This window comes from Mycobacterium sp. 1245111.1 (assembly GCF_001673405.1).
GTDB lineage: Bacteria > Actinomycetota > Actinomycetes > Mycobacteriales > Mycobacteriaceae > Mycobacterium.
Map to the genome: position 1 here is coordinate 56,869 of NZ_LZLV01000146.1, position 56,831 is coordinate 113,699.

General features: G+C 66.5%; 55 protein-coding genes (2 of these 55 only partly in view). 24 read left to right on the forward strand and 31 right to left on the reverse strand.

What is annotated here, in order from left to right:
• Positions 1-257, forward strand: partial view of an amino acid-binding protein gene (locus A5658_RS24000; RefSeq protein WP_067341177.1) — the 3' end only. It extends 403 nt beyond the left edge of the window; the window shows 257 of its 660 coding nt (coding positions 404-660); the start codon falls outside the window, past its left edge; it ends in the stop codon at positions 255-257.
• Positions 258-260: 3 nt separating this feature from the next.
• Here A5658_RS24000 and ligA read toward each other — a convergent pair whose 3' ends face one another.
• From ligA to A5658_RS24030, 6 genes are all read right to left on the reverse strand, one after another.
• On the reverse strand, positions 261-2,336 hold the full coding sequence (gene ligA / locus A5658_RS24005; RefSeq protein WP_067341180.1) for an NAD-dependent DNA ligase LigA: 2,076 nt from the start codon (positions 2,334-2,336) through the stop codon (positions 261-263).
• Between the two features lie 39 nt (positions 2,337-2,375).
• Complete coding sequence (gene msrA, locus A5658_RS24010) at positions 2,376-3,089, reverse strand: peptide-methionine (S)-S-oxide reductase MsrA (protein ID WP_067341182.1); 714 nt, start codon at positions 3,087-3,089, stop codon at positions 2,376-2,378.
• A gap of 76 nt (positions 3,090-3,165) precedes the next feature.
• Entirely contained in the window at positions 3,166-3,486 is a 321-nt protein-coding gene (locus A5658_RS24015) for a helix-turn-helix transcriptional regulator (protein ID WP_067341186.1), read from the reverse strand.
• On the reverse strand, positions 3,483-3,977 hold the full coding sequence (locus tag A5658_RS24020; protein ID WP_067341189.1) for an SRPBCC family protein: 495 nt from the start codon (positions 3,975-3,977) through the stop codon (positions 3,483-3,485). The genes A5658_RS24015 and A5658_RS24020 overlap by 4 nt, the downstream gene beginning before the upstream one ends.
• 66 nt (positions 3,978-4,043) lie before the next feature.
• Complete coding sequence (locus A5658_RS24025) at positions 4,044-4,568, reverse strand: nuclear transport factor 2 family protein (RefSeq protein ID WP_067341192.1); 525 nt, start codon at positions 4,566-4,568, stop codon at positions 4,044-4,046.
• Positions 4,569-4,581: 13 nt separating this feature from the next.
• Positions 4,582-5,595 carry a methionine synthase gene (locus A5658_RS24030; RefSeq protein ID WP_067341194.1) on the reverse strand — a complete coding sequence of 338 codons (1,014 nt, stop codon included), beginning with the start codon at positions 5,593-5,595 and terminating at the stop codon, positions 4,582-4,584.
• A gap of 42 nt (positions 5,596-5,637) precedes the next feature.
• Between A5658_RS24030 and A5658_RS24035 the strand changes: the two genes are divergently transcribed.
• Positions 5,638-6,258: a sensor domain-containing protein gene (locus A5658_RS24035; RefSeq protein WP_067341197.1), complete on the forward strand. Its 621-nt coding sequence runs from the start codon at positions 5,638-5,640 to the stop codon at positions 6,256-6,258.
• Between the two features lie 2 nt (positions 6,259-6,260).
• Here A5658_RS24035 and mnmA read toward each other — a convergent pair whose 3' ends face one another.
• The 4 genes from mnmA to A5658_RS24055 are packed head-to-tail and all read right to left on the reverse strand — an operon-like array spanning position 6,261 to position 10,338.
• A complete protein-coding gene (gene mnmA, locus A5658_RS24040; protein WP_067341199.1) occupies positions 6,261-7,334 on the reverse strand; it encodes a tRNA 2-thiouridine(34) synthase MnmA in 1,074 nt (357 codons plus the stop codon).
• Positions 7,331-8,512 carry a cysteine desulfurase family protein gene (locus tag A5658_RS24045; RefSeq protein WP_067341202.1) on the reverse strand — a complete coding sequence of 394 codons (1,182 nt, stop codon included), beginning with the start codon at positions 8,510-8,512 and terminating at the stop codon, positions 7,331-7,333. Before A5658_RS24045 ends, mnmA begins: the two co-directional genes overlap by 4 nt.
• A 33-nt stretch (positions 8,513-8,545) precedes the next feature.
• Positions 8,546-9,499, reverse strand: coding sequence for a lysophospholipid acyltransferase family protein (locus A5658_RS24050; RefSeq protein WP_067341205.1), 954 nt, complete (start codon positions 9,497-9,499; stop codon positions 8,546-8,548).
• The gene (locus A5658_RS24055; RefSeq protein ID WP_067341208.1) at positions 9,499-10,338 is read right to left on the reverse strand and encodes a GNAT family N-acetyltransferase; all 840 of its coding nucleotides are present in this window, start codon (positions 10,336-10,338) and stop codon (positions 9,499-9,501) included. The genes A5658_RS24050 and A5658_RS24055 overlap by 1 nt, the downstream gene beginning before the upstream one ends.
• 129 nt (positions 10,339-10,467) lie before the next feature.
• Between A5658_RS24055 and A5658_RS24060 the strand changes: the two genes are divergently transcribed.
• From A5658_RS24060 to A5658_RS24070, 3 genes are read left to right on the forward strand one after another with little or no spacing between them, the layout of a single operon-like run.
• The gene (locus A5658_RS24060) at positions 10,468-12,240 is read left to right on the forward strand and encodes an NAD(P)/FAD-dependent oxidoreductase (protein ID WP_067341211.1); all 1,773 of its coding nucleotides are present in this window, start codon (positions 10,468-10,470) and stop codon (positions 12,238-12,240) included.
• Positions 12,241-12,284: 44 nt separating this feature from the next.
• Positions 12,285-13,763 carry a cryptochrome/photolyase family protein gene (locus tag A5658_RS24065; protein ID WP_067341214.1) on the forward strand — a complete coding sequence of 493 codons (1,479 nt, stop codon included), beginning with the start codon at positions 12,285-12,287 and terminating at the stop codon, positions 13,761-13,763.
• A complete protein-coding gene (locus tag A5658_RS24070) occupies positions 13,763-14,143 on the forward strand; it encodes an SRPBCC family protein (RefSeq protein WP_067341216.1) in 381 nt (126 codons plus the stop codon). Before A5658_RS24065 ends, A5658_RS24070 begins: the two co-directional genes overlap by 1 nt.
• A gap of 3 nt (positions 14,144-14,146) precedes the next feature.
• Here the strand turns inward: A5658_RS24070 and A5658_RS24075 are convergent, their stop codons facing one another.
• Entirely contained in the window at positions 14,147-14,647 is a 501-nt protein-coding gene (locus A5658_RS24075; RefSeq protein ID WP_067341451.1) for a DUF427 domain-containing protein, read from the reverse strand.
• A 104-nt stretch (positions 14,648-14,751) separates the two neighbouring features.
• Between A5658_RS24075 and glgX the strand changes: the two genes are divergently transcribed.
• The gene (glgX, locus tag A5658_RS24080; protein ID WP_067341219.1) at positions 14,752-16,899 is read left to right on the forward strand and encodes a glycogen debranching protein GlgX; all 2,148 of its coding nucleotides are present in this window, start codon (positions 14,752-14,754) and stop codon (positions 16,897-16,899) included.
• A 24-nt stretch (positions 16,900-16,923) separates the two neighbouring features.
• Here glgX and A5658_RS24085 read toward each other — a convergent pair whose 3' ends face one another.
• From A5658_RS24085 to A5658_RS24100, 4 genes are all read right to left on the reverse strand, one after another.
• Positions 16,924-17,205, reverse strand: a complete 282-nt coding sequence (locus tag A5658_RS24085) for a hypothetical protein (RefSeq protein ID WP_067341222.1) — start codon at positions 17,203-17,205, stop codon at positions 16,924-16,926.
• A gap of 75 nt (positions 17,206-17,280) precedes the next feature.
• Positions 17,281-17,622, reverse strand: coding sequence for a DUF3253 domain-containing protein (locus A5658_RS24090; protein WP_082993400.1), 342 nt, complete (start codon positions 17,620-17,622; stop codon positions 17,281-17,283).
• A 78-nt stretch (positions 17,623-17,700) separates the two neighbouring features.
• Positions 17,701-18,657 (reverse strand): electron transfer flavoprotein subunit alpha/FixB family protein, encoded by a 957-nt coding sequence (locus tag A5658_RS24095; RefSeq protein ID WP_067341225.1) that lies wholly within the window; start codon positions 18,655-18,657, stop codon positions 17,701-17,703.
• Positions 18,658-18,692: 35 nt separating this feature from the next.
• Complete coding sequence (locus A5658_RS24100; RefSeq protein ID WP_067341228.1) at positions 18,693-19,493, reverse strand: electron transfer flavoprotein subunit beta/FixA family protein; 801 nt, start codon at positions 19,491-19,493, stop codon at positions 18,693-18,695.
• Positions 19,494-19,753: 260 nt separating this feature from the next.
• Between A5658_RS24100 and A5658_RS24105 the strand changes: the two genes are divergently transcribed.
• The 4 genes from A5658_RS24105 to A5658_RS24120 are packed head-to-tail and all read left to right on the forward strand — an operon-like array spanning position 19,754 to position 24,750.
• Entirely contained in the window at positions 19,754-20,551 is a 798-nt protein-coding gene (locus A5658_RS24105; RefSeq protein ID WP_067341232.1) for a bifunctional 2-polyprenyl-6-hydroxyphenol methylase/3-demethylubiquinol 3-O-methyltransferase UbiG, read from the forward strand.
• Positions 20,548-22,125 carry a glycoside hydrolase family 57 protein gene (locus A5658_RS24110; RefSeq protein WP_067341234.1) on the forward strand — a complete coding sequence of 526 codons (1,578 nt, stop codon included), beginning with the start codon at positions 20,548-20,550 and terminating at the stop codon, positions 22,123-22,125. The genes A5658_RS24105 and A5658_RS24110 overlap by 4 nt, the downstream gene beginning before the upstream one ends.
• Positions 22,122-23,366 (forward strand): glycosyltransferase family 4 protein, encoded by a 1,245-nt coding sequence (locus A5658_RS24115; RefSeq protein WP_067341237.1) that lies wholly within the window; start codon positions 22,122-22,124, stop codon positions 23,364-23,366. Before A5658_RS24110 ends, A5658_RS24115 begins: the two co-directional genes overlap by 4 nt.
• 31 nt (positions 23,367-23,397) lie before the next feature.
• Positions 23,398-24,750, forward strand: coding sequence for a TIGR01777 family oxidoreductase (locus A5658_RS24120; protein ID WP_067341240.1), 1,353 nt, complete (start codon positions 23,398-23,400; stop codon positions 24,748-24,750).
• On the opposite strand, the gene A5658_RS24125 is transcribed toward A5658_RS24120, so the two are convergent.
• Positions 24,747-25,370, reverse strand: a complete 624-nt coding sequence (locus tag A5658_RS24125) for a TIGR03085 family metal-binding protein (RefSeq protein WP_067341243.1) — start codon at positions 25,368-25,370, stop codon at positions 24,747-24,749. The two genes, A5658_RS24120 and A5658_RS24125, sit on opposite strands and share 4 nt — an antisense overlap.
• A gap of 180 nt (positions 25,371-25,550) precedes the next feature.
• Between A5658_RS24125 and A5658_RS24130 the strand changes: the two genes are divergently transcribed.
• Genes A5658_RS24130 through A5658_RS24165 form a run of 8 tightly spaced genes read left to right on the forward strand, consistent with a single transcriptional unit; the run spans position 25,551 to position 33,027 of the window.
• On the forward strand, positions 25,551-26,687 hold the full coding sequence (locus tag A5658_RS24130) for a polyprenyl synthetase family protein (protein ID WP_369830562.1): 1,137 nt from the start codon (positions 25,551-25,553) through the stop codon (positions 26,685-26,687).
• On the forward strand, positions 26,687-28,216 hold the full coding sequence (crtI, locus tag A5658_RS24135; RefSeq protein ID WP_067341246.1) for a phytoene desaturase family protein: 1,530 nt from the start codon (positions 26,687-26,689) through the stop codon (positions 28,214-28,216). Before A5658_RS24130 ends, crtI begins: the two co-directional genes overlap by 1 nt.
• On the forward strand, positions 28,213-29,175 hold the full coding sequence (locus tag A5658_RS24140; protein WP_067341254.1) for a phytoene/squalene synthase family protein: 963 nt from the start codon (positions 28,213-28,215) through the stop codon (positions 29,173-29,175). The genes crtI and A5658_RS24140 overlap by 4 nt, the downstream gene beginning before the upstream one ends.
• On the forward strand, positions 29,175-29,495 hold the full coding sequence (locus tag A5658_RS24145) for a lycopene cyclase domain-containing protein (protein WP_067341256.1): 321 nt from the start codon (positions 29,175-29,177) through the stop codon (positions 29,493-29,495). The genes A5658_RS24140 and A5658_RS24145 overlap by 1 nt, the downstream gene beginning before the upstream one ends.
• Positions 29,492-29,803: a lycopene cyclase domain-containing protein gene (locus tag A5658_RS24150; RefSeq protein WP_067341258.1), complete on the forward strand. Its 312-nt coding sequence runs from the start codon at positions 29,492-29,494 to the stop codon at positions 29,801-29,803. The genes A5658_RS24145 and A5658_RS24150 overlap by 4 nt, the downstream gene beginning before the upstream one ends.
• The gene (locus A5658_RS24155) at positions 29,790-30,515 is read left to right on the forward strand and encodes a trans-aconitate 2-methyltransferase (protein ID WP_067341260.1); all 726 of its coding nucleotides are present in this window, start codon (positions 29,790-29,792) and stop codon (positions 30,513-30,515) included. Before A5658_RS24150 ends, A5658_RS24155 begins: the two co-directional genes overlap by 14 nt.
• Positions 30,512-32,032, forward strand: a complete 1,521-nt coding sequence (locus A5658_RS24160; RefSeq protein WP_067341264.1) for an FAD-dependent oxidoreductase — start codon at positions 30,512-30,514, stop codon at positions 32,030-32,032. Before A5658_RS24155 ends, A5658_RS24160 begins: the two co-directional genes overlap by 4 nt.
• Positions 32,029-33,027, forward strand: a complete 999-nt coding sequence (locus A5658_RS24165; RefSeq protein ID WP_067341267.1) for a DUF5914 domain-containing protein — start codon at positions 32,029-32,031, stop codon at positions 33,025-33,027. Before A5658_RS24160 ends, A5658_RS24165 begins: the two co-directional genes overlap by 4 nt.
• Here A5658_RS24165 and A5658_RS24170 read toward each other — a convergent pair.
• A complete protein-coding gene (locus A5658_RS24170; protein ID WP_067341270.1) occupies positions 33,003-33,701 on the reverse strand; it encodes a phosphodiesterase in 699 nt (232 codons plus the stop codon). The two genes, A5658_RS24165 and A5658_RS24170, sit on opposite strands and share 25 nt — an antisense overlap.
• Positions 33,702-33,724: 23 nt before the next feature.
• Positions 33,725-35,080, reverse strand: coding sequence for a DUF2867 domain-containing protein (locus A5658_RS24175; RefSeq protein ID WP_067341273.1), 1,356 nt, complete (start codon positions 35,078-35,080; stop codon positions 33,725-33,727).
• Positions 35,081-35,539: 459 nt separating this feature from the next.
• On the opposite strand from A5658_RS24175, the gene A5658_RS24180 reads away from it, so the two are divergent.
• Positions 35,540-36,025 (forward strand): MarR family winged helix-turn-helix transcriptional regulator, encoded by a 486-nt coding sequence (locus tag A5658_RS24180; protein ID WP_067341276.1) that lies wholly within the window; start codon positions 35,540-35,542, stop codon positions 36,023-36,025.
• Here A5658_RS24180 and fni read toward each other — a convergent pair.
• Positions 36,012-37,034, reverse strand: coding sequence for a type 2 isopentenyl-diphosphate Delta-isomerase (gene fni, locus A5658_RS24185; protein ID WP_156751632.1), 1,023 nt, complete (start codon positions 37,032-37,034; stop codon positions 36,012-36,014). The two genes, A5658_RS24180 and fni, sit on opposite strands and share 14 nt — an antisense overlap.
• A gap of 108 nt (positions 37,035-37,142) precedes the next feature.
• Between fni and A5658_RS24190 the strand changes: the two genes are divergently transcribed.
• Together A5658_RS24190 and A5658_RS24195 are read left to right on the forward strand one after the other, a co-directional pair.
• Positions 37,143-37,622: a TspO/MBR family protein gene (locus A5658_RS24190; RefSeq protein WP_067341283.1), complete on the forward strand. Its 480-nt coding sequence runs from the start codon at positions 37,143-37,145 to the stop codon at positions 37,620-37,622.
• The gene (locus tag A5658_RS24195; RefSeq protein ID WP_067341286.1) at positions 37,622-38,962 is read left to right on the forward strand and encodes a deoxyribodipyrimidine photo-lyase; all 1,341 of its coding nucleotides are present in this window, start codon (positions 37,622-37,624) and stop codon (positions 38,960-38,962) included. The genes A5658_RS24190 and A5658_RS24195 overlap by 1 nt, the downstream gene beginning before the upstream one ends.
• Here the strand turns inward: A5658_RS24195 and A5658_RS24200 are convergent.
• Positions 38,959-39,696 carry an acyltransferase gene (locus A5658_RS24200; protein WP_067341290.1) on the reverse strand — a complete coding sequence of 246 codons (738 nt, stop codon included), beginning with the start codon at positions 39,694-39,696 and terminating at the stop codon, positions 38,959-38,961. The genes A5658_RS24195 and A5658_RS24200 overlap by 4 nt on opposite strands.
• A gap of 187 nt (positions 39,697-39,883) precedes the next feature.
• Between A5658_RS24200 and A5658_RS24205 the strand changes: the two genes are divergently transcribed.
• Positions 39,884-41,161: a PQQ-binding-like beta-propeller repeat protein gene (locus A5658_RS24205; protein ID WP_067341293.1), complete on the forward strand. Its 1,278-nt coding sequence runs from the start codon at positions 39,884-39,886 to the stop codon at positions 41,159-41,161.
• On the opposite strand, the gene A5658_RS24210 is transcribed toward A5658_RS24205, so the two are convergent.
• From A5658_RS24210 to ctaD, 11 genes are all read right to left on the reverse strand, one after another.
• Positions 41,158-41,865 carry an esterase gene (locus A5658_RS24210; RefSeq protein ID WP_067341296.1) on the reverse strand — a complete coding sequence of 236 codons (708 nt, stop codon included), beginning with the start codon at positions 41,863-41,865 and terminating at the stop codon, positions 41,158-41,160. The two genes, A5658_RS24205 and A5658_RS24210, sit on opposite strands and share 4 nt — an antisense overlap.
• 163 nt (positions 41,866-42,028) lie before the next feature.
• The gene (locus A5658_RS24215) at positions 42,029-42,949 is read right to left on the reverse strand and encodes a hypothetical protein (protein WP_156751627.1); all 921 of its coding nucleotides are present in this window, start codon (positions 42,947-42,949) and stop codon (positions 42,029-42,031) included.
• A gap of 1,129 nt (positions 42,950-44,078) precedes the next feature.
• On the reverse strand, positions 44,079-44,876 hold the full coding sequence (locus tag A5658_RS24220; RefSeq protein ID WP_156751628.1) for a hypothetical protein: 798 nt from the start codon (positions 44,874-44,876) through the stop codon (positions 44,079-44,081).
• A 192-nt stretch (positions 44,877-45,068) separates the two neighbouring features.
• Positions 45,069-46,268 (reverse strand): class I SAM-dependent methyltransferase, encoded by a 1,200-nt coding sequence (locus A5658_RS24225; RefSeq protein WP_231997433.1) that lies wholly within the window; start codon positions 46,266-46,268, stop codon positions 45,069-45,071.
• Positions 46,226-47,194: a class I SAM-dependent methyltransferase gene (locus tag A5658_RS24230; protein ID WP_067341309.1), complete on the reverse strand. Its 969-nt coding sequence runs from the start codon at positions 47,192-47,194 to the stop codon at positions 46,226-46,228. The genes A5658_RS24225 and A5658_RS24230 overlap by 43 nt, the downstream gene beginning before the upstream one ends.
• Before the next feature lie 43 nt (positions 47,195-47,237).
• The gene (locus A5658_RS24235) at positions 47,238-49,301 is read right to left on the reverse strand and encodes a cellulase family glycosylhydrolase (protein ID WP_067341313.1); all 2,064 of its coding nucleotides are present in this window, start codon (positions 49,299-49,301) and stop codon (positions 47,238-47,240) included.
• A 41-nt stretch (positions 49,302-49,342) separates the two neighbouring features.
• Positions 49,343-50,101, reverse strand: a complete 759-nt coding sequence (locus A5658_RS24240; protein WP_067341316.1) for an enoyl-CoA hydratase — start codon at positions 50,099-50,101, stop codon at positions 49,343-49,345.
• The gene (locus tag A5658_RS24245) at positions 50,089-50,916 is read right to left on the reverse strand and encodes an NUDIX hydrolase (RefSeq protein ID WP_067341319.1); all 828 of its coding nucleotides are present in this window, start codon (positions 50,914-50,916) and stop codon (positions 50,089-50,091) included. The genes A5658_RS24240 and A5658_RS24245 overlap by 13 nt, the downstream gene beginning before the upstream one ends.
• On the reverse strand, positions 50,913-51,779 hold the full coding sequence (locus tag A5658_RS24250) for an ABC transporter ATP-binding protein (protein ID WP_156751634.1): 867 nt from the start codon (positions 51,777-51,779) through the stop codon (positions 50,913-50,915). Before A5658_RS24250 ends, A5658_RS24245 begins: the two co-directional genes overlap by 4 nt.
• A 59-nt stretch (positions 51,780-51,838) precedes the next feature.
• Entirely contained in the window at positions 51,839-53,074 is a 1,236-nt protein-coding gene (gene serB / locus A5658_RS24255; RefSeq protein ID WP_067341325.1) for a phosphoserine phosphatase SerB, read from the reverse strand.
• A 25-nt stretch (positions 53,075-53,099) separates the two neighbouring features.
• Complete coding sequence (gene ctaD, locus A5658_RS24260; protein ID WP_067341461.1) at positions 53,100-54,845, reverse strand: cytochrome c oxidase subunit I; 1,746 nt, start codon at positions 54,843-54,845, stop codon at positions 53,100-53,102.
• A gap of 182 nt (positions 54,846-55,027) precedes the next feature.
• Between ctaD and A5658_RS24265 the strand changes: the two genes are divergently transcribed.
• A complete protein-coding gene (locus tag A5658_RS24265) occupies positions 55,028-56,128 on the forward strand; it encodes an iron-siderophore ABC transporter substrate-binding protein (protein WP_197503207.1) in 1,101 nt (366 codons plus the stop codon).
• 112 nt (positions 56,129-56,240) lie between these two features.
• A protein-coding gene (locus A5658_RS24270; protein WP_067341328.1) for an NAD(P)-dependent alcohol dehydrogenase crosses the window boundary here: on the forward strand, positions 56,241-56,831 show its 5' portion. It continues 450 nt past the right edge of the window; 591 of the gene's 1,041 nt are visible here — the first part of the coding sequence; its start codon is at positions 56,241-56,243; the stop codon falls past the right edge of the window.

Consider the following 56,831-nt stretch of genomic DNA (forward strand, 5'->3'; position numbering starts at 1 on the left):
CCGGCAGTCCCGGGGCGCCTGAAACGATTCTGGCCGACGTGCCGTGGATGCCGATCGAACACGCGACGGCGTTGGACGCGACCGAGGACTGGGTGCCGCAGGTCTGGCGTGATCTGGACACCACGCTGATCGCGGCTCCGCTGGGCTCCAGCGACACCGCCGTGATGCTCGGCAGACCGGGCGGGCCGGCGTTTCGCCCGTCGGAGGTGGCCCGTCTGGGATATCTGGCCGGCATCGTCGGAACCCTGCTGCACTGAAAACTAACCAGCTTCAGAAGGCCCGTCCGCCAACAGCTTTCGAAAGCCGTCTTCATCGAGGATAGGCACACCGAGTTCGACGGCCTTGTCGTACTTCGAGCCGGGCGAATCCCCGGCGACCACGTAGTCGGTCTTCTTCGACACCGAGCCGGCGGCTTTGCCGCCGCGCGTCAGGATCGCCTCCTTGGCGTCGTCGCGGGAGAAGTTCGGCAGCGAGCCGGTGACCACAACCGTGAGGCCCTCCAGCGTCCGCGGCACGCTGGCGTCACGTTCGTCGGCCATCCGCACCCCGGCCGCCCGCCACTTGTCGACGATCCGGCAATGCCAGTCGACGGTGAACCACTCCGTGACCGCGTCAGCGATGGTCGGGCCCACGCCTTCGACCGCGGCCAGTTGCTCCGTCGACGCCGAGGTGATCGCGTCGAGGCTGCCGAATTCGGTGGCCAGCGCCCGCGCCGCCGTCGGACCGACATGCCGGATCGACAGCGCCACCAACACCCGCCACAGCGGTTGCTTCTTGGCCTTGTCCAGGTTGGCCAGCAGCCGCTTGCCGTTGGCCGACAAGGTGCCGGCCTTGGTGGTGAACAAGTCGGTGCGCAGCAGCTCGTCTTCGGTGAGACCGAACAAGTCCCCCTCGTCCTCGATCACCTCCGCTTTCAGCAGCGCGATCGCGGCCTCGTAGCCCAGACCCTCGATGTCGAATGCGCCGCGGCCGGCCACGTGGAACACCCGCTCCCGCAACTGCGCCGGGCAGGACCGCGAATTGGGACAGCGGATGTCAGCGTCGCCCTCCTTCGCCGGGGCCAACGTGGTGCCGCACTCGGGACACGTTGTGGGCATGACGAATTCGTGCTCGGAGCCGTCGCGCAGGTCGACGACCGGGCCCAGCACTTCGGGGATCACGTCGCCGGCCTTGCGCAGCACCACCGTGTCGCCGATCAGCACGCCCTTGCGCTTGACCTCCGCGGCGTTGTGCAGGGTGGCCAGTCCGACGGTCGACCCGGACACGGTGACCGGCGTCATGAACGCAAACGGCGTCACCCGCCCGGTCCGGCCGACGTTGACGCGGATGTCGAGCAATTTGGTCTGCACTTCCTGCGGCGGGTACTTGTAGGCGATCGCCCAGCGCGGAGCGCGCGACGTCGATCCGAGCCGGCGCTGCAGTGCCACGTCGTCGACTTTGACTACCACGCCGTCGATTTCGTGGTCGACGTCGTGGCGGTGCTCTCCCCAGTAGGCGACGCGCTCCAGCGCGCCGGCCGCGTTCTCCACCCGGGTGGTGTGATCGGACACCGGCAGGCCCCAGGCCGCCAAGGCCAGATAGGCGTCGTGCAGGGAGTCCGGTCGATAGCCCTCGACGTGCCCCAATCCGTGGCAGATCATCCGGAGTTTGCGACGGGCGGTGACGGACGGATCCTTTTGCCGCAGCGACCCGGCCGCGCTGTTGCGCGGGTTGGCGAACGGCGCTTTGCCGTCCTCGACCAGAGCGGCGTTGAGCGCCTCGAAATCGTCGAGCCGGAAGAACACCTCGCCGCGCACCTCGAGGACGTCGGGCACCGGATGGTCGTCGCTGGGTGTCAGCCGTTCGGGCACATCGTCGATCGTGCGTGCGTTGAGCGTGACGTCCTCACCCGTGCGCCCGTCGCCGCGGGTCGCGGCCCGAACCAGTCGTCCGTTGCGGTAGACCAATGCCAACGCGACGCCGTCGATCTTGAGCTCACAGAGGAACGGAACGTCGGCGCCTACCTCACCGCGCACGCGGCCGGCCCACAGCTCGAATTCCTCGGCGCTGAACACATTGTCCAGCGACAGCATTCGCTCCAGATGATCGGCGGAGGTGAAATCCGTGGCGAAGCCGGCGCCACCGACGAGTTGCGTCGGCGAGTCGGGCGTGCGTAGTTCGGGGTGCTCGTCTTCGAGTGCCGACAGCCGGCGGAGCATGATGTCGAATTCGGCGTCGGAGACGATCGGTGCATCGCGCACGTAGTAGCGGAACTGGTGTTCACGCACCTCGTCGGCCAACTCGCGCCACGCACGACGCACCTCGGAGGGAACCGGATCGGCCTCGGGTGAGCTCACCTTCGCAGGCTATCGGAGGCCCCGGACAACCTCGTGCGGCTAGTCGCGGTACAGGTCGGGGAAGTCCGACTTCAGCGCGCCGAGCTTGGGCAGGTCGTTGGCGACGATGTACGGGTTGTTCGGGTGCAGGTCGAAAAAGTTCTGGTGGTACGCCTCGGCGGGAAAGAACTGCGCGCCCGGAGTCACGGTGGTGACGATCGGCGCGGGGAAGGCGCCCGCCGCGTTCAGCTGGGCGATGTAGGCGTTCGCGATCTTCTGCTGGTTGTCGTTCTGGGTGAAGACCACCGAGCGGTACTGCGGGCCGACGTCGGGCCCCTGGTAGTTGAGTTCGGTCGGATCCTGCACGACGTCGAAGAAGACCCGCAGCAGCTGGCCGTAGGTGATCTGGCTCGGGTCGTAGGTGATCTGGACCGACTCGGCGTGCTTGGTGGTCCCGCTGCTGACCGTGTCGTAGTCGGCGGTCGCCTTGTCGCCGCCGGCGTATCCCGACGTGGCCGCGGACACGCCTTTGACGTGCTGGAAGACGCCTTGCACGCCCCAGAAGCAGCCGCCGGCCAGCACCGCGGTCTCGGTCTTGGACTGCCCAGTCGTGGGCTCGTCGACGGTGGGCGCCGGAAGTGCGGCCGCGGGCATACCGCTCGCGGCCGGCATCGCGGGGCTTCGGACCAGAAACGCCGCGGCGGCCAGCCCGATCACGGCGAGCCAGCTCGCCAGGATTACCCGCTGACCCCGCGTCCCGGTTTTGCCAGTCATATACGTATTGCCCTCTCGCCAGAAACCCGCCCGACTTTCGGCCGCATGGGAAACACGTTGCCAGACAATCAGGAGTTCAGTCTTCGACGTAGGCCCGCAGCCGGTCGATCGCGGCGTCCCAACGGCGGGACAGTTGGGTGAGGTAGTCGCCCGCATCGATGAGCGGGCGCGTCTGCAGCGTCCAGATGCGTTCGCGCCCACGCCGGCTGCTGGCCACCAAGCCGGCCGACTGTAACAACTCGAGATGTTTGGTGGCCGCCTGGCGGGTGACCGAAACCGACTCGGTGACTTGAGAAGTCGAGCTCGGTCCGCTCTCACACAGGCGGACCACGATGCGCAATCGGTTCGGGTCTCCGAGCGCATCGAACAGCGGCGCCGCGGCCAGTGTCGCGGTCACACCCGCTGCTCCAACGACAGGTACGTGCGCACGAGTTCGGTCTGCTTGGCCCATCCCCCGCTGTTGGCCTCGAAGGCATCCGTCCGCCGCGCCTCGGGAATGGCGTCGAATCCGGACTCGACGATCCGGAGCTGCACACCGTCGGGTGTTTCCGACAGCGTGAATTCGACGAGAGTGGTGGGTTCGCTGTCGTAATCGACGTCGGGTTCGACCGCGAACGGATGCCAGCGGTAGGCGAATCGCCGTGGCGGTTCCACCGCGACGACCTGCCAGGTCGCCTTCGCTCCGACGTGTGGTCGCTGCATCTCGGCGACCTCGTCGTCGACGGTGGTCCCGGTGATCGTCGCGGTCACCGACGTCCCGGCGACGAACGGTCCGTCGACGCGGACGCCGAACCAACGGCCAAACTCCTGCGAGTCGCTGATCGCCCGCCACACCCGGTCGAGGGGCGCGCGGAGCAGCACTTGCTTCTCGATGCGATCGGTGTTCATATGCAACCTCCTGGTTGCCTATCAGCACATCACGGTCGGCAGCAATACGCAACCCTATGGTTGCCTTTATTTCAGCAGGGAAAGGAATTCATGGGACGGATCGTCGGGCCCGGGGCGGCCCTGCGGCGTGTCCCGCGTGATCGGATGGCTGACGTCGACAACGGACGGATCGTTGACATGCGCCCAGTCAGTGACGATGCAACGGGTGATGAATTTCCATGTGCCGTCGCGCTTTTCGTATTTGTCGAGATAGCGCCCGCCCACGATGACCTCTGTTTCGCCGTACTTTGCGGCGAACGAATGCGTCGCGATGCTGTAGATCTCCCCTTCGGCGACATCGCCGCTGATGGCGAAGTTCGTGGTGGTGATGTGGTGTTGCATCGATCGGATGAAGGGCCGCGTTTCGGCGAGCATCCGCAGAAACGTGTCGACCGAGCCTTCTGACAACGATCCGTGGCGATCGTCGGCGTCAGCGTGATAGAGGCTGCGCAGCGCGTCGAAGTCGCCGCGATCTACCGCGCGGCAATACCTGTGGACGAGCTTTCGCAGCGCGTATTCGTCGAGCAGCTCTTGAACGTCGGGCGAGGACATCGTGTAACGCTACTCAGATGGCGTGCGGGTCGTCGGCGAATCCCTCGGCGACCCGGCGCGCCAGGCCGATGGCGCTGCGGGCCCACTCGGGGGTCGCACCGGCCAGCCCACAACCGGGCACGATGCCGATGCGATCGCGCAGCACCGACCGGTTGAACCCGACGCGGTCGGTGATGGACGCCACGCTGGTCGCGATCTCTTCCACCGCGGGGCGACGAGCCGGTGCGCTCGACGGCACCGCGCCCAACATGACGACCCGTCCGGACTCGACGAATTCCCCGATCGCGTCCAGATCGACCGCCTGCAAGATGCCGACGTCAACCGATATCGCGTCAATGCTGCTGCGCTGCAATACTTTCCAGGGGATCGACGAGGAGCAGCTGTGCACCGCGACCTCCGCTCCGGCGGCGCTCGCGCAGACGTCGAGGACCGTGACGGCCGCCGACTCCTCGATGGCCGCCACCGGGCTGAGCGTCGTCACCCCGCTCAGGTGACCGGCGGTTGCCGCGGGAAGCGACGGCTCGTCGAATTGCACGACCACCGGAGTATCGAGTCGGCGAGACACCGACGCCCGGTGCGCGGCGACCCCCTCGGCCAGCGAGGCAGCGATGTCGTGGAACGCGCCAGGATCGGTGATCGCGCGGTGCCCGTTGGACAGCTCCAGCTCCGCGGCCAGCGTGATCGGCCCCACCGCCTGCACCTTGACCGGTCGCCCGCTGCCGCGCAGGCCGGCGACCTCCCAGGCCTCTTCCAGCGCGTCGATGTCTTCGCCGAGAAGGCTGACCGCCCGTCGCGTCACCGCGCCCGGGCGCGCTGTCAGCCGGTAGCCGCGCGGGACGGTGTCGATGGCGATGTCGACGAGCAGGGCCCCGGCGCGCCCGATGACGTCGGCGCCCACTCCCCTGGCCGGCAGTTCGACCAGGTGGGCCAGTGCGGCGCCCAACTCGCCGACGACGACCTCGGCCGCCGGTCGCGCGGCCACTCCGGGCCACGATCCAATGCCGCTGGCGGTTGCGAAAACACTCACCGGACAACCGTATTCGATCGGTGCGACTAGGCTCAGGTCAGGATGGCGATGCGACGACTACTACTGTGCGCGGTGGTTCTACTGGCCACGGCGTGCAGCCGTGTGGTGAGTGGCATCGCAACGTCGGAATCGGGTATCGCGCCCAACGGATTTGACGTCGGGCGGGTGCTGCTCGATCAGTCCCGGATGCAGGCGATCACCGGCGGCGGCGAGCATCTGACGATCATCCCGTCGATGGATGCCACGTCCCCGGTCGACATCGACACGCTGGCCCAAACCGCGCCGCCGGCATGCCGTTTCGTCTACGCCGAGACCGTGACGTTCGGGCCTGACGTCGAGACGTTCCACAAAACCACCTTTCAGGACCCGCCGCACGGCGGCATCATCTCCGAAGGGGCCGCCGCGTATCACGACGGCGAGACCGCGCGGCGCGCGTTCGGGGATTTGGTCAGCACCGTGCGAAATTGCGCGGGCAGTTCAGCCGGCTACGGCCTCGTCGGCGAATGGAACGCCGACGACCGGTCGCTGGAGACGCGGCCCGGTGACTGCGGGCGCGATTACCGGCTCAAGTCCGTGGTGCTGATGGAAGTCACCTATTGCGGGTTTCCGGACTCGGTGTCGACGATCGTGATGTCGAACCTGGCGGCGAACGTCCCAGGCTAGCGCTAAGCCGCGGTGGCGATCGTGGCGCTGGCGAGCACCTCGTCGCCGTCCGGGTCGCGGCGGTACAACACCAGTGTTTGGCCCGGCGCCACGCCGCGCAACGGAGTCCGCAGCCGCACCTCCAGCTCCTCGCCGGCCAATTGCGCTTCGGCGTCGACGGTTTCACCGTGGGCGCGCACCTGCACCGCGCAGTCGACGGGCCCCTCGGGCGCAGTGCCCGAAGTGAACACCGGCCGGTGCCCCGTCAGCCGCCAGACCTCGAGGTCAGCCGCCGAGCCGACCTGAACGGTGCCGCTGTCGGCGTCGATCGCGGTGACATAGCGCGGCTGGCCATCCGGCCCGGGGCCCGCGATGCCGAGCCCCTTGCGCTGGCCGATCGTGAAGCCGTGCACACCGTCGTGGGTGGCCAACACGGCACCACCTTGATCGACCACCGAACCGCGGCGCACACCGATGCGCTCGCCGAGGAACGCGCGGGTGTCGCCGGACGGGATGAAGCAGATGTCGTGGCTGTCCGGCTTGTCGGCGACCGACAGGCCGCGACGGGCCGCCTCGGCGCGGATCTGCGACTTGGGGGTGTCACCGATCGGGAACGCCGCGTGCCGCAGCTGCTGAGCGGTCAACACCGCGAGCACGTAGGACTGGTCCTTGTCGGCGTCGACGGCCCGGCGCAGCCGCCCGTCGGAGAGACGGGCATAATGGCCGGTGGCCACCGCGTCGAATCCGAGCGCCAGCGCGCGAGCGGCCAAGGCGGAGAACTTGATTCGCTCGTTGCACCGCACGCACGGGTTCGGGGTTTCGCCGCGGGCATACGACGACACGAAGTCGTCGATCACGTCTTCTTTGAACTTGTCCGCGAAATCCCAGACATAGAACGGGATTCCGAGGACGTCAGCGACTCGTCGGGCATCGCCGGCGTCCTCCTTGGAGCAGCAGCCGCGCGAGCCGGTGCGCAGGGTGCCCGGGGCGTGCGACAGGGCCAGGTGCACACCGACCACATCGTGACCCGCGTCGACCATGCGCGCGGCGGCCACCGACGAGTCGACACCGCCACTCATCGCGGCGAGTACCCTCATCGCGCCACCGCCGCCGTGGCAAGGGCCGCCTGCCGCGCTCGCTCAACGGCCGCGGGCAACACCTGTAACGCCGCGTCGACGTCGGACTCGACGCTGGTGTGCCCCAACGACAGTCGCAGCGATCCACGCGCGCTGACCGGGTCCGCACCCATCGCGATCAACACATGCGACGGCTGCGTCACCCCTGCGGTGCAGGCCGAGCCGGTGGAGCACTCGATTCCGTTGGCGTCCAACAACATCAGCAACGCATCGCCTTCGCATCCCTCGAAGGTGAAGTGCGCGTTTCCGGGCAGCCGACGGGGACCCGTGGCGCCGTTGAGCCGGGTGTCCTCGACCGTGGCCAGCACCCCGTCGATCAGCCGGTCCCGCAGCAGCCGAAGGCGCGCGCTGTTGGCCTCCAGTTCGTCGACGGCGAGACGTATCGCGGTGGCCATGCCGACGGCCGCGGCGACATCGGGTGTGCCGGAACGGATGTCACGCTCCTGACCACCACCGTGGGCCAACGGCACACACGGGACGTCGCGGCGCAGCAGCAGCGCGCCCGCACCGACCGGGCCGCCGAACTTGTGCGCGGCCACGCTCATCGCGGACAGCTGGCTGGCGCCGAAGTCGACCGGCAGCTGTCCCACCGCCTGAACCGCGTCGCTGTGCATCGGAACGTCGAATTCGGCTGCGATGGCGGCGAGTTCGTCGATCGGCATAATCGTGCCGACCTCGTTGTTCGCCCACATCACCGTAATCACTGCGACGTCGTCGTGGCGTTCCAGCGCGTCGCGCAGGGCCGCACCGGATACCGACCCGTCGGCGTTAGTCGGAAGCCAGGTGATCTCGGCGCCTTCGTGCTCGGCGAGCCAGTTCACCGCATCGAGAACGGCGTGGTGTTCGACCTCGGTGGTGATGATGCGGCGGTGGCGCGGCTCGGCATCGCGGCGCGCCCAGTAGATGCCCTTGACGGCGAGGTTGTCGCTCTCGGTGCCGCCGGCGGTGAAGATCACCTCGGACGGGCGGGCACCGAGCTTGGCCGCGACCAGTTCGCGGGCTTCCTCCATGCGCCGGCGCGCCAGACGACCGGTGGCGTGCAGCGACGAGGCATTGCCCACGGTGCTCAGGGCGGCCGTCATCGCCTCGACAGCAGCGGGGTGCATCGGGGAGGTGGCGGCGTGATCCAGGTAGACCATGACCTGCCCAGGATAGCGGCGACCGCCCGGCGGCTAGGACGCGAGCACAGACGGCCGCTGCCCATGGTCCGGGCGCGCCGCCGAGGTGACGCGGATCGCCGCCTGGCAGCGACGGGCCAGCTCGCGGCGGTCGTTACCCGGAAGCTGCAGCGATTCGACGTAGATCTTGGCCACCGTGCGGCGGGCGACCATCAACCGGCCGATCGACGCCAGCAGGGTGTCGTCGCCGATGTAGGCCGGCACGGTCGAGACGCTGCCGTCCCGGTGCTGGTAGCGCAGCCGCAGCGGCTGGACCGGCCGGCCGGTGTCGACGGCGGCCTGGAACATGGCCGGGTAGAACGGTCCGGACCCCTGGTGGGAACGCCCCGCCGGGCCCGATGGTCCAGCTCCTCCTCGGGCCGCCGAGCGGCCTGCATCGTCGCCCGACAGCCCGCACCAGGTGGTGCCCTCCGGGAACGCCACCACCGTGTGACCGGCGTACAGCCGGGCGGCGACGGTGGCCACCACCTCGGGCAGCTGACGCAGCTTGGCGCGCTCGATCGGGATGACCTTGACGATGCGGGCCATCATCTTCACCGCGCCGCTGGCGGCGACGTCAGCGCGGGCCACGAACGACAGTGGCGAGGCCCGCCACCGGGTGGACGGCAGCGTCGCGCCGATGGTCAGGATGTCCAGCCAGGACATGTGGTCGCTGACCACCAGCACGCCCGGCAGGTTGCGGATCGGGCCGCCGGAGACGTCGATCTTGACGCCGAGGCACCACAGCAGCAGCCGACAGTACATCTGGCGCGATTTCGACCAGCCTGGGATCACCCCGGCGAGCAGCGGCAGCGCGGGAGCCAACAGCACCAGCAGCGTGACCCGTCGGGCGACGCGCAGCGCGACGATCAGCCGCCGAGTTGCCTCGTAACCGCCAGCGCGTATGCAGTCCGTGTCGCAGGTCGCCCGTGGGAGCCAGGCGTGGTCGCGCGGCGCTGGGGTGCTCATCAGGCCACCTGGCTCGCTGCCTCGGTTGCCGCCGAGATCGACCGGAGTCTTCGCAGGTAGCGGGTGTCGGCTTGACGTTTGTCCAGCAGCGCCGGGAAATCTCCGACCCCGAAGTCGGGGTCGTGGGCCGGCTCACCGCAGATCTGCGCGCCCAAACGCAGGTAGCCCCGCATCAGCGGCGGTATGACCGGTCGAGCGGGCGGCGCAATCTCATCGAGCGGACGTCCGTCGATGACGACCGGCCGGTAAGGGCGGACCCGGAATTCGGCCGGGGCGGCGTGGCGTTTCGTGACGAAGTCGCGCACGCCGCGGATCTGGGTTCCCGGCGGCTCACCGTCGACGACGACCGGTACCGACACGCAGCCGGTGACGTAGTCGTAGTCGCAGTGGTCGAGGTACGCCAGGATGCCGGCCCACATCAAGAGGACGACGGCGCCGTTGCGGTGGTCGTTGTGCACCACCGCGCGGCCCATCTCGACCAGCGACGGCCGTAGCGAATCGAGCGCCTCGATGTCGAATTCCGTTGCGGTGTATAGGCCGCCGGCCGCGACGGCACCCGTCGGCGTCAGCATGCGGTAGCAGCCGACCAGTTCGCCGGAGTTTTCTTCGCGTACCAGTAGGTGGTCGCAATGCTCGTCAAAGCGGTCGGCGTCGAGGCCGTCGCCGTGGCTGGTCAGCGCGAAACCCGGTTCGCTGCTGAACACGTCGTAGCGCAGCCGTTGTGCCGCTTCGATCTGGGCCGGATCATCGGAAAGCAGAAGCGAATACCGAGGTTCTGCCGTTGGACGCGTTCCCGAGGCCGGTTTGTCCGCGGCGATGAGGACCGATTCAGTGCTCATGTGCGCCACTGTTGCGTCATTGATCAGCTAAATGGCATCGCAGCCGTAACGTGTTCGTGCACGGTAGATGACGAAGATCCGCATTTCGACGTTGCCTGCGTCACAAAATTGGTCCAGTATTCAGCCGTGATGTCTGGCATTGGCGGGGAATCGTTCGATCCGGAAGCACTGCGGGCCAAGTACGCCGAAGAGCGCCGACGGCGCCTGCGCTCCGACGGTATCTCCCAATACGTCGAGATAACCGGTGCATTCAGCAAGTTCGGTGACGATCCATGGGCCGATCCGGACTTCAATCGCGATCCGATCCATGACGCCGTCGCCGTCGCCGTCGTCGGTGCGGGCTTCGGCGGATTGCTGATCGGGGCACGGTGCAAGCAGCTCGGGGTCGACAACGTGCGGCTGATCGACAAGGCCGCCGACGTCGGTGGGACCTGGTACTGGAACCGCTATCCCGGCATCGCCTGCGACGTCGAATCCTACGTCTACATGCCGCTTCTCGAAGAACTCGGTTACATCCCGACCGAGAAGTACGCCAAGGGCGCCGAGATCTGGGAGCACTGTCGCCGTATTGCCGAACACTACGACCTATACCGTGACGCCTGCCTTCAGACCGAAGTTCAGGAAATCCGTTGGGAACCAACTAGTTCCCGGTGGGTGATCTCCACTGATCGCGGCGACGAGATTCGCGCCCGGTTTGTGGCGATGGCCAACGGATACCTGCAAAAGCCGAAACTGCCTGGAATTGATGGCATTACCGATTTCCGCGGTCACACCTTCCACACCAGCCGTTGGGATTACGGCTACACCGGCGACGACCTCAGCGGCCTATCGGACAAGCGAGTCGGCATCGTCGGCACCGGCGCGACGGCCATCCAGTGCGTGCCGAGGCTCGCCGAGGCTTCCGGGGACCTGTTCGTGTTTCAGCGCACTCCGTCGACGGTCGACGTGCGGGCCAACCGGCCGACCGAACCGGAGTGGGCCGCGTCGTTGGAGCCCGGCTGGCAGCAGCGGCGGATGGAGAACTTTCAAATCCTCACTGCCGGAGGCACTTCCGACGAGGACCTGGTCGACGACGCGTGGACCAGCCTCACCAAGAAGATGCCGATCGTCAACGAGGGCGGCCCGAACGCCGCCGAGATGGCCGACTTCGCCAAGATGGAAGAGATCCGTGCACGGGTCGAGTCGATCGTCACCGATGCCGCGACCGCCGAGGCACTCAAACCGTGGTATGGCTACTACTGCAAGCGGCCGTGCTTCCACGACGAATACCTGCAGGCTTTCAACCGCGACAATGTCACGCTCGTCGACACCCGCGGCCTCGGCGTCGAAAGGATCACCGCACGCGGCGTGGTCGTGGCTGGCGTCGAATACCCATTGGACTGTTTGATTTTCGCCACCGGCTTCGAGGTCGGCACCAGCTACTCACAGCGCACCGGCTTCGAGATCATCGGCCGCGACGGCCTGACCCTCACCGAGAAGTGGGCCGACGGCGTCCGCACCATGCACGGCCTACACGTCAACGGTTTTCCGAACTGCTTCGTCGAAAGCATTGCCCAGTCCGGGTTCACGGTGAACTTCCCCTACCTGATCGACACCCAATCACGTCACATCGCCTGGGTGATCGCGTGGGCCCTGCAGCACGACGTCATCGAACTCGAGGCCACCGCGGATGCCGAAGCGGCCTGGGTGGACACCGTCGTCGAGCGTTCCAGCGTCATCGCCGGCCGGCGGGAATCCTGCACTCCCGGCTACTACAACCGCGAGGGCCAGGCGAGCGCTCGGCTGAACCGGGACAGTTTCTTCTTCGGCAGCCCAACCGAATACGCCGACATCCTGAATGCATGGCGGGCGGCGGGCACGCTCGACGGGTTCGACGTTCGAGAATCGACGTCGGCCCGGTAGACCGACCGTGATTCGGATTCGACAGGCGAGGGTATGGCACCCAGATGAGCTCTGGGACCCGACGCTGGTGTTTCGCCGACCAGCTCGGGCCGCATTTCCTGGACAGACCCGACCAGCCGGTGCTGCTGATCGAGTCCCAGGCCGCATTCGCTCGTCGCCGCTTTCATCGCCGCAAGGCGCATCTCGTGATGTCGGCGCTGCGCCACCGAGCGGCCGAACTCGGTGACCAGGCCACGTTCCTGCAGACCCGCACCTACCGGGGTGCGCTCGAGCAGCTCGACGAACCGATCAGCGTCTGCCAACCAACCTCGTGGGCGGCCGACCGGTTCGTCCGCTCGGTGCCGGATGTCGAGGTGCTGCCGGCACGCGGATTCTGCACCGACCGCGACGCGTTCGCCGCATGGGCCGAAGGCCACCGCACGCTGAAGCTGGAGAACTTCTACCGCGACGCGCGGCGGCGGTTCGACCTCCTGATGGACGGGAACAACCCCGCCGAAGGCCGGTGGAACTTCGACGCCGACAACCGCGAGCCTCCTCCCAGCAGCGACCATCTGGGCATCAAAGCGCCCTGGCGACCCGAGGAAGACGAGATCGACGAACAGGTCCGCGGGGATCTGGACCGCTGGGAGCGCGATGGTGAAGTGTCATTCGTCGGTCGCGACGGCCCCCGCGAATTCGCCGTCACCGCAGCCGAAGCGCAGCAAGCCCTGAAAGTCTTCATCCGAGATCGCCTGCCGCACTTCGGCCCTCATGAAGACGCCATGCTCAGCGGCGACCGCTTCATGGCCCACAGTCTGCTGTCGGCCCCGATGAATCTGGGTCTGCTGGACCCGCTCGACTGTGCGTACGCGGCCGAAGATGCCTACGGTCGGGGCAGCGCCCCACTGGCCAGCGTGGAGGGCTACATCCGGCAGTTGATCGGGTGGCGCGACTACATCTGGCATGTCTATTGGCATTTCGGCAAGGGCTACCGCCGGCGTAATGCGCTCGACGCGCACGCCCGGGTGCCGAAGTGGTTCGCGGAGCTGGACGCCGACGCCGTCGACGCACACTGTCTCAAAGACGTGCTGGCCCAGGTCCGTGATCACGGATGGGTGCATCACATTCCGCGGCTGATGGTGTTGTCCAACTACGCATTACAACGCGGCTGGAACCCCGCCGCGATGGCCGACTGGTTTCACCGCTGCTTCGTCGACGGTTACGAGTGGGTGATGGTCGCCAATGTGGTCGGCATGTCGCAGCATGCCGACGGCGGGCTGATGGCCACCAAGCCGTACACCTCCGGCGGTGCCTACATCAACCGGATGAGCAACTACTGCGGCGATTGTCGCTACCGGCCTTCCGAGCGGGTCGGCGACCGGGCCTGCCCCTTCACCGGCGGGTACTGGTCGTTTTTGGAGCGCAACGCGAAACGCCTGGAAAACAACCAGCGGATGACTCAGCCGCTGGCAGGCATGCGACGACTCAAGGATCTAGACGCAGTGGTCGAACAACAACGAAGCCTCGGTGGACGGGCGCCCTGATGCTGTCCGTCGACTGGGTCATCGCTGCGCCACCGTCGGTGGTGTGGAGCGTTCTGGTCGACGTCGACGCGTGGCCCAAGTGGGGCCCGACGGTCAGCGGCGCGCGCCTCGACCCGCCCCACACCCGGCTGGAGTTGGGTGTAACAGGCTCTGTCCAAACGGCTTTGGGCATCAGCGCCCCGTTCGTCATCACCGAGTTCGAGCCCGGTCGGCATTGGGCATGGAAGGTGGCCGGCATCCCGGCAACGCATCACCGGGTCGAGCCGACCGGCAATTACTCGCGAGCGAGTATGGCCGTTCCATGGTGGGCGACGGCGTATCTACCGGTATGCGCGATCGCTCTGCGCCGGATCGACCTCATCGCGACGACCGGACCGTGACCGTCACCAGCCGATCGAATCTGGAATTCCCTTGAAGGGACCGACAATCCAGCTGGTGATCCAGCCGCCGTAGAAGCCACCGGGTTGCGGGACGACGGTCTCACCGTTCACGGTGCACCGGTCCACCGCCGCGGCCATCACGGCGACCGCGCCGGTGAGCGGCGCGAAACCCGGCGTGGGCGCAAGGTAGGTCCAGCCCGCCCGCGACGCTACCGCGGCGTCGGTCACCAGGTCGAAATACGTTGCCTGCCCCTTCCATTCACACCACGACGCGCCGCCCGCGCGGCGCAGCACCCCGTCGGCGAAGGCGGCCGCCGGAAGGTAGTAGGTCGGCGGGTGGCTGGTCTCTAGCACCCGCCAGGCGCGCGTGGTCGAGGCGATGACGCGGCTGCCCAGCTCCACAGTGATCGATCCGCTGAACTCCTCGAGCCGCGGCGGGCGCGGATAATCCCACACCGACTCCTGTCCGGGTCCCGGCTTGTCGGGCGTTGGCCACGGTGTCACCACGCCATTGTGCCTCGGCACACACGACGTGTGACTTCGCGCAAGGCGGGTAACCTCCACCGTCGGGTCGCACCCATGCGGCGCTGGAGACGAAAGAGGGTCTTGTGCCGGAAGCTGTGGACACGAGTCGGCCGCGCATCGAGCAGTGGCCCGGCAAGGCCTACCCGCTGGGGGCCACATATGACGGTTCAGGCACCAACTTCGCGGTGTTCAGCGAGGTCGCCGAGAAGGTGGAGCTGTGCCTATTCGACGCCGACGGCAACGAATCGCGGGTAACGCTCAACGACGTGGACGGCTTCGTCTGGCACGGCTTCCTGCCTGCGGTCGAACCGGGTCAACGCTACGGCTACCGGATTCACGGCCCGTACGACCCGTCGGCCGGTCAGCGGTGCAACGCGAACAAGTTGCTGCTGGATCCCTACGCCAAGGCGATCGACGGCAACTTCGAATGGCACCAGTCGCTGTTCAGCTACAACTTCGGTGAGCCGGACAGCCGCAACGACGACGACTCCGCCCCCAACATGCCCAAGTCGGTGGTGATAAACCCGTATTTCGACTGGGGGAACGACCGCCCGCCGGACCACGAGTACGCCGACACCGTCATCTACGAGGCACATGTCAAGGGCTTGACGCAGTTGCATCCCGACATCCCCGAGCGGCTGCGCGGCACATACGCCGGCATCGCGCACCCCGCCATCATCGAGCACCTGAAGAACCTGGGCGTCACTGCGATCGAGCTGATGCCGGTGCACCACTTCGCCAACGACTCCACGCTGGTGGACAAGGGGCTGTCAAACTACTGGGGCTACAACACTATTGGGTTCTTCGCACCCGACACCAAGTATTCCGCCACCGACACTCCCGGCGGCCAGGTGCAGGAATTCAAGACCATGGTCCGCGCGCTGCACGACGAGGGTATCGAGGTGATCCTCGACGTGGTCTACAACCACACCGCGGAGGGCAACCACCTGGGGCCGACGTTGTCGATGCGTGGCATCGACAACGCCGCCTACTACCGACTGGTTGACGACGAGCAGCAGTACTACATGGACTACACCGGCACCGGCAACAGCCTCAACGTCGGCCACCCGCACACACTTCAACTGATCATGGACTCGTTGCGGTACTGGGTCACCGAGATGCACGTGGACGGGTTCCGCTTCGATCTCGCCGCAACGCTGGCCCGCGAATTTTATGACGTGGATCGGTTGTCGGCGTTTTTCGAACTGGTGCAACAGGATCCGACCGTCAGTCAGGTCAAGCTGATCGCTGAGCCGTGGGACGTCGGCCCGGGCGGCTACCAAGTCGGAAACTTCCCGCCGCAGTGGACCGAGTGGAACGGGAAGTTCCGCGACACCGTGCGTGACTACTGGCGAGGTGAGCCGGCGACGCTGGGCGAGTTCGCGTCTCGGCTGACCGGTTCGGCCGACCTCTACGAGCACACCGCACGGCGACCGGTCGCGTCGATCAACTTCGTCACCGCCCACGACGGTTTCACGCTGCGCGACCTGGTGTCGTACAACGAAAAGCACAACGAGGCCAACGGAGAAGACAACAACGACGGCGAGAGCCACAACAGGTCGTGGAACTGCGGCGTGGAAGGCCCGACCGACGACCCCGAGATCAACGCGCTGCGCGCCCACCAGCAGCGCAACTTCCTTGCGACAACGCTGCTGTCGCAAGGGGTTCCGATGATCTGCCACGGTGACGAACTGGGCCGCACCCAGGGCGGCAACAACAACGGGTTTTGCCAGGATAACGAGATCACCTGGGTGCATTGGGATTCGATGGACACCGACCTGCTGGAGTTCACCCAATCGGTGTCAGCGCTGCGCGCCGCGCATCCGGTATTCCGCCGCCGCCGGTTCTTCCAGGGCGTGCCGGTCCGCAGGCGCGGCGTCCAAGGGCAGCCCGACATCTCGTGGTTCCGGCCGGACGGGTCGGAGATGAGCGACGACGACTGGGGTTCGGGATTCGGCAAATCCGTGGCGGTCTACCTGAACGGCCTCGGCATTCCCGATCTCGATGCCCGCGGGCAACGAGTTACCGACGACTCGTTCTTCCTCTGCTTCAACGCCCACCACGAGCCGATCGAATTTACTCTGCCCCCAGAGGAATTCGGCCCGGCGTGGACGCCGGTGGTCGACAGTGCGGCGAGAAGGACGCCCGACGATCCTCAGCCGACCCCCGCCGGTCAAGCCGTCCGGGTGGCGGCGCGGGCCATGGTGGTGTTGCAGGCCGGCGGCGAGTAGACCGCCGGCGCAACCTCTTCCGGCTCAGCCGTGCGGAGCCTCGTCAATCTTGCTGTCCGGCTTGCCCAACGTCTGGCAGTAGGTGGCCACCGACAACCGGGTCGCACTGATCTGCAGGTTCGAGGGGTCAGCGCCGCTCTTGTCTTTGAGCATCTTGCTCACCTCGTCGTTCTGCTTCTTCTCGTCTTGCGTCGTGAAATCCTTGCACTTGGTGTCGCCACCGGTGTTGACGATCTGCGACGCGGAACATCCGCTGAACAGAACCGCGGCGATCGCGAATACGGCTGGCGCCGTTGCCTTCATCATCGAGTCCCTTCCCTGGAACGAAGCTGGCAACTGTCTGTACACCGCCGAGCCCGAATTCAAACCTGGCCACGGCCCCTAAGCTGGCAGTATTCGTATTCGGATCGGCCCGCGAGGCTCGGAATCCGGGTCGATCGCCGTGCCACGCTGGGTGATCTCCACGTCCCCGTCGCGCGCCAAGTCCAAAGCGGTGCGGCGAGCCTGCGCGGTCAACTCGCGCCAGTCTGCGCCGCCGACCGCGCGGGCCGCGTCCGAGGGACAGATGCTGGAGTCCGGTCCGCGGTGCTGCGCGAGAGCGAGGATCGCAGCGCGCAACCGCGCCGCGTCCCGGCCCCCGCCCAGCGCGGTATTCGCGTGCGCCGCGCCGGGACCCGTGCCGTCGGCCACCTGGGACAACTCACGATGCGGGTCGCTGCTCACCACACCAGGGTATTGAGCGAGCCGGAGCGAGCAAAAAGCCCCCGACACGCGCAGGCGTGCGGGGGCTTTCGCGTGCGATCAGCCCTTGCGGGCCTTGACCGCCTCGGTGAGCTGTGGCGCGACCTTGAACAGGTCGCCGACAATCCCATAGTCGGCGATCTCGAAGATCGGCGCCTCTTCGTCCTTGTTGACCGCGACGATCGTCTTCGACGTCTGCATGCCGGCACGGTGCTGGATGGCCCCGGAGATGCCCAACGCGATGTAAAGCTGCGGCGAGACCGTCTTTCCGGTCTGGCCGACCTGGAATTGACCCGGGTAGTAGCCGGAGTCCACCGCGGCACGCGAGGCGCCGACCGCGGCACCCAGCGAGTCAGCCAACTCCTCGACCACGTGGAAGTTGTCGGCGCTGCCGACACCACGACCACCGGACACCACGATGGTGGCCTCGGCCAACTCCGGGCGGTCGCCGGCGACGGCGGGCTCACGCGCGGTGACCTTGGCGGCATTCTCGGCGGCTTCGGGCACCTCGACGGTGACCTTCTCGCCGGCGCCCTCGGCCGGTTCGGCGTCGATCGCGCCGGCGCGCACGCTGATCACCGGGGTGTCACCGTTGGCCTGCGCCTCGACGGTGAACGCGCCACCGAAGATGGAGTGAATGGCCTTGGGGCCGGCCTCGATACCGACCACGTCGACCAGCAGGCCCGAACCGATCCGGGCAGCCAGCCGGCCTGTGATTTCCTTGCCGTCGGCGCTGGAGGCCGCCAAAACGGCTGCCGGGCTGGCGGATTCGGCCAACGCGGCGAGCACGTCGACGGCCGGGGTGATCAGGTAGTTCTCCGCGGTGTCGGACTCGGCGACGTAGATCTTGGCGGCGCCGGCGGCCTTCAGCCCGTCGACCAATGGGTCGGCCGTGCCCGGCTTGCCCACGACGACGGCGGCGGGCTCACCGAGAACCCGTGCGGCGGTGATCAATTCGGAAGTGACCTTCTTGAGGGCACCATCAGCGTGCTCGACGAGCACCAATACTTCAGCCATGAGTTTTCCGTGTCCTTCGGTTAAAGGTTTACGTCTTAGATGATCTTCTGGGCGACCAGATACTTGGCGATGTCGTTGCCGCCCTCGCCCTCATCGGCGACCTTCTCACCCGCGGTCTTCGGCGGTTTCGGGGTCGACGTCAGCACCTTCGAGCCGGCGTTCTCCAGGCCCACCTCGTCGCTCTCGACACCGATCTCGGCCAGCGTGAGCTTGGTGACTTCCTTCTTCTTTGCGGCCATGATGCCCTTGAAGGACGGGAAGCGCGGCTCGTTGATCTTCTCGTTGACGCTCACCACAGCGGGCAGCGTGGCCTCGAGGGTGAAGACACCGTCGTCGGTCTCACGCTCGCCGGTGATCTTGCCGCCTTCCAGCGACAGCTTGCGCAGGTGGGTCAGCTGCGGCAGACCAAGATACTCGGCGATGATGGCCGGCACGGCGCCACCGGTTCCGTCGGTGGCCTCGTTGCCGGCGATCACCAGCTCGGTGCCCTCGATGGTGCCCAGCGCGCGCGCCAGCGCCCATCCGGTCTGGACCACGTCCGAGCCGTGCATCCCGTCGTCGAGCAGGTGAACGGCCTTGTCGGCGCCCATCGACAGCGCCTTACGAATCGCCTCAGTGGCACGCTCCGGGCCGGCGGTCAGCACGGTGACCGATCCCTCGGTGCCGTCGGCGGCTTCCTTCTCGCGGATCAGCAGCGCTTCTTCGACCGCGCGCTCGTTGATCTCGTCCAGCACGGCGTCGGCGGCCTCACGGTCCAGCGTCCAGTCGCCCTCTGTGAGTTTGCGCTCTGACCAGGTGTCCGGGACCTGCTTGATCAGGACCACGATGTTCGTCATGAGAGTGGCTCGTCCTCCTCGAATGAATCCCGCAGCCGCAAGCCGCAGGACTTAGGTCACGTCTTGTGCGCACCGCACCCGCATGTTACTGACCGGTAACTTAGTGTGGTTTGCTCTCACACCATAGCGGGTCGTCCTGCGAGTTCTGTCCCCCCGTGCCTCCACAAGCGGGCGGCCCCTCACCCCGGGCGCTCGATTGCCCGAAGTCAACCATTCGCGACCCCGCGGAAAACACCGACACGCGTTAGCCTGCCTAGGCAATGAGCGCATTTATTCCTGAAGTTCCGCATGCCCCCGCGGACGCCGCCCTGCCGTTGACCGGTGAGCGGACGATCCCGGGCCTCGACGTGGAGAACTACTGGTTTCGCCGCCACGAGGTGGTCTACCAGCAGTTGGCGCAGCGCTGCGTGGGCCGCGACGTGCTCGAAGCCGGCTGTGGCGAAGGTTATGGCGCCGACCTGATCGCCGGGGTCGCGCGGCGGGTGATCGCGGTGGACTACGACGAGGCGACCGTCGCGCACGTTCGCTCCCGCTATCCGCGGGTGGAGGTGGTCCACGGCAACCTTGCCGAGCTGCCGCTGCCCGACCGGTCGGTCGACATCGTGGTGAACTTCCAGGTAATCGAGCATTTGTGGGATCAGCCACAATTTGTCCGCGAGTGCGCCCGGGTGCTGCGCCCGGGTGGGGTGCTGATGATGTCGACGCCCAACCGGATCACGTTCTCACCGGGCCGCGACACCCCGATCAACCCGTTCCACACGCGCGAGCTGAACGCCGACGAGATGACGGAGCTGTTGCACGACGCCGGCTTCACCTCGGTGTCGATGAGCGGCGTTTTCCACGCGCCGCGGCTGCGCGAGATGGACGCCCGCCACGGCGGCTCGATCATCGACGCCCAGATCGACCGCGCGGTCGCCGATGCACCGTGGCCGGCGGACCTGCTGGCCGATGTCGCCGCGGTGACCGCCGCGGATTTCGACATCGTCGAAGCCGACACCGACGACGCACGTCCCATCGACGACAGCCTGGATCTGGTGGCGATCGCGGTGCGGCCGTGACGGATAGGTCGAGCGAGCCGGTGCCGGGCCTCTTCACCCTGGTGCTGCACACCCATCTACCGTGGCTGGCCCACCATGGCCGCTGGCCGGTCGGCGAGGAATGGCTCTACCAGTCGTGGGCGGCGTCGTATCTGCCGCTGCTGCAGGTCCTGCGCCGCCTGGCCGACGAGGACCGGCACAGGTTGATCACGCTGGGCGTCACCCCGGTCGTGATGGCGCAACTCGACGACCCGTATTGCCTTGACGGGATGCATCATTGGCTCGCCAACTGGCACCTGCGCGCCGCGGAAGCTGCCAGCCTGCGACCCGGCGATGCCACCGACGGTTCGCCTGCCTCGGCCCCGGAAGCTCTGCGCGCCTTCGGCATTCGCGAAATGGCGGAAACCGAGCACGCGCTGCGCGATTTCGATACACACTGGCGCCACGGCGCCAGCCCGCTGCTGCGCCGGCTGATCGACGCCGGCACCGTCGAGCTGCTGGGTGGCCCGCTCGCTCATCCGTTCCAGCCACTGCTGAACCCGCGCCTGCGCGAGTTCGCGCTGCGGGAAGGCCTGGCGGATGCCCGGCAGCGGTTGTCGCACAAGCCAACTGGGATCTGGGCACCCGAATGTGCCTACGCCCCCGGGATGGAGCACGACTATGCCGCCGCCGGGGTGGGCCACTTCATGGTCGACGGCCCGTCGCTGCGCGGCGACACCGCGCTGGGTCGGCCGGTCGGCGACTCGAATGTCGTGACGTTCGGGCGCGACCTACAAGTGAGCTATCGGGTGTGGTCGCCCAAGTCCGGCTATCCCGGTCACGCGGCCTACCGCGACTTCCACACCTACGACCACCGCACCGGCCTCAAGCCGGCCCGGGTCACCGGCCGCAACGTGCCCTCGGAGAAGAAGTTGCCCTACGACCCCGAGCGCGCCGACCGGGCAATCGACAGCCACGTCGCCGATTTCGTCGACGTGGTGCGTCGCCGGCTGCTGTCCGAATCCGAGCGCATCGGTCGTCCCGCGCACGTGGTCGCGGCGTTCGACACCGAATTGTTCGGCCATTGGTGGTATGAGGGACCGGCCTGGCTCGAGCGGGTGTTGCGGGCATTACCGGAGGCCGGGGTGCGCGTCGGCACGCTGAGCGACGCCGTCGGCCAAGGCCTGGTCGGCGACGCTGTCGAATTGCCGCCCAGCTCTTGGGGTTCCGGCAAGGACTGGCAGGTGTGGTCTGGCGACAAGGTCGCCGATCTGGTACAGCTCAACGCCGAAGTTGTCGACACCGCGCTGACCACCGTCGACAAAGCGCTCGACCAGACGGCGTCGCTCGACGGGCCGATTCCCCGCGATCACATCGCCGATCAGATCCTGCGCGAAACCCTGCTCACGGTGTCCAGCGACTGGCCGTTCATGGTGAGCAAGGACTCGGCGGCCGACTACGCCCGCTATCGTGCGCATCTGCACGCGCACGCCACCCGCGAAATCGCCGGCACGCTGGCGTCGGGCCGCCGCGAGGCGGCACAGCGCCTGGCCGAAGGCTGGAATCGGGCAGACGGCCTGTTCGGTGCACTCGATGCCCGGAGGCTGCCGCGATGAGAATCCTGATGGTGTCCTGGGAGTACCCGCCGGTGGTGATCGGCGGACTCGGTCGACACGTCCATCATCTGTCGACGGCGCTCGCCGCCGCCGGCCACGAAGTCGTGGTGCTGTCGCGGCGGCCGACGGACACCGATCCGAGCACCCACCCGTCGTCGGACGAGATCAACGAGAACGTCCGGGTTGTCGCCGCGGCGCAGGACCCGCACGAGTTCACCTTCGGTACCGACATGATGGCGTGGACGCTGGCGATGGGCCACGCGATGGTCCGCGCCGGACTCTCCGTCAAGCAGCCGGGCAGCGACGAACAGTGGCGGCCCGACGTGGTCCACGCGCACGACTGGCTGGTCGCCCACCCGGCGATCGCTCTGGCCGAATTCTACGATGTGCCAATGGTTTCCACGATTCACGCTACCGAAGCCGGTCGACACTCCGGATGGGTAGCGGGGTCGCTGAGTCGACAGGTGCACGCCGTCGAGTCGTGGCTGGTGCGCCAATCCGACTCGCTGATCACATGTTCGCACTCGATGAGCGACGAGGTCACCGAACTGTTCGGGCCCGGGCTGGCCGAGACCATCGTGATCCGCAACGGTATCGAGGCCGCGCGCTGGCCGTTCGCGCCTCGCAAGCCGCGCAACGGCCCGCCGGAACTGCTGTACGTCGGCCGGCTCGAGTACGAAAAGGGCGTGCACGAGGCGATTGCGGCGCTGCCGCGGGTCCGGCGCGCGCACCCCGGCACCACCCTGACCATCGCCGGCGAAGGCACCCAGCAGGACTGGCTCATCGAGCAGGCTCGTAAGTACAAGGTGCTCAAGGCAACTCGCTTCGTGGGTCGACTCGACCATGACGACCTGTTGGCCGCGCTGCATCGTGCCGACGCCGCGGTGCTGCCCAGTCATTACGAGCCGTTCGGGCTGGCCGCGCTGGAGGCCGCCGCGGCGGGCACTCCGCTGGTGACATCGAACATCGGCGGCCTGGGCGAAGCGGTGATCAACGGCGAGACCGGAATGTCTTGCCCGCCACGCAATGTGGCGCAGCTGACCAAGGCGATCGTCGCGGTGCTGGACGACCCGGCGGCCGCCCAGCGCCGGGCGCGTGCCGCGCGCGAACGCCTCACCGCGGATTTCGACTGGCACACGGTGGCCGACGAAACCGCCCAGGTGTACCTGGCGGCCAAACGCGCCGAACGCCAACCCCTGCCCCGGCTGCCCATCGTGGAGCACGCGCTGCCGGATCGGTAGGCGGCTTCCCAACGCAGGTACCGTCGGCCTCATGGGACTTGTCTATTCGAGCGTGATCGACGCACCGATCTACGAGGTATTCGATTGGCACACCCGGCCGGGCGCCTTCACCCGGCTGACACCGCCGTGGTCCCCGATGCGGCTGATCGCCGAGGCCGATTCACTCGAGAACGGGCGGGCCGAGCTCGGCCTGCCGGGCGGCCTGCGCTGGGTGGCCGATCATCAACCGGACGGCTACGACCCGCCGCGCCGGTTCGTCGACTCCGTCGGCGCTGACGGCCCGGCGTCGCTGCCGGCCAAGCTGGCGGTGCGCTGGCGGCATACCCACGAGTTCGAAGAGGTCGACGGCGAGAAGACGCGGGTCATCGACCGGGTGCGGACGCCGGTTCCCGGCGCTGCGCTGCGGTCGATGTTCCGCTACCGGCACCGACAGCTGGCCGACGATATCGCCGCGCACCGGGACGCGGCCGCCCACGGGCTCGCGCCCCGCACCGTCGCAATCACCGGGGCGTCCGGACTCGTCGGCTCGCAGCTGGCCGCGTTCCTGTCCACCGGCGGCCACCGAGTGATCCGGCTGGTTCGCCATTCGGGCGCGGGAGACGGTGAACGGCAATGGAATCCGGACGATCCCGACCCGGGTTTGCTGGCCGGGATCGACGCGGTGATCCACCTCGCGGGTGCTTCGATCGCGGGACGGTTCACCGAGGACCATCGCGCCGCGATCCGCGACAGCCGGATCGGGCCGACCCGCCGACTGGCCGAGCTGATCGGGCGGTCGCCCGACGGACCCAAGGTGCTGATCAGCGCGTCCGCGATCGGGTACTACGGCTACGACCGCGGCGAGACCACGCTGACCGAGGCCAGCGAGCGCGGTGACGGGTTCTTGGCCGACGTCGTGGCCGACTGGGAGGAGGCCACCGCCGCTGCTGAGCAGGCCGGCGCCCGCGTGGTACAGGTGCGCACCGGCATCGTGCAGTCCCCCGCCGGCGGGACGCTGCGACTGCTGCGCCCGCTGTTCGCCGCCGGGCTCGGCGGCCGACTCGGCGACGGTCAGCAGTGGTTCTCATGGATCGGAATCGACGACGTCGTTGGCATCTACCACCGCGCGCTGTGGGACACCGAGCTAGCCGGGCCGGTCAACGCCGTGGCCCCCGATCCGGTCCGCAACGTCGAATACACCCGGGTGTTGGCTCATGTGCTGCACCGTCCGGCGCTGCTGCCGGTGCCGCCGCTCGGACCGAAGGTGCTCCTCGGCGACCAAGGCGCGCGCGAACTGGCCCTGGCCAATCAGCGGGTGCTGCCCGCGCGACTACAACAAGCCGATCATCGCTTTCGCCAGCCCAGCCTCGAGCAGGCTCTGCGCCACGTGCTCGGCCGCGGTTAGAGACCCCGCGGCGCCGCCTTCACCGCGGCGACGGTCTGTGGGTCGCCGCCGAATTCCACACGGACCGCGTCCCGGCCGGCGACGAACAGCAACAGCTCCTGAGGTTCACCGGTGATCGTGACCGCGTCCCCGCGACCGACACCCGCGATCCGCTCTCCGGCCGGTGTCTGCAACACAACCTGAGCGGGCAGCTTGCTCAACATGATCCGGCTCATCAGCCCGAGCTGGCGGCGCAGTTGCCGTGCGGTGGAGGCGTCCAGTACTCGAGGTTGCCAGCCGTCGACGGCTCGCCGGACGTCCTCGTGGTGGATGAACATCTCGCCGAGATTGGCGAGTGGGTCGAGCAGCTTGAACGGTGAGTAGATCGGCGGGCCGGATGCGACCAGGTCGACCAGCGCGTCCCAGTTGTTCGAGCGGGCAACGTTGTCCTGCACTTTGGCCGTGTAGCCGGCCAGGAACGGCAACGCGATGCCCGCGGTCGCGTCCAGACGTCGTTCGCGGACAACCAAGTGAGCGGCGAGATCGGTGGTGTTCCAGCCTTCGCAGAGCGTCGGCGCATGTGGGCCCACTTCGCGCAACGTTTCCACCAGGGCACTTCGTTCGCGCTGCGCTGCGGTCATGTCCCCAACCCTAGGACATCGGCCCTCGCTGGCGAGCGGCGCAGATGTTCAGTAAGTTAACGTTTAATATTCTGAAGTGAACCTGGCGGGACGCCCTCGCATGTTTGCCTTCCTCGCCCGGGAGGTATGCGCCGAGGGATGCCAGCTTGGTCGTCACCCGATCGTTCGAGAGGGGCCTAAGTGGGCGAGGTGCGTGCACTCTCATCGGCACCATCGGCGACGCCTGTTGAGCCGGATCAGCAAACGTGGTCAGATCCGGCGCAGTTCGAGCCGTGGCGAATCGAGTTGCGCCGCAAGGTCCTCTTCCACCTCAACGATTTCGTTGCCGGACGATGCACGGCGGAACTTTCCGAGTCAGGCGTGGAAGTGGCCGACGACATCCTGCTGAACTTCGTCGCGGGCGGGAAGTGCCTGCGCTCGACGTTTATGTACCTCGGCTGGCTCGCGGGTTCCCCGGACAGCGACGAAGCGCTGTTCGCTTCCGCAGGACTGGAGTTGCTTCACGCGTTCGCGCTGCTGCAGGACGATGTTATGGACGCCGCCTCGTCGCGCCGCGGGCGCCCGGCCGCGCACATCCAATTCAGCCAGTGGCACCGGACTCAGAAACTGTCCGGACCTGCGGAACGGTTCGGTGAATCGGCGGCGATCCTGCTTGGCGATCTCTGCCTGATCTGGGCCGAGCAGATGCTGCGGGAAAGCGGTGTGGAGTATCGCAGCCTGCAGCGGGCCTGGCCGCTCTACGATGCGATGCGCACAGAACTCGCCGTCGGCCAATTCGCCGATCTGACAATCGATGTCCGCGATCTACCGTCGATGGACACGGTTCTGGACGTGGCACGCCGCAAATCCGGCAACTACACCGTGCGCCGGCCATTGGAGCTCGGCGCTGCCATGAGCGGCTGTAGCGATCGCACCATCTCCGGCCTCGGCCGCTACGGCGAAATGGTCGGTGAGGCGTTTCAATTGCGCGACGACTTGTTGGGCGTGTTTGGCGCGTCGTCGGTCACCGGCAAGCCAGACGCCCAAGACCTGATCGAGCGGAAGGCCACCAGCGTCGTCATTGCCGCACACGACCTCGCCGATCCGGCCACCCGCCGCCAGCTCGCGGAGCTGATGAACAGCGGTGACCTCGACGAGGCTGCCATCGAACGCTGGCGAGCCCTGATCGTCGGGACCGGCGCCGTGGAGTGGATCGAAGACATCATCGACCAACGGGTCTCGGCGGCGCTCAGCGCAATCGACCAGCTTCGGATCAACGGGTCGGTGCGCGCCGGCTTGGCCAACATGGCCGCCGTGTGCACGGAACGAACCGAATAATGCGCAGCGTCCAGGGCCCCACCAACCGTGTTGTCGTCGTCGGCGCCGGGCTGGCGGGACTGACCGCCGCCTTGCACCTGGCCGGGCGCGGTCGCGAGGTCACGGTCGTCGAGCGCGAGCGCTGGCCCGGCGGGCGTGCCGGTCGTGTCGACATTCACGGCTATCAAATCGACACCGGGCCCACGGTGCTCACCATGCCCGAGATCATCGACGAAGCGTTTGCCGCCGTCGGCGAAAACCGTTCGGAACGGCTGCATTTGATGCCGCTCCATCCGGCGTATCGCGCGCAGTTCTCCGACGGCAGCAGCATCGATGTGCACAGCGACGCGGATGTGATGGCCGAGACCATCGCAGCATTTGCCGGCGCCAAACAGGCCGAGGGTTATCGGAAGCTGCGCGACTGGCTGACGCGGCTGTATCGGGCCGAGTTCAATGGTTTCATCGCCGAGAACTTCGATTCGCCTCTGTCACTGGTGAATCCACAGCTGGCACGATTGACGGCGTTGGGCGGATTCCGCAAGTGGGACACCATGGTCGGACGCTACATCTCCGACCCGCGACTGCGTCGCGTGTTCACGTTCCAATCGCTGTACGCCGGAGTCGCGCCACGAAAGGCGCTGGCGGTCTACGCGGTGATCGCCTACATGGACACCATCTCCGGGGTGTGGTTCCCGCGTGGCGGAGTGCGGGCACTGCCCGATGCGCTGGCCGCCGCGGCCGAACACGCCGGCGTGCGGTTCGTCTACAGCGCGACGGTTACGGGGTTGGAGCGCGACGGCAGTCGCGTGTCAGCAATTCTCACCGACACCGGTGAACGTCTCGCCTGCGACGCCGCGGTGTTGACCACTGAACTCCCCGCCACCTACGCGTTGCTGGATCGCACACCACGGCGCATCGGTGGCCTGCGGCCGGCACCCTCGGCCGTCGTCGCGCACATCGGCCGGCGGCAGGCGGACCCGGCGAATCATTCACTGGCACACCACAACATCATTTTCGGCGAGGCATGGAACCAGACGTTCACCGACATCATCCGACACGGCCGGTTGATGCGTGACCCGTCATTGCTCGTCACCCGCCCGACAGCCAGCGACCCGAGCCTGGCCCCGCCGGGCCATGAGTTGTTCTATGTGCTCGCGCCCGCGCCGAACCTCCACCGCGGCGTGGTCGACTGGTCGCAGCTGGGTAACAGCTACACCGAACAGCTCATCGATACCGTTGGCGCACGGCTGATTCCACGATTCCGCGACGGCGCCGAAGTGCTTCATGTCGTCAACCCCCAGGACTGGGCAGCCCAGGGGATGATCGCCGGCACGCCGTTCGCACTGGCCCACACGTTCGCCCAGACGGGACCCTTCCGCCCGGCGAACACGGTGCGGGGCATCGACAACGCGGTGCTCGCCGGATCGTCGACGGTGCCGGGCGTCGGCGTGCCGACCGCGATGATCTCGGGCCGACTGGCGGCCGATCGGATCACCGGTCCCGCTGAAGAATCGAAACGAAGCATCATCGCGAAAGCCGCCCGGTCATGATCCGCACCGAACTCAGCGCCGCCGGCATCAACGATCCGGAGCTGCGTGAGGCATACCAGCGCTGCCGCGCACTCAACGCCGCGCACGGCCGCACGTTCTTTCTCGCCACCCGACTACTCGCGCCGGATCAGCGACCGCCGATTCACGCGCTCTACGGCTTCGCGCGCTACGCCGACGACATTCTCGACGACGTCGATCCGTCTTTGGACACCCCGACCCGGGCCGCGCGCCTGCAACGACTGTCCGACGACTTCTTCTCCGCCGATACCCACTCGAGCAACCCGGTGCTGACCGCGGTCCGGCACACCGCACGGCGCTACGCCATCGGCGACGAGTTGTTCGACGACTTCCTGACGTCCATGCGGATGGACCTGACAATCACCGACTATCCCGACCGCGCGGCTCTCAACCTGTATATGAAGGGGTCCGCGGAAGCGATTGGCCGCCAAGTACTTCCGATCCTTGGCACCATCGGCCCCGCAGAGGAGGCCGAACCGCATGCGGCGGCCCTCGGCAGGGCGTTCCAACTGACGAACTTCCTCAGAGATATCGATGAAGACCTGGCGCGCGGGCGCGTGTACCTGCCGGCCGACGAGTTGGCCTCCTACGACGTCGATCGTGAGCTGCTGATGTGGTGCCACACCCATCGCACGACCGAGCGACGGGTGCGGTCTGCTCTGGCCGATCAACACGACATCGCCCGCGGCGTCTACCGCTATGCCGCCGACGGTATCCCGATGCTGGAGCCGAGGTCTCAGCCGTGCGTCGCGACCGCTCTCACGCTGTACGCCGAAATTCTCGACCGTATCGAAGACAGCGACTTCGCGGTGTTCAGTCGGCGCGCGACCGTGGGGAACGGGCGACGGCTGCGGGTCGCCGGCGCTGGTCTGATCCGCTCGTGGCGGGCTAGACGGACTTACCCGGTCATATCCGATGCGCGCAGATCTGGTGCCGCGTAATGGATCACTGGCAGTATCTGACTGTGCTCGGCGCCTGCATGGCGATCACCTTGCCGCTGGAGATTTTTCGACCCGGCGTATACCGCCAGGCGTGGCGGACGGCGCGCGCCGTGCTGCCGGTTGCTGCCGTGTTCATCTTGTGGGACGAGCTCGCGATCGCCGTCCACATCTGGCATTACAACCCGGCCTACGTCACCGGTGTGCGCATCCCGTTCCACATGCCGATCGAAGAGGTCGTGTTCTTCCTGGTGATTCCGTTGTGCGCCCTGCTGACCTACAACGCCGTGAGCGCCATCCTGCGAATGGTCAACCGACGATGACGGGTCTCGGCTACACCGTGCCCGCCGTCGCGTCGGTGGGGGCCGTCCTCGTGCTCGAGTCGATGGCTTTGCGCACCGGCCTTTTTCGACGGCCGGCGTACTGGCTGTCGATGGTGATCGTGATCGGGTTTCAGATCTTGACCGACGGCTGGCTCACCAAGTTGAGCGCCCCGATCGTGATCTACGACGACCGGCAGACCAGCGGTATCCGGTTCCCTTTCGACATCCCGATCGAAGACTTCCTGTTCGGCTTCGCCTTGGTCACCGCCGTACTGCTGCTGTGGGAGCGACAACGTGAACGTGAGTAACAACGGTCTGCCCCGTGCTGACGTGCCGGCCGCGTTCGACCTCGGCGCCGCCGCATACGATCGACTAGTCGGCGCCAGCCCCGGATACCATGCGCACCTTCACCTTTCGGCGCAACGGCTGCGACTCCCCGATCAGGGCCGCGGGTTGCGGTTACTCGACGCAGGGTGCGGCACCGGCGCCTCGACGGCCGCATTACTCCGCGTCGCCCCGCGCGCCGACATCGTCGCGATCGACGCGTCGAAGGGCATGCTCGACGAAGCGAAGAACAAGTCGTGGCCACCATCCGTCCAATTTGTGCATACGCCCGTGGAGACTCTCGCCGAGAACGGGGTGGTCGGACCGTTCGACGGAATCCTGGCCGCGTATCTGGTTCGCAACCTGGCCGATCCTGACACCCAACTACGCGCACTGCGCGACCTACTGGCCCCCGGTGCCACCCTGGCGGTGCACGACTACTCGGTTCGCGACTCCCGCCTCGCCGTCGCGGTGTGGAACGCGGTGTGCTGGGGCATCATCATCCCGCTCGGCTGGCGAAGAACCCGTGACACGACGCTGTACCGGCACCTGTGGCGCAGCGTGCTGACGTTCGACGGCGCAGCACAATTGCGGCGACGGATGCGTGACGCGGGCTTCGTCGCGGTGCACAGCGAGACCATGCCCGGGTGGGAGACCAACATCGCGCATACGTTCCTGGGGGACGCACCCTCGTGACCGATCGACGCCGCTGCACGTTCCCCGCACCGCAGGGCCTACCCAGCGCCATAGCGCTGTCTTCGCGACCACAGGCCGTCGTCGTCGGCGCCGGTATCGCAGGGCTTGCCGCCGCAACGGGTCTGGCCGAGCGTGGCATCGGCGTCGACGTCATCGAACGCGAGGAGTATCTCGGTGGGCGCGTGGGCGCCTGGACCGAGCAAGTCGACGGCGTCGAGCTCGCGATGAACCGGGGCTTCCACGCTTTCTTCCGGCAGTACTACAACTTGCGGGCACTGCTGGGACGCATCGACCCGGGGTTGTCGATGCTGACCTCGGTCGACGACTACCCGCTGGTCGATGGCTCTGGCCGCAAGGACACCTTTCGGGGTCTCCCCCGCACCCCGCCCTGGAACGCGCTCGTATTCGCTTTACGCAGCCCTACTTTTCGGCTCACCGATCTGCTGAAGATCGACGCGCGCGCCGCGGCACCGCTGGCCGCGGTATCGCTGCCGAAGATCTTCGACCGCCTCGATCACGTCGACGCCGAGACGTTCCTTAAGAGCATCAACTTTCCCGAGGCCGCTCGGCATCTGGCCTTCGAGGTCTTCTCTCGCAGCTTCTTCGCCAGCCCTGCGGAGCTGTCCGCCGCCGAGTTGGCCACGATGTTCCACATCTATTTCCTCGGCTCCAGCGAGGGTCTGATCTTCGACGTCGCCAACTCCAACTTCGACACCGCGCTGTGGGAGCCGCTGCGGCAGTATCTTCTTGGCCTGGGAGTCCGCTTTCACCAAGGCATTTCGGTCTCGAGCGTCAGCAACAGCGAGCGCCGGACTTTCCGCGTCCACACTGACACCGGCGACCGATTGGAGGCCGATGCCGTCGTGCTGGCCACCGACATCGCCGGACTGCAGCGGATCGTCGAGGCATCGCCAGGCCTCGGCGACGACCTGTGGCGGGTCCGTGTCAAGCGGCTGCGCACCGCGCCGCCGTTCGTCGTGCAACGGCTGTGGCTCGACAGCCCCGTCGCCTCAGGCCGGGCCGCCTTCCTGGGAACTTCCGGCCGCGAACCGGTCGACAACATCAGCGTGCTGGACCGCTACGAGCGTCAAGCTACCGACTGGGCTCGGCGCTCAGGTGGATCCGTGGTCGAATTGCATTCGTACGCAGTGCAATCCCCACAATCGAGCGATGCGATGATTCGTCAACTGCGCGCGCTCTACCCGGAGACCCGCAGCGCGCGAATCGTCCACCAACGAACGCTGCGGCACCACGACTGCCCGCTCTTCGCGCCGGGAGCCTACGCGTACCGACCCGGTGTAGTGACCCCGCACCCGGGGTTGATGCTGGCCGGCGACGCAGTGCGCATCGACTTGCCGGTGGCACTGATGGAGCGGGCGGCCACTACCGGCTGGACGGCCGCCAACGAGATACTGCAGCGATGGGGGCTGGCCGGCCACGAATTGTCCACGGTTCCCACCCGCGGCCGCTCGGCACTGCGCTATCTCGCCGACCGAGACAGGCTTTCGCACCGATGAAGATCCCCGATACCGTACGCATCCGCTGGCCGAAAGACTGGCCGCTGCAACCGATCCCGCCGGGGAGTTGGGCGGGTCAGCATCCGACCTATCGTGACGCGTCGCCGGCGGTCATTCAGGCCGCGCTGGACCGGTCGCAGCGCCGCCCGACAGGAAACTGGTACGTGTTCGCCGCAAGTCGGGATGTACGCACTCGGAAACCGTTGGGAATCAACGTCGCCGGTGTCGAGTTGGTCGCGTGGCGCGATCAGCAATCCCGCCTGTGCGTGGGCCCCCGCGCGTGCCCGCACCTCGGGGCCGACCTGGCGACGGCCAAAGTCCACAACGGCGAGCTGATCTGCCGATGGCACGGGCTCTGCCTCGGCGGCGACACAGACGAATACCGTTGGAGGCTGCTGCCCAGCTGCGACGACGGCGTGCTGGCGTGGGTCCGGCTCGACTCGGTCGGCGGCGAGGAACCGCTCGATCAGCCGGTGGTCCCGGTTCGGCCGAACGGCGGCACGCTGGACGCCGTCGCGACAATGGTCGGCACCTGCGAACCATCCGACATCATCGCCAACCGGCTCGATCCCTGGCATGGGGCCTGGTATCACCCGTACTCGTTCACACAACTCGAAGTGCTGAGCACCCCTACCGAAGAGGTGGACACTTTCCTCGTCGCGGTGACGTTCCGGATCGGCCGCGTCGGTGTACCGACGGTGGCTGAATTCAGCTGCCCGGAGGCGCGGACCATCGTGATGCGCATCGTGGACGGCGAGGGCGTGGGCAGCGTGGTCGAAACTCACGCCACCCCAGTCGGTTTGGGCCCTGACAAGCTACCCCGAACGGCGGTGATCGAGGCGACCGTCGCGCATTCCGAGCGGACCGGTTTCCGGCGGGCACTCTCCGCTGCCCCGTTGATCACACCGCTCATGCGTGTTGCCGCCGCCCGGCTGTGGAAGGACGACCTCGCCTACGCCGAGCGTCGCTATCAGTTCCGGAGTGGTGGGGCGTGATCGTTGGCTCTGCCTTCTCGACTCTGGGCATAGGCATACGCCCGCAGGTTCGCCAGCCAACGCGGGTACATCTCGACTCCGGGGGCCGTGTGTAACACCGGGTCGAAAGACACGTCGCGGCCCGGCGCCGGTTTCGTCAGTGTCACGCGGGCCAGCGGTTGAAATGGCGAGGTCGCCGTGGCCTGGTCCACGTCGATTGCGATCTCGCCTTGCTCAAGGGCGCTGCGGATGCTGTCCAGCTGCAGTCCTGAGCCGTCGATCTCCGTCGTGATGCGAGCCCGCAGCCACCAGTTGGTGTCGCGATAGCGCAGTGGGGCGAGGCTTGTCATCGAACTGCCGGACCACGACGTGACCGGACGAAGCCCAACCGACCGAACGATCGGACCCGGCACGGCCGAAGCCAACAGGACGTCCCAATCCGAACCTGCCGACGAATCTCCACTCGAGAGAACGCGAAACGCCAAGCCAATGGCGTCGGGTAGCCCACCGGGCATCCCCGCTGCCTTCGACACCCGCGCCAGGATCGTCGCCGACGGCAGCGGCAAGCCGACGCCGGCCGTTGCCAGCCGCTCGATCACACCTTCCGCCACCACGCCGTTGGGGTGGAATACTCGTCGGCGCCGAAGCGCCGATCCCCACCGGAACGGCACACTGACGAGTTCCATCACGCTCATGCGGGCCGCATTCCCGCTTGGGTCTAACCGGAAACTGTATGGCCGGCCCGTCGACCCGCTTTCGCCGTGATGTCACGGGCGATCCCGGCGACTATCGCTTCGCGTAGCGGCTTCGTCGCGACCCAAAACGCTTCGCCGGCAAGACCGCGCGGCTGGAACACCAGCCGCTGCCGGTAGCGCGACCGACCGCCCCCGTCGTCGCCCTCAACCGACAGCTCGAGCCACAGTCGGCCCGGCAGCGGGACATCCGCAAGCAGCCGCAGCCATCGGGGCCGATCGACATGCTCGACGCGCCACCGATCTCGCGCGCCTATCGACTCGAACACCTGCCACAGCGTCTCGGGGGTGGCGGCCACGCGACGCTCCGAGGTGTGCTCATGCAGCGGGCCGCCGGCCCAGTCCGGGTCGGTGGGAAGCGGACGAGACGGCGCGTCGTCGCGTCCCGGGCGTGACCAGCGCGTGCTCAGCGCGCTGTCGCCGGTCCGCTCCAGAGCCAATTCGACGGCGTCCTCGTAATGCGTCAAGCCATTCTCCGGGTCCGGTATGTAGTCGGCGATGTCGTGTTCGGTGCACACCACGTCGTTCTCCAACGACTCCATTAACGATGAGGCCAGCGATCGTGGCAGCGGGGTGATCAGATTTACCCAGTGCGACGAGAGCCACGGCGTCAGCACCGGCACCGGGATCGCAATACGCCGTCGCAGGCCGGCGATTGCGGCGTATTTCCGGATCATTTCGGTGTACGTGAAGGTGTCCGGACCGCCGATGTCGAAGGCGCGACTGACGTCGGGCGGAAGTTCAGCCGCCTTGGTCAGGTAGTACAGAACGTCGCGGACTGCGATCGGCTGCACCTGAGTGCGCAGCCATTTCGGCGTCACCATGACCGGCAGACGCTCGGTGAGATACCGCAGCATCTCGAAGCTGGCCGACCCCGCTCCGATAATGGCCGCCGCGCGAAGCTCTGCGGTCGGGACTCCGGAATCATGAAGCAGGCGGCCAACTTCGGCGCGCGATGCCAGATGGTCGGACAACTCCTGGTGCTCGGCGATGATGCCACCGACATAGACGATGCGCGTCAGACCCGCGTGGGCAGCGGCGTCCGCCACGATCGAGGCCCCGCGCGCGTCGACGTCGACGAAGTTCGCGCTCAGCATCGAGTGCACCAGATAGTAGAGAACCTGCTGTCCATCGAGGGCGTGCCGCACTTTTTCGGCATCCGTGACGTCGCCCTCGACGACCTCGACATCCTTACGCCAGGGCACGTCGTCAAGCTTCGCGGGCGTGCGGGCCATCACTCTCACGTCGTGACCGGCGACCAGCAGTTCCGAAACCAGGCGTACTCCGAGATAACCGGTGGCTCCTAACACTACGCACCGCATCGCTCACTCCCTGCTTGCTCAGACGTTTGGTCGCGACGATCTCGGCCGCATGTTGCGTATACCCCAATTCGGACTCACATTTTCTTCATAATATTAATAGTTAATTAAGTTGTTGCATCTGCATTCCGCGGGCGGAGTCATCGGTGCATCGACGCGCGTACGGCGATGCTGGCCGCAAAGCGTGGTCACCGGCGATGTATCGGCGTCCACTGGAAAGCAAAATCAAAGGCGACACATCTCGACGCAGATTCCGGATCTCCGACACGGCGACAGAAACCACCACGACACCGGACGCGTCAACCCACCGCGAGTCGCTACGACATTGGGTAGGGTGCTGGCGTATCGTCGCTGGTCCGGCCGGTGTCGGATACGCTGGACCAACAATCGTTATAAGGATGTGGTCAGGTGACAAGGCGGGCCACGAACAACTCACCAGACAGGCCACAGCTGGAAAAGCTGATGTCGGCGGACATGCGGGCGGTGACGGCCCAATCGGACCGGGTTGGCCGCTACTTTGCGCGCCAGCACGACGTGAGCGGTAACGACTTCCACGCATTGCTGCATGTCATGGTCGCCGAAACGGCGGGAGCACCACTGACGATGGCTCAGCTCCGGCAGCGAATGGACGTCTCGCCGGCGGCAATCACGTACCTGGTGGACCGGATGATCGACGCGGGCCACATCAGGCGCGAATCGGATCCCGCGGACCGACGCAAAGCGCTGTTGCGCTATGAATCCAGCGGCATGGATGTGGCGCACGGATTCTTCGCCCCGCTCGGCGCGCACCTGCGCGCCGAGCTTGCCGAGCTACCCGACGCCGACCTCATGGCCGCGCACCGCGTTTTCACCGCGATGATCGCGGCGATGTCCAGGTTCGAAGACGACCTCGCGGTGCAGCAGAAGACGGCGTCTAACGCTCGCGACACCCCCGCTAGACCGGCGTGACGCCGACATGACGCAGAGCCAACAGATCCGCGGCACCGGCGCCGTGTAAGCAGATCCGCAGCTCCTCGATGAACAGTTGCAGCCAATCCACCACGGCCGCAGTCGATTCGATGGCCGCTGCCAGCAGCGGACGCGCGACGGCCACCACGTCCGCACCCAAGGCGAGTGCTTTCGCGGCGTCCATTCCGGTACGAATGCCACCGGAGGCGACCAGCGGGACGGTGGGCAGCGCCTCGCGTACCTCAAGAATCGCCCGCGCCGTGGGTATGCCCCAGTCGGCCAGATCGGGGAACCTCACCTCGCCATACCGGACGAGCTGCTCCACCCGTGACCATGACGTTCCGCCGGCGCCGGCAACGTCGATCCCGGCCACCGGCAATTCCGCAGACCCCGCCGTCAACTCGGTGATCGCCGAGGTGCCGATGCCATGACCGACCTCCTTGAGCAGGACCGGATATTCCAACGCACCGGCAACCTGACGCAGTCGGTCGAGCGATCCAGAGAAGTCGCCGTCACCGTCACGCTGGACGGCCTCCTGCAATGGATTGGTATGCACCGCAAGCGCATCCGCGCCGACGCGGTCGAGCGCGTTCGAAATATCCTCGATCGCAGCCACAGTCAATTGCGCGAGTCCGATATTGCCGAAGAGCAACACATCCGGTGCCACATCGCGAACGGTAAAGCTGGATGCGGCCTGCGCACCCAACGCGCTATCCAGCATGATTCGTTGCGAGCCGAGCATCATGCCGATACCCAATTGCTGTGCGGCCGCGGCGAGATTCTTGTTGATCGTCCCCGACAGTTCGGCACCGCCTGTCATTGCGCCGATCAGTATCGGGGCCTGCAGCGGTGCGCCCAAGAAGTGGGTGGACAGGTCGATGTGGTCGAGACTGGTCTGCGTCAGCGCGTTGTACGGAAGCCGATATCGCTCCAGCCCGGTCGTCAGACCGGTATACGTGACCCGCTCGTCAAGGCATACGTCTATGTGGCGTCGTTTGCGGAACGTCATCCCGTCGGAATCGCTTGGCACCGCGTCAGTTTATCGACACGGGCGTATTGCTTCAGTTGATTAATACTTAAGATACTGAAATACTTGTGGAAGTCGGAAGGATTCCAGATGAACAAGCAGACGCTGACCGCAACGACTCTCGCAGTCGGCGCAACCGCAGGTATCGGCAGCGTGGCCAGCCAGCCGCGGATCACCCGGTGGTACTCGCGGCTGAAGAAACCAAGCTACGTGCCGCCGAACGGGGTGTTTCCGGTCGCGTGGACCACGCTCTACGGCGATATCGCAGTAACTTCCGCAATCGCCATCGACCGTCTACGGGCTGCCGGCCGTCACGACGAGGCCCGCAACTACACCGTGGCGCTGACCGCCAATCTGATCCTCAATGCCGGCTGGAGTTGGCTGTTCTTCAAATACCGAAAGCTTGGCGCCGCAGCGGTCGGCGCGGCCGTATTGGCCACCAGCAGCGCCGATTTGGCCAGGCGGACGGCTGCTGCCGACCCGCGAGCAGGTGCCGCGTTGTTGCCGTATCCGCTGTGGTGCTCCTTCGCCACGTTGATGTCGGGGCACATTTGGGTACTTAATCGCTGATGCCTGCGCTGTTGTGGTTTCGTCGCGACCTGAGATTGCGTGATCTCCCACCACTGTTGCGCGCGGCCGCCGACAGCGACGAGGTGCTGGCGTGCTTCGTGCTCGACCCGAAGCTGGAAGCGTCGTCGGGCGGTCGGCGGATGCAGTTCTTATGCGATTCGCTGCGGCAGCTGCGCGACGACCTGGGTGGCCGGTTGTTGGTAACACGCGGCCGGGCAGAAGAGCGAATCCCTGCCCTGGTCAAGGAAATCGACGCGCCCTCGGTCCACGTCTCGGAGGACTTCTCACCGTACGGTCGACGACGCGACGAGCGCGTGCGCAAGATGCTGAATGACGTGCCACTGGTTACCACCGGGTCGCCGTACCTGGTGTCGCCCGGCCGGGTCACCAAGGACGACGGCGAGCCCTACAAAGTGTTCACGCCGTTTTTCGGCCGGTGGCGCGACATGGGCTGGCGGTCGCCGGCCCGCTCGAGCGCCAAGTCCGCGACGTGGGTCGATCCCACACAACTGGGCCGCAGCGCCAAACCGGTGGAGATCCCCGACCCCGGAGTCGAACTCGACCATCGGGCGGGCGAGGCCGCGGCGCGACGGCAGTGGAAAAAGTTCGTCGACTCGGGACTCGCGGACTACGGCGACGCCCGAAACCGACCGGACCTCGACGGCACGAGCCGGATGTCGGCGCATCTGAAATTCGGCACGATCCACCCGCGGACGATGGCCGTCGACTTGGACCACAGTTGCGGGGGTGCACGAGTGTACCTGCGAGAGCTGGCTTTTCGCGACTTCTACGCCGCTGTCCTGTATCACTGGCCCGAGAGCGTCTGGTGGAACTGGAACCACGCATTCGACACCATCGAAATCGACGACGGCACGGAAGCCGAGAAACGGTTCGAAGCCTGGAAAGCCGGCAGAACCGGGTTTCCGATCGTCGACGCCGGCATGCGCCAGTTGAGCGAGACCGGCTTCATGCCCAACCGGGTGCGGATGATCGTCTCCTCGTTCTTGGTGAAGGACCTGCACCTGCCATGGCAGTGGGGTGCTCGTTGGTTTCTCGACCAACTCGTCGACGGCGACATGGCCAGTAACCAGCACGGGTGGCAGTGGTCGGCGGGATGTGGCACCGATGCGGCCCCTTACTTCCGGGTGTTCAACCCTACTAGGCAGGCCGAAAAGTTCGATCCCTCAGGCGATTACGTCCGTCGCTGGGTCTCCGAACTCGGCGATGCCAACGACGTCACGTTGACCAAGGGCGATCGGCCGAGCGGCTATCCCGAACCCGTGGTCGATCACACCGCGGAACGCAGCGAAGCGCTGCGGCGCTACCAAGCGATGAACTAGCGAGCGGCCTTCTTGCGCTCGATATCGGCCAGCGCCGCAGCCAATTCCGCGCGCTGAGCCGCCGAGGTCTCCCACGCCAACTGGCGATTTTTGACCACCTTGGCCGGCGCCCCGACCGCGATCGAATAGTCCGGCACCTCGCCGCGGACCACGGCGTGTGATCCCAGCACACAGCCCCGCCCGATCGCAGTGCCGCGCAGCACCGTGACCTTCACCCCGACCCAGGTGTCGGGCCCGATCCGCACCGGGGACTTGACGATGCCCTGGTCCTTGATCGGCAGCGTGATGTCATCCATCCGGTGGTCGAAGTCGCAGACGTAGCACCAGTCGGCCATCAACACCGAGTCGCCGAGCTCGATGTCGAGGTAACAGTTGATCACGTTGTCGCGGCCGAGGACGACCTTGTCGCCGAATCGCAGCGAGCCCTCGTGGGCGCGAATGGTGTTCTTGTCGCCGATGTGGACCCAGCGCCCGATTTCCAGCTGCGCGAGCTCGGGAGTCGCGTGGATCTCGACGCCCTTGCCGATGAACACCATGCCGCGGGTAATTATGTGGGGGTTGGCCAGCTTGAATTTCAGTAGCCGGTAATAACGCACCAGGTACCACGGAGTGTAGGCGCGATTACGCAGCACCCACCTCAGCGAGGCCAATGTCAGGAACTTGGCTTGCCGTGGGTCGCGAAGATTCGAGCCCCGCCAGCGGCGGTGAATCGGGGCTCCCCACATGCTCGTCATGTCCCGAAAGCCTAGTCCGGCGACGGTGCGCGCCAGGCAATAGGCCCCACCTGAGCTGGCACAGGTTACCCTCGGCTGTACTCGATATCTGCTGATGGCCACCGTGCCTTCGCGTTCCGGGAAGGATTGAGGAACCCACACCGTGTCGTGGCCGATTCCCCGCCGTGCCCTGCGGCATTGGTCATCGATGGTGTCGGCGATCCTTCTGAGCGCAGTCGCAGCGGGCTGCGGTAATACCGACAGCTGGGTCGACACCGTGCCCGCCGAGGGCTGGCCCGCGCAGTACGGCGACGCCGCCAACAGCAGCTACACCGCGACACCGGGCGCCCAGCGTCTGAGCCTGCGCTGGACCCGTTCGGTCAAGGGATCGCTGGCGTCATCGGTGGCGCTCAGTTCGCGCAACTGGTTGGCCGCCAATGCGCAGACGCCTGGCGGCTGTTCGCTGATGGAATGGGAGAACGACGAGAACGGCCGGCAACGCTGGTGCACACGGCTCTACCAGGGCGGCGGCATGTCCAGCCCGCTGTTTGACGGTTTCGACAACCTCTACGTCGGCCAGCCCGGGGCAATCCTGTCCTTCCCCGTCACACAGTGGATTCGCTGGCGTCGCCCCGTGATGGGAATGCCTTCTACGCCAAGGATTCTCGGACACGGCCATGTGTTGGTGGTCACGCACCTGGGACAGGTCCAAGTGTTCGACGGCCATCGCGGCACGGTGGTCGGCAATGCGGTGGACCTGGTGGACAACGTCGACCCGCGAGACTTCACCCGGGGGCTCGCGGATTGCGAACCCGCGAAAGAGGGCTGCCCGGTCGCGGCTGCGCCGGCATTTGCGAAGGACCGCGGACTGATTGTGGTGAGCCTGTGGGAACCGGGCGCACCCGCCCCGGGCTTAGTCGGGCTGAAGTACCACCCCGGCCAGAATCCGCTGCTGACCCGGGAATGGACCAGCAACGCGGTGGCCGACGGGGTCCAGGCCAGTCCAGTGATGTCCGGCGACGGCTCCACGGTTTACGTCAACGGACGTGACCAGCGACTGTGGGCACTGCATGCGGCCGACGGCAAGGCGAAATGGTCGGTTCCGCTGAAATTCCTCGCGCAGACTCCGCCATCGGTGACACCGGACGGATTGATCGTGTCGGGCGGCGGCCCGGACACCCGACTGGTCGCGTTCAAAGACTCCGGCGACCACGCGCAGGAGGTGTGGCGACGTAACGACGTCAGCCCGTTGTCGACGTCAAGCCTGGCCGGGAGCGGCGTCGGCTACGCCGTGGTGACCGGTGGGCCAGGTGAAGGAGCACGGGGCATGACGTTGCTGATCTTCGATCCCGGCAACGGCAGAACGCTCAACAGCTACCCGCTGCCGGAGGCGACCGGCTACCCGGTCGGCGTCTCGATCGGCCGTGATCGCCGCGTGGTCACCGCCACCAGTGACGGCCAGGTATACAGCTTTGCCCCAAGCTAGCTCTTGATCGCCAGCGGCGGGATGGCGTTGCGAGGAACATGAACCTGGCTGGCGCCGGCCAATGATGGCAGGAGTTCGCCGGGTGCGAAGTAGAAAATCAGCTCGTCGTCGGTGATGGCGAAGTTCTGATAGTGCGACGCGTCTAATCCCGAGCCGGGCGAGATCGCGGCACCGAGCCCCGTTTGCTTTCCGATCTCCCGTTGAACAATCGGAAAGATCGAATCGAGCGGCTTAGTATTCGGCGCGAAAAGGGTGTCGAACGTGATCGCCTTCTGCGCCGCCACGTCGTAATTGAAGCCCTTATAGAAAGTGGACGGCCGCGGTCCGCCGAGGTCTTCGAAAACCTTGAGCACGACGCTCCGAGTTCCGCCGGGTGCCTGGCCGGAATGGTACTGCTCGGAGATGACATCCATTTGGTAAGGGACATCACGCGGGCCGGAGCTTTGCGATGACGTTTGCGCGACATTGACAAAGCCGTCGCGGTTCTGGCCAAGGAAATCGGTGAGCGCCTGGTCTGGATAGTCCCCTGGGAATGTCATGTTCACCGTGTAAGTCGAAGTAACCGAATGCACGGTGCACGTTTGATCATCCTGGAGCACGCCGCCCAAGTTGAGGCAGGCCGAATCCGCGGCCGCGACCGCACCGCCGGACCAGCCCAGCAGGGCTCCGGCCGCTATCAACGCGGCCGACATCATCTTGTGCATCGGTCGACTTGTCCTCGCAGACTCAGAACGGCTGAAATGCCGTCCAGCCAGCGTACCTGGCCCCCGCCGCCACAGAATTCAAGCATCTCGCTGGTGAACGCCCGCGCAGGTCAGCGGCCCACCGTCCTCCCCCGCGGCGGCCGCTGACCCGGCAGGCGGGCCGCTAGAACAGCCCGGCGAGATCAGTCCAGAAGTTGCTGAGATCGGCGGCCGCGCCCCCGCCGTCGAAGGCAGCAACCAGATCGGTCCAGAGGTTGCTGGTGTCGGCCAGAGCACCAGATGCGTCAGCGCCGGAGAATAGGTCGGTCCAGAAGTTGGTGCCGGCGGCCAGGGCGCCCGACGTGTCGCCGGAGAATAGGTCGGCCCAGAAGGCTTGTCCGTCCGCCAGGGCGCCCGAGGGATCGGTGGTCGACAGCAGATTGGTGCTGTCGGCGGCCGCGGCGGTGGACGACGACGGGCCATCACCGTAGAACTTCAGGATGTCCGCCAGGTAGTCCGCACCTTGCGCGTTAGCGGTCCCGAGGTTGTTGCCTTCGACGTAAGCACCGTCGTAGCTGCCCGATCCGGCAGCGTTGCCGCCGGCCCATGCGCCGTTGTCGTTGCCAAAGATCACGGCGTAGTTGAAGCTGCCGGGATTCGCAGCGTCGGTCGTTCCCGCATACGCGAAGCTGTGGTCGCCGAAGACGAAGGCGGTGTTGTCGGCCGAACCGCCCGCGCCGGCATCGCTGTAGGCGCCGGCGATGGCAGTCGAACCGGTGCCATCGACGGCTGCGTAGTTGTTGGCGCCGAACGCGTAAGCGGTGGCGCCGGCGCCGTTGGCGATCGCGATGTTGCCGTCGGTGCCCGTGTAGGCGTGCGCGCTGCCGTCCTGGAATAACGACATTCCGTCGAAAGAGATGGCCAGGTTCAACTCCGGCGTGGTGGCTGCCGGAAACGCCCCGCCGGTGAGAAAGCTATCGACAGTCGACAGCCAATCGAAGGACGAATCTGCCGACGCAATTCCGGGCGTCGCTGCGATCGCTCCCCCAATACCGAACCCGATGGCCAGCATTCCCAGCCGAGACAAAGCACGAGTGCCCCTCATTGGTTCTTTCCTTCCCCCAACGCGCATTGTGGCGCGCGCCCCTTCGCTGTCGGCGTCCGCCGCGCCGAGTGGCAACAGCCTATGCGCAAGCGTCAATTCAGTTCGAACAAAGTCTAATAATTTTAGAAAAATTCCTTAGCCCTTTTTTTGCTTACTGACACTAGTTCAACATGTTGTAAAACGCGGTCAAAAGGAGCGGTTTGCAGGGTTTCGATCAAGATCAGCGGCGGCCGGTATGGTTTTACGGCCACGGAACTTAACTCGCGATCAAGATCAAACTGAAAGATACCGGACGTTTCACCGGAATTTATGTCCTGAGATCCGGAAAGACTAACCGAAGTTCCGAATGTACGCCTTGTGGCCGGTGCAACGCGCGCTGACGGGCGGGCGGCGACCTGCGCCCGAGAATCTACTTTGCGGCGCTTGTCCTCGGCACCCCCGAGCGGGCTAGCGTCGATCCCAGAAACGAGCCGATTACCAAGCCCGAGGCCAGAAGGCCCACTCGGGCAATGCCGCGAGACTTCACGATGAACACATGCGGCGAGTTCGCGCAGCCGGGGCGGTGGAACTACAGCAGCCGCATCATGTCCCGGTAATGCTTCGCTGTAGCCCCGCCGACCCCCGGCGCGCTCACGTTCAGTCTGCGGCTCGCACCAGCCACAGTTCATGGGGAGATCTCCCTATTTTTGCGTCTCCGTCGCCGATGGAGGACATCCACGGCGGCCGCCCTAGCGCCGAACAGCGTTCGCTGGCAGCTTCCGTGACGTTCTGGGGAAACAGAAGAAACGCGAGCGCCAGTTCGCCACTTTTTAGTGTGGGCTTCCGAAGTTCCGGATATTTACTCCCAGAATTTGCCCAATACGGCCGGGCGAGAAGAATGGATCCGATTCGCGCATTAGGGCCGAGAAAGGGCGTCACGAGCGGCGAAATGCCAAATCGGTGATGGACATTGATTAAGGGTTCACGCGATGCGGCGAACTCAGCGCAAGTGCGCGGCGCTCTCGGCGCCGAGATCTGCCGAGGCAATCGAGGGGGTCGAGGATCTCACGCTGTAACCACTCGGGAGTAGCAAACAGCTTTGACACACTGTGTGCCGGGCCGGCGACAGCCGACCCGGCACACAGCAACGTCAGAACAACGACGCGAGCTCGGTGAAAAAGTGGCTACTGTCGGCGGCGGCGCTTGACGGGTCGAATGCCGAGAGCAGGTCGGTCAGGAAGTTACCGCCCGTTGCGGCGCTCGATGCGTCGACGGATGGCAGCAGATCGGCCAGGAGGTTTCCGCCGTTGGCAGTGGCGGCGGCGTCGGCCGAGCCGTCACCGTACGCCTTCAAGACGTCGACGAGATAGTTCGCCCCTGTCGCATCGGCATTGCCAAGGTTGCTGCCCTCGACATACGCCACGTCGTAACTTCCCGAACCCGCTGCGCTGGAACCGGCTTCGGCTGCGTCGTTGCTGCCCCAGATCTGCGCACTGTCGTCGACGCCGTTGAGGCCGCCTGCGAATGCGTAGTCGTTGTCGCCGTCGATGAAGACGGTGTCGCCGGTCGAGCCAAGAGCGCTGGCATCCGAGGTACCGCCGGCAATGCCGGTGTCGTTGGTGCCCAGGACGTCGGCGTAGTTACCCGTACCGAACGCATAGGCGGTGTCACCCGCGCCCGTGGCCATCGCGATGTCCCCATTGGTTCCCGAGTACGCGAACGCGGTTCCCGTCTGCATCAGCGTCACGCCGTCGATGGAGATGGCCATGTTCATCCCCGGCGCGTCTGCGGCCGGGAGGGCCGCACTGCCCAGCAAACTGTCGACCGCGGACAACCAATCGGTCGAGGAGTCAGCTGCAGCGGTTCCCGGCAGAGCGGCAACTGCCGCTCCAATACCCAATCCAATGGCCAACATGCCCACCCGTGCTAGCCCACCAGCTTTTGACATGCGAATTTCCTTCCCCCTCCGCACCACAACGTGCGCATTGTTTATCCCTCAGCACCCAGCTGAGGCGGACTTAGTTTATTGATTGATTCGTGATTGGTACGAACAAAGCCTAATAAACTTCAAGTATTTTCTCAGCGGGTAGTTAGGTCGCGGTTAATCAAAACGCCGTCCTGCCAATACCTGCGTTCGGGGTCATCGCGACGGACGGCACACCAACGCGATCCCGCGCGCGGCGGGGCCCGACCCGATCCGGGTAATGACCACGGTCAGCGACTGGCTGCCACGCAGAGTCAGCCGCCGACGCAGCGCATCGGGGTCGACCTGCACCCCGCGGACCAGGATCTCCAGCGCGCCGCAGTCGAGCGCCGCCAACGCCTGTCGAAGCCGCCGCTCGTCGAACGCCAACCGCTCGAGAACCTCGAACCCTCGCAGGCCGGGCGGTAACTCGTCGCCGGACAGGTAGGCGATATTGGGATCGAGCTGCCAGAGCCCGTACCGCGCGGCGAATTGCCGCACCAGTCCAGCTCGCACCACCGCGCCGTCGGGGTCGACGATCCATCGGCCCACCTCCCCTACCGTGCAATCGTCCGGCTCGCCGTCGGTGATCTGCTCGTCGCGGTCGAGGATGCTGGCCCGCCGGCGCACACCAGGCTCGGTGAGCCCCGCCGACCACAGGCAGGCTTCTCGCACCGATCCTCGATACGAGGTCACCTCGATCTCGCCGTCGAACCCCAGCAGCCTGACCCCGTCGAAGTCGATCCCTGGCCCGCACTTCACGACGAGGTCGCGGCCTCGATAGGCGTCGATCAGCGCATCGAGCGCAGGCTGGTAGTCGCGCGGATCGAACCGCCGGCGACCACTGCTTCGCCGTGCCGGGTCGGCGACCACCACGGTGTCGCGCGTGACGGGATGGAGCGCATCGGCACGGCAGAGGTCGGCGGTATCGCCGAGGTTGTGCCGCGCCATCGCCAGCCGGACCGGGTCGATGTCGCTGCCCATCATCCGGCTGGCCGATCCCCGCAGCGCCGCCAGCTCGGTGCCGATCGAACAGGTGACATCGTGAATCACGTTGCCGCGCAACCGGTTCGCCCGGTGCAGCGCCACCGGCGAAGTGGTCGCCTGCTGCAGCGCTTCGTTGGTGAACAGCCACTCGTCGGTGCCCGGCAGTTTGTCGGCCGCGCGTCGCCGCAGCAACACGGTTTCCACCAGGGCCGGGGTTCGATCGCCGAATTGCTTTCGTACCGCCGCGATGTCGCCGATCCGGTCGGTCAGCGGGAGGGCTCCGACCACGGTCAGCGCAGCCGAGCCCTCGTCCGACGTCAGATAGACGACGTCGTCGAGGCCGAAGTTCAGGACGGCTTGACCCCGGTGATCTCGACGTTGTAGAACCAGCCCTTCGGCACCAGGTGCCGCCAGACGTTGGCGTCGGCCCAGCTGAGCACCTTCCAGCTGTTGAAGGCGAAATTGGCCCAGGCCCAACCCAGCTTGTCCGGCTGCACCGCGTATTCGAAGGTCCGCAGCGGCCAACCGAGCATCGCGGCGGTGAACTCGACGGTGGCGGTGTCGACGTCGACGGCGCCGGCGGCCCTGGCCATCTTTTCCAGCTCGGCCGGGAAGAAGGTGTGCAGGTCGACGATGGACTCCAACGCCGCGGCGCGCGAGGACTCGTCGAGTTCAGCCTGAGGACGTCGCCAACCGTCGAGGCCCGGCAGCTTGGTGGCGTTGGTGGCGACCCGCCAGGTCAGCATCGACAGCGTGCGTGCGTAGCTGTTGCCGACGGTGGTCGGCTCGCCGGCGAACACGAATCGTCCGCCTGGCCGCAGCACGCGGAGCACCTCACGCAGCGTGAGTTCGACGTCCGGAATGTGGTGCAGCACAGCATGTCCGACGACCAGGTCGAACGAGTCGTCGTCGTAGGGGATGCGCTCGGCGTCGGCGACCCGGCCGTCGATGTCCAGCCCTAGCGACTGCCCGTTGCGGGTGGCGACCTTGACCATGCCCGGCGACAGGTCGGTGACCGATCCTCGCCGCGCCACCCCCGACTGAATCAGGTTCAGCAGGAAAAACCCGCTCCCGCAGCCCAGCTCGAGGGCGTTGTCGTAGGGCAGTCGGTGGATCTCGTCGTCGGGGACGACGGTGTTGAAGCAATCCCGGGCGTAGTCGATGCAGCGCTGGTCATAGGAGATCGACCACTTCTCGTCGTAGTTCTCCGCTTCCCAGTCGTGATAGAGCACCTGGGCCAGCTTGCTGTCGTGGCGCGCGGCCTCGACCTGCTCTGCGGTGGCGTGCGGCTGCGGCGCCGGATCGGTACTGGTCATGGTCGCCCAGCCTAACGGCCGGACGTCCTGACGAGCACCCTGCCTATCCTGCTGCGGCGCTGACCGTCACCGAAACGGCGGTCGCGCCGGGGTTCGAGGCGATCACCAGTTCGGCGGCATTGGGCGCCGAGACGACCTCGCCGCCAGTCACGCTGACCTGGTAGCCGTCCGGAAATTCGATGCTCGGGACCGAGATCGTGGTGTGCGAGCCGGCCGGGAAGCTGCCCAGCCCGTCGGGTTCCTCGGTCGAGTAGCTGAACTGGAAGGTGCCGTTCTCGAACGAGTACGACTCTGGCGTCCCGGAGACCAGTTGCGGGTAGGGCTCGGCGAGGGTCTCCAGGTTGGCGGTGTTGACGTTGTCGCCGATCGGCGGATCCGCCGGGTTGTAGACGAGCGATTCCGATCCCGGCGGGCTCGCGCTGGTGGTGATGTCGCCCTGGCCGGAGTAAGCCCACTCCGTCCACCCGATCAGGTGCTGGTCGGCGCCTTGCATCGGTCCGAGGATCTGTGCCTGGTTGCTGGTGGCGCCGAACTCGCTCATGAACGCCGGGATCCCTTGTGCTTGGGCGTAGTTCTCGGCGTTGCCGACGATTCCGCTGACGCTCGGTATGCAGCCAAGCGGGCCGAGATCGAATTCGCAGTAGTCGTGGAACGACAAGACTGTGTTCGCAGCGTCTACGTGGCCCAGATCGATGGGCAAGCCCGCGTTGGCCAGGACGTTGGGTTCGAAGAAAATCGGCGTGGTCGGGTCGACGGACCGGATCGCGTCAGCCCCCTGGTCGTAGAACGGGGTCAGCTGCTGACTGTCGAAGAACGGGTTACCGAACAGGGTCGACAGGAACGTCGATGAGCCCGGGGACGGTTCGTTGATGAGCTCGAACCCCGCCACGTTGGGATTGCCGTTGAAGGCGCCCGCGACGTATTGCAACATCTGCGAGTAGTTGTCTTCGAGCCCAATGCCGTTCGATGCATCGGTATTGGTCCACAACGACTCCCAGGCCTGTTGCTCGGCGGGGTTGAAGAACTCGTTGTACGGGAATGGCAGCGACGGGTTGGCACCGCCGGCGGTGATCGTCGCCCAGGCCGGTGCGCCCTCTCCCCCGAAAGCGGTGCCGTACGCATCCTGATGGAAGTCGATGATGCTGTGAATGCCGTGGTTGCCTAGGGTTTGGACGGTCTGCTCGATCGAGTTCAGGTAGGCGGTGTCAAAGACGCCGGGCTCGGGTTCGAGGTACGACCAGATGACGCCAACCCGCACGGCGTTGAAGCCGTTTTGGGCCAGAAATGCGGCGTCGTCGTCGCTGAAGCCGCTGGCCGACGGCTCCCCCGGGGCCACCTTGTAGACCTCGTTGAGCCCGTGCAGCAGGACGACTTGGCCGTCGCTGTTCGTCAGCCAGTCGCCGCTGGTGGTCAGGCCCCCCACGGTCGGGATCGTGGGTACCACGGCGTAGTCGCCGACCATGCCGTGCTCGCCGAACACTCCGGCATTGCCGCCGGCCCCGCCGAGCGCGGGTAAGCCCACCGCCGTGAGGCCGGCGCCGGCGTTGCCCCCGTCGCCGCCGATGCCGAACAGCGAGCCCGCGTCACCGCCGTCGCCGCCGGCGGCGCCCGCGCCGCCCGCTCCCCCTTCGCCGCCGCTGCCGAAGAAACCGACCGCGTCGCCGCCGGATCCCCCCGCTTCTCCGGCTTGCGTGCTGTCCCAGCCGTGTCCGCCGTCACCGAACCACAGGCCGCCGTCGCCGCCGTTGGGGTCCATCTGCGTGCCGTCGGCGCCGTTGCCGATCAGGAACTGCCCGGCCGCCAGGTTGATGGCGTGGTCGACCTGCTCACCGAACGAGCTGTTCATCCAGCTCTCGATGCCGGCGTGCAGCGGGTCATAGATGTACTGCTGGAAAAGCCCTGCCGCAGTGAGGGTTTCGGCGCTCGACGCACTGGCGGACAGTGCCTGCTCGATCGCCTGGTTGCCGACTTCCGCGGATGTCGCGCTGGCAACGAGGTCGCTGAGCATGCCGCCGAGGCCGAAATCGTCGGCGTGGGCGGCGGGTGAGACGAACATCGCGGTCGCCGCGAACGCGGCGCCGATGCCAAGACTCGGTCGGAGGATCACCGCGACCTCCCTCGCCCGCAGGTGTGAGTTAGCTCAATACCTTAGGTCGGCTGCGTCGTCGGTCGTCGCAAATTCGCGTCGAAAACTTCCAGGTAGCGCCGTCGCTCGGCATCCCATCGCTCGGCCAGAGCAACGCGGTAGACGTCGTCGAGGCCAGCCTTGGCGGCGGCAAGCGCGGACCGGGGCGCGTCGACGAAGCGGCTCGCCCAGACGGCGGCGGCGTCGTACACGCCATCGGGGGCCACCATTTCGTCGATCAGGCCCAGCGCCTGCGCCTCCTCGGCGTCGAAGAACCGGCCGCTGTACACCAGCTCCTTGGCCTTGCTGGTCCCGGCCGTGCGGGCCAGCCGCGCCATGGCCTCGCCGTCGGGAACGAGCCCGGCCAGGATCTCCGTCGCGCCGAACCGGACGTTGTCGCCACTGACTCGCCAGTCGGCGGCCAGTGCCAGGCCGAGTCCGGCGCCGAGTGCGTATCCGGTGATCGCGGCGACGGTGGGTTTGGGAATCGCCGCGATCGCGTCGACGGCAGCGCGATGCACGCGTATCCAGCTCTCGGCCTCCGCCGCGGTCAGGGTGCGCAGTTGGTGCATGTCGTCACCGGCGGAGAAAATCTCGTGGCCGCCGAACAGGATGACGGCGGAGATGCCGTCGTGACCGCTGACCTCGGCCGCGGCCTGCTCGATCTCCCGGTACACCTGCCGCGTGAGTGCGTTGGTCGGAGGCCTGGACAACACGACGGCCCCGACGCCGGGACGGTCGGTGTCGAGGTGGACGCTGACGAACTCGGTCACACGTGCCATCGCTGGCCGCCGGCCTTGCGCGCCCGGTGATAGCGGTCGGAGTCGAAGAACTCGAAAATCCAGTTGTCGCCGTCGATTTCGACATTCGGCTGCACGGTGACGATCTGACGCTCGACCGACAGCACATCGGCTACCGTGCGCCCGTTCAGCGAGTCCAGCTGCGTCCAGGTCGGCGGAAGCAGGAAGCAGCGGCCGCCTTCGAAGTCGGCGATGGCGTCCTGCGGCGTCGTCCACTCCGCGCGGTCGGATTCGGTGTTGTCGCCATCGGCCCGTTGACCGTCCGGCAGGGCTCCGACGAAGAAGTAGGTGTCGTAGCGGCGGGTCCGCTCGGCTTCCGGGGTAACCCAATTGGCCCACGGCCGCAGCAGATCCGATCGCAACACCAGGTTTTCTCGGCGCAGGAAGTCGGCGAACGACAGCGTCCGGTCGTCCAGCGCGCGGCGGGCGTCGGCGTAGGCCGAGGCGTCACGAACGATTCCGTCCGGATCGTCGGCGGGGCCGGCGAACAAGACCCCGGACTCCTCGAATGTCTCCCGGGCCGCCGCGCACACCAGCGCCGCGGCCAGCTCGGTGTCGGTGCCGAACCGCTGCGCCCACCATTGCGGCGGCGGTCCGGCCCATGCGATGTCCGCGTTGCGGTCGCGGTCGTCGACGCCGCCGCCGGGAAACACCATCGTCCCCGGGGCGAACTCCATCTTCGAGTGGCGTCGCATCAAGAAGACGTCGAGACCGTGCTTGCCGTCGGGGTCGTCACGCACCAGCATCACGGTCGCGGCCGGGCGCACCGGCAACGGGACAAACGTGTCGTCGGTCATGAACGCCTCCGATGTGCCGCGCGGGTGCGGGTGCGACGGGCGAAGTAACGCCCGTCGAGCACGTCTACCTCGATCGACTGGCCGAACGCTGCCGACAAGTTCTCTCCGGTCAGCACATCGGACAGCAGTCCCGCGGAGACGACCTGCCCCTCCGATAACAGCATGCAGTGGCTGAAGCCGGGCGGAATCTCCTCGACATGGTGGGTGACCAACACCAGTGCGGGCGCGTCGGGGTCGGCGGCCAGGTCGGCCAGCCGTGCCACCAGCTCCTCTCGTCCACCCAGGTCGAGGCCGGCGGCGGGCTCGTCGAGCAGCAGCAGCTCGGGGTCGGTCATCAGCGCCCGCGCGATCAGGATTCGCTTGCGCTCGCCTTCGGACAGGGTTTCGTAGCGGCGGTCGGCAAGATGCTCGGCGCCCAGGCTCTCGAGCATGTCGACGGCGCGGTTGTAGTCGACGTCTTCGTACTTCTCCCGCCACCGACCGAGCACCGCGTAGCCGGCGGAGACGACCAGATCGCGGACCACCTCGTTGCCGGGGATGCGCTGTGCCAGAGCCGAAGAGCTCAACCCCACCCGCGACCGCAGCTCGGACATGTCGACCCGGCCTAGTCGCTCGCCGAGCACGACCGCGCGTCCCGACGTGGGGTGCTCGGCGGCGGCGGCGATCCGCAGCAACGACGTCTTGCCCGCGCCGTTGGCACCGATGATCACCCAGCGTTCGTCGAGTTCGACCGACCACGTCACCGGCCCGACCAGAGTGTGGCCGTCGCGGATCAGCGACACCTCGGTGAAGTCGATCAGTAGGTCGGGGTCTACTGCCTCGCTACCGTCGGCCACCCGCCCATCGTGCCGTACCGCGCCGATTAGTGATCGAGCGGGATGTCGACGCGGCTCATCCTGCGTCACACCAGCACCGTCGGCGCCTAGTCCGGAGGGATGTCGACGCGGCGCACCACGCCGTCGAGCGCGTCGGCGGCCTCGATCTCACCGCGGGTCACGCCGAGCAGAAACAGCACGGTGTCCAGGTAGGGGTGGCTCAGCGACGCGTCGGCGACTTCCCGCAGTGCGGGCTTGGCGTTGAACGCGATGCCCAGACCGGCGGCGGCCAACATGTCGATGTCGTTGGCGCCGTCGCCGACGGCGACCGTCTGCGCCATCGGCACGCCGGCCTGAGCGGCAAAGTCGCGCAGCGCCTTGGCTTTTCCGGCGCGGTCGACGATCTCGCCGACGACCCGCCCGGTGAGTTTGCCGTCGACGACCTCGAGCACGTTTGCGGCGACGAAGTCCAGCATCAGCTCGTCCGCGAGCGGTTGGATGACTTGACGGAAGCCGCCGGAGACCACGCCCACGTGATAGCCCAGTCGGCGCAGCGTGCGAATCGTGGTCCGGGCGCCCGGGGTCAGCTCCACGTCTTCGGCGACCTCGTCGATCACCTCGACGGGCAGGCCGGCCAGCGTTGCGACACGCTGGAGCAGCGACTGGGCGAAGTCCAATTCGCCGCGCATGGCGGCATCGGTGATCGCCTTGACCGCTTCTTCGGCGCCCGCGCGCGCCGCGAGCATTTCGATGACTTCCTGCTGGATCAGCGTCGAGTCGACGTCGAACACGATGAGCCGCTTGGCCCGACGCGCGATGTTGTAGTCCTCCAGCGCGACGTCGACACCGACCTCGCCGGCGACCCGCGTCAGCACCTCCTGCAGTTGACCGCCCACACCCGGTGGTACGGAGACGCGAAGCTCGAGTCCTGTTACGGGATAGTCGGAGACGCCGCGGATGAGGTCGATATTGACGCCCAGCGACGCGACTTCGCGTGCGACCGCGCCGAACGCCTCGGCTGTGATCGGACGGCCGAGCACCATGATCGTGTGCGTCGAGGGTTCGCGGATGATCCGCAGATCGTCGCTGCGCTCGATGGAAACCTCGAGGCCCACCGAGTGAACCGCCGCCTCGACTTCGTCGCGAAAGGCTTGGCCGTCAACGACTTCCGCGGGTGCGGTCACCAGCACGCCCAGGGTCAGGCGGCCCCGGATCACCACCTGCTCGACGTTGAGCAACTCGACCTTGTGCTCTGACAGCACGCCGAACAGCGCCGACGTCACGCCCGGTTTGTCGTGACCGGTGACGGTGATCAATGCCGACACCTTGCGGGGGGTACTCACCCCAGATTGCCTCGGCGATAAGGCATTACGAGCGGACGTTGACGTCGTCGACCCTGGTGACGTCGCCGTCGGCCGGGCCGTGTGCCCGACCCACGTGCGCCTCCGCGCGGATCCGCTCGATCATGTGCGGGTAGTGCAGCTCGAACGCGGGGCGCTCGGAGCGGATGCGCGGCAGCTCGGTGAAGTTGTGCCGCGGCGGCGGGCAACTGGTCGCCCACTCCAACGAGTTGCCGTAACCCCACGGGTCGTCGACCGTGACGACCTCTCCGTAACGCCAGCTCTTGAAGACGTTCCAGACGAACGGAATCATCGATACGCCAAGGATGAACGCGCCGATCGTGGACACCATGTTGTAGGGCTGGAACCCGTCGGTGGGCAGGTAGTCGGCGTAACGACGCGGCATGCCGATGTCGCCCAGCCAGTGCTGGATCAGGAACGTCGTGTGGAAACCGATGAAGGTCAACCAGAAGTGCAGCTTGCCCAGTCGCTCGTCGAGCAGACGCCCGGTCATCTTCGGGAACCAGAAGTAGGTGCCGGCGAAGGTGGCAAACACGATGGTGCCGAACAGCACGTAGTGGAAGTGGGCCACCACGAAGTAGCTGTCGGTGACGTGGAAGTCCAGCGGCGGGCTGGCCAGCAGCACACCGGTCAGGCCACCCAGCAGGAACGTGATCATGAAGCCGATCGAGAACAGCATCGGTGTCTCGAACGTCAACTGCCCCTTCCACATCGTGCCGACCCAGTTGAAGAACTTGATGCCGGTCGGCACCGCGATCAGGTAGGTCATGAACGAGAAGAACGGCAGCAGCACCGCACCGGTGGCGAACATGTGGTGCGCCCACACCGCCACCGACAGCGCGGCGATCGACAGCGTCGCGTAGACCAGCGTGGTGTAACCGAAGATCGGCTTGCGAGAGAACACCGGGAAGATCTCGGTCACGATGCCGAAGAACGGCAGCGCGACGATGTACACCTCGGGGTGTCCGAAGAACCAGAACAGGTGCTGCCACAACAGAACTCCGCCGTTGGCCGAGTCGTAGATGTGTGCGCCCAGGTGCCGGTCGGCGGCGAGCCCGAACAGCGCGGCGGTCAACAGCGGGAAGGCCAGTAGCACCAGAATCGACGTCACCAGGATGTTCCAGGTGAAGATCGGCATCCGGAACATCGTCATACCCGGTGCCCGCATGCAGACGACAGTGGTGATCATGTTGACGCCACCGAGGATGGTGCCCAGACCGGCGACGATCAGGCCCATGATCCACAGATCGCCACCGGCACCGGGCGAGTGGATGGCGTCGGTCAGCGGCGTGTAAGCGGTCCAACCGAAGTCGGCGGCCCCACCGGGAGTGATGAAGCCGGCCATGCCGATCATCGCGCCGAACAGGAACAGCCAGAACGAGAACGCGTTCAACCGCGGGAAGGCCACATCCGGCGCGCCGATCTGCAGTGGCAACACCAGGTTGGCGAACCCGAACACGATCGGGGTCGCATAGAACAGCAGCATGATCGTGCCGTGCATGGTGAACAGCTGGTTGAACTGCTCGTTGGACAGGAACTGCAGTCCTGGCGCGGCCAGCTCGGTGCGCATCAGCAGCGCCAGCAGGCCACCGATGAAGAAGAAGATGAAGCAGGTGACCACGTACATGATCCCGATCAGCTTGTGATCGGTGGTGGTGATCAGCTTGTAGATCAGGTTGCCCTTGGGGCCTGTTCGGGCTGGGTACGGGCGACTAGCCTCGAGTTCTCCCAAAGGGGGGGCTTCGGCAGTCAAGAGCTCCTCCAAACGTCGAGCAGGGCAACCGCGATCACAGGGTTTTGAGTCTAGCCGTCGAGTGGACGCCACGACGGACAGGTCCTACAAACTGTCGTAATGGGCCGGTGAATACTTTTGAACGGCACCTCCGGGTGCTTGCCGGAGTCGGCTCTACCTGGCCAGATGTTAACGTCGGACCCGTGCTGCTCAGGGGTGTGCGACCCGCGCTGGCCGCCGCGATCACGGCCTCGATGTCCATCGCCGCGTGCAGCGGGTGCACGTCGGGTTCTCACGGCAACAATGCGCCCTCGGCGTCGGTGATCACCAGCACCACTCAGATCGCGGGCGCGGGCGTGCTGGGCAATCAGCGGCGACCCGACGAGTCCTGTGCACCGGAGCCGGCCGGCCTGGACGCTCCGGCGTCGCCGCGAATTGCGCACAACGCGGCCGGGGCGCAACCCGATACCGTCGAGGTCCCCGCCGACCCGCAGCGCATCGTCGTGCTGTCCGGCGACCAGCTCGACGCGTTGTGCGCGCTGGGTCTGCAATCACGCATCGTCGCTGCCGCGCTGCCGGATGGCTCGCCGGACCAGCCGTCCTACCTGGGCACCGTGGTGCACAAACTGCCGGGCGCGGGCACCCGCAGCCACCCCGACCTGGGGGCGATCAAGGCCGCCAAGCCCGACCTGATCCTCGGCTCGCAGGCCCTGACGCCGAAGCTGTACGGCGACTTGGCGGCAATCGCGCCGACGGTCTTCACCGGCGCCCCCGGCGCCGCCTGGCAGAACAACCTGCGCGGAGTCGGCGAGGCGACCGCACGGGCCGAAGCCGCCAACGATGTGATCGATCACTTCACCACCAAGGCCCACGACGACGGAGCCGCACATGACGCCACCCACTACCAGGCGTCGATCGTGCAGTTCACCGAGAACGCCGTGCGGATCTATGGCGCCGACAACTTCCCGGGCAGCGTGCTGACCACCGTGGGCGTGGATCGTCCTGCGGCGCAACGGTTTACCGACAAGGCCTACATCGAGGTGGGTAGCACTGACAACGACCTGTCGGGCAACGCGAATTTCGCCGCGGCCGACGGCGACGTGGTCTACGTGTCGTTCGATTCGCCGGCGGCCAAGGACCGCGCGCCGACCATCTTCGACAGCGACGCGTGGCGCCGGCTGTCGGCCACCCGCGACAACCGGGTCTTCGTGGTCAACAACGAGATCTGGCAGACCGGCGGAGGCGTGGTCGCCGCCCGCGGCGTCATCGACGACCTGCGCTGGATCAACGCGCCCATCAATTAGCCGGCGCTGTGAGGTCGAACTCACTCAACGAACTACATAGATTGTCTATGCTAATCTGGATGGCGTTCAATGGAATTCGATACGAAATCACGCGCACTGAAGAGGATTGCTGATGAGCACCGTTTCCGCGTACGCCGCCTCCGATAAGTCGGGGCATCTGAGCAAGACCACGATCGAGCGCCGCGAACCCGGGCCGCACGACATCGCCATCGACATCAAGTTCGCCGGCATCTGCCACTCCGACATCCACACGGTCAAAGCCGAGTGGGGTGTTCCCAACTACCCGATCGTGCCCGGCCACGAAATCGCCGGCGTCGTCTCCGCCGTCGGATCCGAGGTCACCAAGCACAAGGTCGGCGACCACGTCGGCGTGGGCTGCATGGTGAACTCCTGCGGCCACTGCAGCAGCTGTAGCGCCGGGCTCGAGCAGTACTGCAAGAACGGCGCGACGTTCACCTACAACTCCATCGACAAGGACGGCACCGTCACCCAGGGCGGTTACAGCCAGGCCGTGGTCGTCAACGAGAACTTCGTCGTGCGGATCCCCGACTCGCTGCCGCTGGACGCCGCGGCACCGCTGCTGTGCGCAGGGATCACGCTGTTTTCGCCGTTGCGGCACTGGAAGGCGGGCGCCGATACCCGGCTGGCGATCATCGGGTTGGGCGGCCTGGGGCACATGGGCGTCAAGCTCGGCGCCGCGATG

Coding starts and splice junctions, on each gene's coding strand:
- msrA (WP_067341182.1), bottom strand. CDS start 3,089: ATGACTGGCAAAACCGGGACGCGGGGTCAGCGGGTAATCCTGGCGAGC.
- A5658_RS24020 (WP_067341189.1), bottom strand. CDS start 3,977: ATGAACACCGATCGCATCGAGAAGCAAGTGCTGCTCCGCGCGCCCCTC.
- A5658_RS24025 (WP_067341192.1), bottom strand. CDS start 4,568: ATGTCCTCGCCCGACGTTCAAGAGCTGCTCGACGAATACGCGCTGCGA.
- A5658_RS24035 (WP_067341197.1), top strand. CDS start 5,638: ATGGCGATGCGACGACTACTACTGTGCGCGGTGGTTCTACTGGCCACG.
- mnmA (WP_067341199.1), bottom strand. CDS start 7,334: ATGAGGGTACTCGCCGCGATGAGTGGCGGTGTCGACTCGTCGGTGGCC.
- A5658_RS24045 (WP_067341202.1), bottom strand. CDS start 8,512: ATGGTCTACCTGGATCACGCCGCCACCTCCCCGATGCACCCCGCTGCT.
- A5658_RS24050 (WP_067341205.1), bottom strand. CDS start 9,499: ATGAGCACCCCAGCGCCGCGCGACCACGCCTGGCTCCCACGGGCGACC.
- A5658_RS24055 (WP_067341208.1), bottom strand. CDS start 10,338: ATGAGCACTGAATCGGTCCTCATCGCCGCGGACAAACCGGCCTCGGGA.
- A5658_RS24060 (WP_067341211.1), top strand. CDS start 10,468: ATGTCTGGCATTGGCGGGGAATCGTTCGATCCGGAAGCACTGCGGGCC.
- A5658_RS24065 (WP_067341214.1), top strand. CDS start 12,285: ATGAGCTCTGGGACCCGACGCTGGTGTTTCGCCGACCAGCTCGGGCCG.
- A5658_RS24070 (WP_067341216.1), top strand. CDS start 13,763: ATGCTGTCCGTCGACTGGGTCATCGCTGCGCCACCGTCGGTGGTGTGG.
- A5658_RS24085 (WP_067341222.1), bottom strand. CDS start 17,205: ATGATGAAGGCAACGGCGCCAGCCGTATTCGCGATCGCCGCGGTTCTG.
- A5658_RS24095 (WP_067341225.1), bottom strand. CDS start 18,657: ATGGCTGAAGTATTGGTGCTCGTCGAGCACGCTGATGGTGCCCTCAAG.
- A5658_RS24100 (WP_067341228.1), bottom strand. CDS start 19,493: ATGACGAACATCGTGGTCCTGATCAAGCAGGTCCCGGACACCTGGTCA.
- A5658_RS24105 (WP_067341232.1), top strand. CDS start 19,754: ATGAGCGCATTTATTCCTGAAGTTCCGCATGCCCCCGCGGACGCCGCC.
- A5658_RS24115 (WP_067341237.1), top strand. CDS start 22,122: ATGAGAATCCTGATGGTGTCCTGGGAGTACCCGCCGGTGGTGATCGGC.
- A5658_RS24120 (WP_067341240.1), top strand. CDS start 23,398: ATGGGACTTGTCTATTCGAGCGTGATCGACGCACCGATCTACGAGGTA.
- A5658_RS24125 (WP_067341243.1), bottom strand. CDS start 25,370: ATGACCGCAGCGCAGCGCGAACGAAGTGCCCTGGTGGAAACGTTGCGC.
- crtI (WP_067341246.1), top strand. CDS start 26,687: ATGCGCAGCGTCCAGGGCCCCACCAACCGTGTTGTCGTCGTCGGCGCC.
- A5658_RS24140 (WP_067341254.1), top strand. CDS start 28,213: ATGATCCGCACCGAACTCAGCGCCGCCGGCATCAACGATCCGGAGCTG.
- A5658_RS24145 (WP_067341256.1), top strand. CDS start 29,175: ATGGATCACTGGCAGTATCTGACTGTGCTCGGCGCCTGCATGGCGATC.
- A5658_RS24150 (WP_067341258.1), top strand. CDS start 29,492: ATGACGGGTCTCGGCTACACCGTGCCCGCCGTCGCGTCGGTGGGGGCC.
- A5658_RS24165 (WP_067341267.1), top strand. CDS start 32,029: ATGAAGATCCCCGATACCGTACGCATCCGCTGGCCGAAAGACTGGCCG.
- A5658_RS24170 (WP_067341270.1), bottom strand. CDS start 33,701: ATGAGCGTGATGGAACTCGTCAGTGTGCCGTTCCGGTGGGGATCGGCG.
- A5658_RS24175 (WP_067341273.1), bottom strand. CDS start 35,080: ATGCGGTGCGTAGTGTTAGGAGCCACCGGTTATCTCGGAGTACGCCTG.
- A5658_RS24180 (WP_067341276.1), top strand. CDS start 35,540: ATGTCGGCGGACATGCGGGCGGTGACGGCCCAATCGGACCGGGTTGGC.
- fni (WP_156751632.1), bottom strand. CDS start 37,034: ATGACGTTCCGCAAACGACGCCACATAGACGTATGCCTTGACGAGCGG.
- A5658_RS24190 (WP_067341283.1), top strand. CDS start 37,143: ATGAACAAGCAGACGCTGACCGCAACGACTCTCGCAGTCGGCGCAACC.
- A5658_RS24195 (WP_067341286.1), top strand. CDS start 37,622: ATGCCTGCGCTGTTGTGGTTTCGTCGCGACCTGAGATTGCGTGATCTC.
- A5658_RS24200 (WP_067341290.1), bottom strand. CDS start 39,696: ATGACGAGCATGTGGGGAGCCCCGATTCACCGCCGCTGGCGGGGCTCG.
- A5658_RS24205 (WP_067341293.1), top strand. CDS start 39,884: ATGGTGTCGGCGATCCTTCTGAGCGCAGTCGCAGCGGGCTGCGGTAAT.
- A5658_RS24210 (WP_067341296.1), bottom strand. CDS start 41,865: ATGCACAAGATGATGTCGGCCGCGTTGATAGCGGCCGGAGCCCTGCTG.
- A5658_RS24215 (WP_156751627.1), bottom strand. CDS start 42,949: ATGAGGGGCACTCGTGCTTTGTCTCGGCTGGGAATGCTGGCCATCGGG.
- A5658_RS24220 (WP_156751628.1), bottom strand. CDS start 44,876: ATGTCAAAAGCTGGTGGGCTAGCACGGGTGGGCATGTTGGCCATTGGA.
- A5658_RS24230 (WP_067341309.1), bottom strand. CDS start 47,194: ATGACCAGTACCGATCCGGCGCCGCAGCCGCACGCCACCGCAGAGCAG.
- A5658_RS24240 (WP_067341316.1), bottom strand. CDS start 50,101: ATGGCACGTGTGACCGAGTTCGTCAGCGTCCACCTCGACACCGACCGT.
- A5658_RS24245 (WP_067341319.1), bottom strand. CDS start 50,916: ATGACCGACGACACGTTTGTCCCGTTGCCGGTGCGCCCGGCCGCGACC.